The organism is Microbacterium sp. Y832 (assembly GCF_057669765.1).
Genome location: NZ_JBYHFM010000004.1, coordinates 226,468 through 284,138 on the forward strand (window position 1 = coordinate 226,468; position 57,671 = coordinate 284,138).

Sequence of the window (57,671 nt, forward strand, 5' to 3'; positions counted from 1 at the left end):
CATGCGAACGGGTGGGCGGCCAACGGCATGTTCAGCGGCAGCAGATCGAGACGGATGCCGACGGCTCCGGCAGACGGCACGGTGGCGTCGATGCGGCCGTGGTCGCCGAAGATGAGGTCGTTGCCGTCGTCGCCGCTCACGGTGTCGGCCGCCGTGCCGCCGAAGATGGCGTCATTGCCGGCGCCGCCCGAGATCGTGTCGAGCCCGCCCAGGTTCGGATCCGTCGTGGTGACGAGCCGGAAGAGCCCGTCGGGGGTCATGAATTCGATGCGGCCGTGGTCGCCGAAGATCGTGTCGTTGCCGGCGCCTCCGAAGATGAGGTCGTCGCCGTTGCCCCCGGCGATCCGGTCATCGCCGACGCCACCGGTGATCACGTCGTCGGCACCCGCCGCCGGCTCGACCGTCGCGATCGACGTCACCAGGCGCGCCGTCTGGATGCGCACGAGCACCGGCCCACCGAGCAGGTCGGTGCGATCCGGGGCGACCGCCTGGGTCACGACACCGTGGTCGCCGAAGATCACGTCGTCGTGGTCGCCCGCGGCGCCGACCGCGCTTCCGGCGCCCTCTCCCTGCAGGTCGTCGCTGCCGGGCACCAGGCTGTCGGCCATCGGGTGCGCGCTCGTGTTGGTCGTCGGGATGCCCAGGCGGCGCGTGATGACGTCGACGTTCACGCCCGAGTCGCCGTAGATCTGGTCGCTGCCGCGCTGACCGTGGATCACGTCATCGCCTGAACCGCCGACGAGGTAGTCGTGCGCTTGGCTGCCGATGATGGTGTCATCGCCCGCGCCTCCGTACACGATGACACCCACGGTCGGCAGACTGCCGGCAGGGGCATCGGCGAACAGAGCGCTCGCATCGATGATGTCGTTGCCGGCGTGCGCGAACGGGGTGGCCAGCGGGAACCAGAAGCGCTCGTCCTCGTCGGGCACGGTGGGGAACTGGTCGAACGGCTGGGCGCCGAAGTCGCCGGCGTCCTGGGTGTGTGGTCGACCCGAGTACCAGACACCGTCTTGAGACGTGTCGCCGTAGATGACCAGCGGAGTCGTCGGGCCGCCCCCGCCCGTGACGATGATCACATCGCCGCCGACCGCACCGCCCACCAGCTGGTTGCCGCCGCCGTGGACGACGGTCAGTGACCCGTGTGCGGCCGGCGGGTTCGGGTTCGTCGTCGGATCACCATCGTCTTCGGGTGCCTGCTGCAGCGTGCCAGTGATCGTGAGGCGGTCGTTGCCCGCGCCGAACAGGAGGTTCAGCACCTCGATCGTCGAGAGAGAAGCGTTCGTCGTGATGGCGGTCACGGTGCCGTCAACCGCCGTCGTGACGTCGACGCGGCCCCACGAGATCCCGCCGGGCACGTCGGCCGGCTCACCGAAGGCGGTGCCGCCGGCAACCGTGAATCCCACGGGCAGTCCGGTGCCGGTGAGGCCGGTCGAACTGAGCGTGCGAATGTGATCCTGCGCGCTGGAGTCGTCGAAGATGTTCAGCACGTCGATGTTGCGACCCTCGGGCACCGAAGCGGCGGTGCCGATGCCCAGGAGGGGCCCGTCCGTCTCGCCCGGCAGCTTCACGCCGGTGTGCAACGACCGGTCGGCGCGGGTCGTGCCGCCCTCGACGTGCACGGGTCCTGCGAGCTGAGTGAGCAGATGCGGCTGCGTCGCGAACGTCTTGACGCCCTGACGCACGAGCGGCACGTCGAAGAACGCGTCGGCGACGAGCGAGACGGTGACCGGTGTCGCCCAGTTCGACGACGTGAAGGTGACGGCTGCCGCGACCCGTCGTAGCGTGACGACTCCGGCGCCGGCGGGCAGAGCGTGCTCCGCCGTGAGCTCGATCACGTTGTCGAAGGTCGCGTTCGTGCCGCGGATGACCGCGATCTTGTAGTACGTCGTGCCGCCGTCGATCGAGATGCGCATGCCCTCGATGAAGCCATCGGCGAGGAAGCTGCCGCCGTCGGTGCGGGTGATGCGACGCGTCGCCGGGTCGACGGTGACGGCTCCGGTGAACAGGCCCCGACCCGCGCTGCCGATCGCGCGCCACGTCACGCGTCCGCCGATGGCGGCGTCGGTGAGGCCGTCCGTCAGGATCGCGACATGCACGTCGGCGGTGGGCCTCTTGGTCAAGCGCACCGTGTAGTCCTCGCCTGTGCCGCCGCGCACGACCGTCGTGCTGCCGCCGCTTTCGATCACGAGCACGCCCGCGGAGTCGTCGTCGCGCACATCGACGTAGAGCACACGGTCGTCGAAGCCGTACCCGGCGGGACCGGAGACCAGACGCGCCACGATGCGTGCGAACGCGGCATCCTGCCGGATGGTGTCGTCGATCACGATGATGCGGATGCGCACGGGGCTCGTGTCGCCCGCGGTGAACGTGATGGTCCGGGTCGCCGCGTTGAACCGGCTGTCGTCGCTCTCGAGGCGAAGACGCCCGTCGGGAAGGTCGAGCCGCACCATGACGGTGCCCGTCGCCGGTGAGGTGAGTCCGACCAGGATCTCGTCCGTCACGCCGTTGACGCCTTCGAGGACGACCGTCGACCGGTCTTCGTCGTCGGTGCCGGGAGTGACCTCGACGATGACGACACCGGGCACGTCGTTGTCGCGGACGAGCGCCTCGACGTTGCGGACGGCCGCACCGTCGAACCCGTTCGCGCGGTCTGCGGCATCCGCTGCCAGCGTCGTGTGGCTGATCGCGACCGTGCGGTCACCCTCACCGCGCGTGTCGTCGACGGCGTAGACGTACACCGTCTGCGGGACGTTCCAGTTGCCGGCGTCGAAGACCAGCACGAGCGCGCGCTGCGCAGGGTCGGCGGTGGTACCCATCTCGACGATGTGTCGGCGGTACTCGCGGAACGCCTCGTCGCACTGCGCCTGCGAGCCGGCGCACAGCCAGACCGAATCACCGGCGTTCACGCCGAGACGCTCGGCAAGACCCGGCATCGCGGCGGTCACCGTGACGTACACGGTGCCTACCGGCCGGCGCGAGAGCTTCACGGTGTACGAGTCGAAGGATGCCGATCCGCCGCCTTCCGCGACGGAGGTGCCGCCGCCGGACTCGGTGATCACGACGATGCCCTCGTTGACCCCCGCGACGTTGAGGTCGATTCCGGGAGCAATGACGCCCTGGTAGTCGATGTCACCCGAGGTCACGAGATGGTCGATCGAGCCGCTCGCTCCCTCGATGTCACGCACCACGATGTCCGTCGAGATGTCGCCGGCGATGTTGATCGTGTCGCTTCCGAGGCCGCCGATGATCCGGTACGAGACGCCGCCGGCGGTGGACTGCACGAAGATCTGGTCGGCACCCTCAAGACCGTCGATCTCGACCGCCTCGACGGTCGCATACCGCACCGTGACGCCGGCGCCGTAGATCGTGGTCGCCGTGACCACGATGTCATCGGGGAGCTCCGTGCCCAGGATCACGAGCTTGTCGTATCCGGCGCCACCATCCACCGACACGGGCGCGTTCATCGTGTACTGCACTTCGTCGTCGCCGCCACCGGCGCGGATATCGAGCGGGCGCCCGGTCGAGGACCCGATGGCGGGGATCGCGGTGCCCGAGGCGCCCGTCCGGATCGTGCCGTCGGCGTTCGTCTGGGCCAGCGCGAAGCCGCGCACCACGAAGAAGTCGTTGCCGCCCTCACCTTCGAGTCGCAGCTCGGCCTGGTTCGAGTAGACGGTGAACTGATCGTTGCCGGCACCGCCGAGTGCGACCAGCGGGGCGCTGATGCCGGGGCTGAGGTAGCCGCGGGTCGTGGCGATGATGCGCGGGAACACGTCGGCGGGATCGAGCCCCGCCGCCGCATCGCGCGGGGTGCCGAAGAGCTCTCCGAACTGGAACTCGTCGTCACCGGCGCCCGCGTCGAGGGTGACGGTCGTGCTCGTGTCGTCGACGGCGAAGACGTCGTCGCCGAGGCCCGTCTCGACGATGAGGCGTCCGTTGATGGACGTGTCGTAGTTGACGCGTTCCACGCCCCTGCCTGCGGCGGGCGAGCCGCGCAGTCCTTCGAGCGTGCCGTGGACGAAGGCGACGAAGGCAGGGCGGTCGGCGGTTTCGTTCGGGATCCACGCGACGCGGCGCAGCAGCACGATGTCGCGTCCATCAGTGCCGACGATCGTGGCCACGTCGGCACCGTCATCCGCAGCGCCGGTGTCGAGCAGGTTGACGATGTAGGTGCGGGTGGGATCGGTGGTCGTCTCGACGCGATAGGTGTCGGTGCCCTGCTGGCCGTCGAGAGTCAGGGTATGGGCGTCGGGGTCGTCGGGCGTGCGCAGACCGAGCACGCGGAACACGTCTTCGCCGTCGCCGCAGCCGATCTGCAGCACGGCCGGACCGCACGCGGGGCGGTCGGTGGCCGAGAGGTTCTGGCTGCCGTAGACGCGCACCGCGGTGCCGAGCAGCGTCGCGACGAAGTCGAAATGGTCGACGTCGATATGGCCGAACACGAGGGCGCGGTCGGTGCGGTCGGCGCCGCCGTCGAGGTCGAACACGCCGCCGAGGCGTCCGGCGAAGGTCATCGTCGTGCCGAAGCCCGCAGCCGCGGTGGCCGCGCTCTGGTGCGTGTCCGCGTTGGCGGCGACCGGCGTCCCGAGCGGGTCGGAGTCCGTCGCGGTCGGGGCGGCGGGGCCGCGGTTCGTGTCGCCGTGGATGTAGATGGTGCGGCCGGCGACGATGTCGGAGTCGACCGGCGCCACCAGGTCGTCGCCGATCCAGAGAGAGATGTCGAGCTTGGCCCAGATGCCGCTGCGCGTCGTCGTCGCGGAGTCGACAGCACCCGGGGTGGTCGTGCGCGGCTGGCCCTGACTGACCAGGCTCGTTCCCGACACGACGAGGAGGAGGTCCTGCGTCCCTGTCGACGGGGGTCCGCGCACGCCGTTCTCGTCGGGGATCGTGAGTCGCACGTGGCCGTCGCGCGACTTCGCGGCGAGGAGCCGCAGGTCGCCGTCTGTCTCGGTGAGGAAGATGCCGGCATCGGCCTGCGCGTAAAGACGACCGGTCGCCGAGCTCGTGACGGACGTGTTCACGTCGAGGTCGTGCAGGAACGACCCGATGCCGCCGCCGGTCGCACGGAGGTCGATGCGGTCGGCGACGACGTCGGCCGCAGCATCCGATTCGCCGTCGACGATGGAGCCGGCACCCGCGACGAGCGAGACGTCCGTGACCTCCGTCGCATCTTTCTGAGCCGATGTGACCAGGCCGACGCGCAGGTCGCCCTGCACCTCGAAGATGTGAATGCCCGACGCGGCCGTCGCGTTCAGGATGCCGCTGACCGGCGTGCGGGACACCCCGACCGTGTCGAGCAGGTTGATCTCGAGGAAGTCGCCCTCGATGCCGATCGAGCCGGTCTTCGCAATGAGGGTGATGTTCACGCCCTCGACGTCGCGGGGGTCGGCGGGGTGCGTCGCGGCGTCACCCGGGTCGCCGTCGAGAATGCTCACGGCCGCGACCAGGACCACGTCGTCGGTGCGCGACCGGATGAGACCGATACGCAGGTCACCGGACACCTCTTCGAGCGCGATCGACCCGTCGATGTCGACGTCGACCCAGCCGGCACCGTCGTCGGCGAGGTCGATGAAGCCTTCGAGGTCGATGACCGCCGGGCTTTCGGCATCGGGCGCCTCGGGTCCGTTCACAAGGGCCTCGGTGTCACGGATGCGGATGTGGTCGCCCGCGACCACGCCCGCCGTACCGGCGGCCAGCGCAGCATCCGCGAAGATCACATACCAGCCCGCGTCGACGTCGGCGCGGAACATGGTCTCGCCCGTCGCGCCGATTCCGACGTCGACGCGGTCGCGTGTCGCGTTGCGCTGCTCGAGCCGAAAGAGGCTGTCGATCTCGACGGCCGTGCCGCCCACGGCGATCGCGGCGTCGATGTGGCGGGACGCGCCGGTGCGAGCCGGGTCAGGTGTGCCCGGCGACGGCGATCCGCGGAAGTGGAAGCGGTGCAGCTGAGCGGTGTTCCAGGGGCTCGCCTCGTTCGGCACATGAACCCGCACGTCCGCGTCGCGGGTCGAGGCCCCCTGGCGCAGTCCCGTGCGCAGCTGGAGGTCGGCATCGCGACCGGCGCGCACGAGATCGAGCGTCAGGGTGATCGCCGCGGCGTTCGTCTGCGTGCGGTCCAGGCCGCGCAGGCTCAGGAAGACGTCTATGCCCGCCTGCGCCGCAATTCGCGGGTCGCGGACCCCCGAGGCGGTAGGCGCGTCCACACGCGGCTTGGCGGTGAATCGCACGAGGTCGATGGGCAGCCGTCGCTGCGCCGACCCGATGGAGCCTGCGATCGCCTCGATATCCAGCAGGTTCGTGACGATCAGCGTCGCGGAGGTCGAGGCGATGATGTCGCCCAGCAGATTCACGATGCGCGTGAGCCCGACCGGGTTGTTGATGAGTGCCGACAGCAGCACGTCACCATCGCCGCGCTTCTCGATGTCGACGAAACTCGGCGCCGCCGCATGGCGCACATCGAACTCGAGCGACGTGTAGGCGCGCAGGGCGCCGCCCGCCGACCGCAGCCGCACGAGCGGCGTCGCCGCGAAGTCGTTGACGACGTCGATGCGCCCGATCGTCACCTGCAAGCCGGAACGGTCGACGATGATGACCGACTCGAGCGTGTCGCGGAACTCGAACGTCGGCCACGGCTGATTCGGGTTGCCGTCGGTGGAGGTGTAGTCCTGGTTCGTGATCGAGCACGCGATGCTGTCGTCGTCATCGTCCGCGCACGTCGCTTCGAACAGCACGTTGGCGTATCCGGTGTTCCTGATGTCGTCGATGACGTAGCGACCGTCGCCATCGGGATCGACCTGTGTGACGCCGGCCACCGGCACGACTCCGCCGTTGATCGTCACGGCATTCGCCTCGACGACGTAGCCGTCCGCGTCGACGACCAGCAGCGGTGCGCCGTTGAGCCCGCCCAGCACGATGACATCGGCATCCCAGAAGATGTGGCGCGCTTCGGGGAACGCCGATCCGCCGTCGTCCCGGTAGCGGTTGCTGTCGGGACTCGGGGTGACGTACTGAACACCCGAGTCGGCCTGAGCGTAGAGCGCGACATTGCCGGGGTCGGATGCCGCGACCAGTCCCGACGTCGGATCGCCGCGCCGCGCCCCGGCGAGGACGATGGCTCCGCGGTCGGCGTTCACGGTCGCGGTGACGCGGCCCGATCCGTTGTTCTCAGCCCGCTGAGGCGGGATGAGTGCGACGGCGAGGCGCATGGCGTTGCGCGTGATGACGATGCCCGACGTGTGCGCCTTGAGGTCGACGCCGCGCTCTCCGCGGATGATCGTGCCGGCGCCTCCCACCTCGACGGCCACGGTGAGGTAGACGTCCACCTGGGCATTCGCGAAGGCCGTCGCGACGCCGAGCAGGATCGGGTTCACGCCGAGCGCCTTGGCTGTCGCCTTGCCCTGAATGCGCGACACGGACGCGTCGAGGTTCACCGTTGCGCCGGTGATGCGCACGCCGGTTCCGATGACGACGCGAGAGGTGGCGGCATCCGTCGACGTGCCGATGCGCACTCCGCGGTCATCGTTGGTGTTGTCGGAGTCGGCGCCCGCGCCGATCCCCCACGATTCGGTGTCGGAGAGCGTCGTGCCGTTCGTCGCGAAGTCCGTCTTGATGGTCACGTGACGGCCCGCCAGGATGACGGCGCCGTTGCCGATCGTCGCGAGCGTGTCGTTGTCGATGCGCGCCGTCGTCTCGGCGATCTTCGCCGAGACCGCCCCTCCGCCCTTGGACTGCGCGGTCGCGCCGATGCGGTGGTCGGAAGTGGCGGCCACCGTCACGTCCTGCCCCGCGAGCAGGTTGCTCGAGGCACCGACCGTCGCGCTCGTCGTCGCGGTGTCGAAGACCACATCGGCATGCGCCTCGCCGACCGAGACACCGCCGCCGGCGCCGGTGTTCGCATACGCCGTCGAGCGGGTGCGACCCGTTGCGGTGACCTCGATGGACTGGCCCGCCTGCACGACCCCGGCGGCCAGCTTCGCGTCGACCGTCACGGTGCCGGTGACCTTCGCCGAGGGGACGCCGATGTCGATCACCGCACCCGAGCCGCTGTTGACGGTCGCGCCCGATGCGCCGTCACCGGCGGGCGGGGCGATCTCGGCGAGGTCCTCACCGTTGGGCCCGGCCAACCGGTGACCGGTGCCGGTGAAGGTTCCGCGCACGTTGGCGTAGAGCGCCTGCAGTCCGGAGCCGGCCTTGAGGTCGACCTCGACGATGCCGAAGAGGTGTGGGCCGGGTCGATCGGCGCCTGCGAGCGCGATCATCGATCCGCCGACCGGAGTGAGCGCGAGTCCGACCGAGCCGGCCGGGATCGATCCGCCGGTGCGCGTGTAATAGGTCTGGCCGTCGCGAAGCCCGCCGATGGAGCGCTGCAGCGAGTGCAGAGTCCCACCGCCGGGGGCGATCGCGAGGGCCTGGATGGGGATCGCGGTCGCGGGGCCGGCGCCGTCGGGGTCAGGGCATCCGACGGCGTGGCAACGCGAGTCCGCCAGTTGGACGACGCCGTTCGCACCCTTGATGACGTAGTACACGGTGCCGCTGGACAGCCCCGGGATCGGGGCGCCGTCCAGGGCGAGGTAGAGCACGGCGTCGCCACTGTTGAGCAGCGCGACGGTGCTCACACCGAGGAACACGTTGTTCGCACCGGCGGCGTGGACAATCGTGACCGAATTGTCGGCGTTCGTCATCGACTGCGGAGCCCACACGAGGTTGCCGGCGGCGTCGGTGACCTCGACGGGCGTCACGTCGACAGCGCCCGAGATGAAAGTCGCCGCGACGGGGGCGCGGTAGACGACGGCTGTGCCGCTGGGCTGGGCGGCGAGGGTGGCGTTGACGATCGTGTTGCCCGAGACCGTGCCGGGCAGGGTTGCCTCGGATGCGGCCAGGGCTGCGGCGAGGCTCGTCGTGAGCTTGATGCGCTGGTCGTCGAGCACGCGAACGTAGTAACTCGTCGTTCCCGCAGACCCGCACCCGGCCGTCGCGGTGCTCTGCACGATCGAGATGCCGCTTCGTGCGTCGTAGATGACGCAGTTTCCGCTGACGAAGCCGTGCGGCGCCGCGAAGGTGATGATCTCGGTCGTCGGGTCGACCGTGCCGGCGTCGCTCGCATCGAAGACCGATCCCAGGCGGATCCGTCCCGTCGCAGCGGTCTCGATCACGGTGTACGGACGTCCGATGTTGAGTCCGGTGATGCCCGGGCCCTGATAACTGACGCGGTCCCCCTCGGCGATGCCGGGGTAGCTGAAGGTTACGGTGTCGTTGTCGACGCTGATCCCGGTCAGGGCATCGGTGATGGGCCTGCTGGCGGAGTCGAGCAGCTCGGCGATCACCCGCACAGAGCCCGCGGCGTAGATGCGCGTGGGCGAGGATGCTGCCGCGGACGTGCCGATGAACGCGTCGACGTCGGGCGAGATCGTCGTCCTGGCAGAGGGAAGACCGACCTGCACGCCACCGCCTCCGTAGGCGTTCGCGGTCGTGTCGGCTTCGGCGCGTGCCCTCGCCGTCACGGTGACGCCGCCCGCGATGCGTGCGGGGGCGGCGGCGTTCGTGCGGTCGCCGATCGTGACGCCGTCGCCGATGGATGCCGCAGCGTGCGGTGCCGCCGTCGCGTATGCCTGCGCACCGCCGATCGACAGCCCGCCGCCGGAACCGACGACGACGCGCGATCCGGCCGTAGCCGAGGTGATGTCGGCAGTGACGTCGACACCGCCGGCCCGCGGGATGACGGTGTTGCCGATGATCCGTGCGATCGTCGATCCTGTCAGCGTCGTGTCGGCGATCATCCATGCGATGGCGCCGAGGCCACCGGCGCCGCCGCTCACTTCGGCGAACGCGCTTTGCGAAGACGTGGCCAGGAGGGTGATGGTGCCCGTCGTGTCGAGGGTCGACACCGCACCCGAGGGGGAACCGACGAGCGCTTCCGAATCGACGTCGACGTCGACGTCGGCACGGGCACCCGCACCGGAGACGCCCCCGATCGCGACGACGACGATGTCGGCACGCGCGTCGGCGGTGTTGTCCGCCTCGACGGCGACGGTGTTCGCCCGCACCGTGACCGCGTCTCGGATCACGGCGCGTGCGATTCCCGCGATGGCGATCTGGACCCCGATGCCGCCTCCGGCCACGAGCCCACCTGCTCCGGCGGCACCGGACACCTCCGCCGCAGAGGTGAAGTCAGCCGCGACACGCACCGTGCCCGACGCGAAGATCAGGGTGCCGCGGCGAACCTCCGCCGAAGCGATCGCCGAACCACCCGTGCCGATCGTGACCGAGAGCACGCCGGCGGCGACCCCGACGTAGCCCACGCCGAGCGCGACGATCGTCACGTCCGATGAGCCGAACGACGCCACCGTCACGGTGGCTGCCGCCGCGATGGTCACGGCGCCCACCGTCCGCTGGGCGGGTGGGCGGTCGGCGCCGATGCGCGAGTGGGTGCCGGTGTAGGCGGAGGCGACGCCGTCGCTGTCGATGACGACCACGGCCGCGCCGACGCCCACGAAGCCGGCCGCCGCGCCGATCGCGGCGACCTGGATGTCGACCATCCGCTCAGCGCTGATGATGACGGTGCCCGCGGCCTCGATGACGGCAGCCGTTGTAGTACCGGCGGCATCTTCGAGGTAGGCCGACACCGTGCCCCGGTCAAGGACAACGACGACAGCGGCCGCCGCACCGACCAGGCCGCCGAACCCGGCCGTGACAGCCAGGACGTCGAGGTTGCCGCGCTGGTGTGCGCGGATCGCGACCGTACCCGTCGGGCCGGCGGTGACGTGGGCCCGCTGGCCGACGAAGGCGGTGACGTCGTCGTCGAAAACGATGATGGCGATTCCGGCGCCGATGCCGACGCCGCCCACCCCGACGCCGCCGCCCACGATCGTGAGATCCATCCGGCTGCGGGCGTCCACGAGCACGTTCCGACCGGCGGTGACGCCTGCTCCCCGACCGATGAATGCCGTGGTCCCGGCGGGAACGGGCTGCGTCCCGACGGTCGAGGACGAGCCGGGCTGGCCGGTCGATGCGCCCACGGAGCCTGCGGGCGAGTTGTCGGTGAGCGACGTGTTCGCGTCCGCGGCGGCGCCCTTCATGGCCCCGGAGTTCTGGGTGCTTCCGCTCGAGCCGGCGAGGCCGGCGAGGGGCGACGAGGCGTCGCCGCCCCCGATCATGGCGTCGATCTTCGAGATGGTGGACGTGTCGTTGCCGTCCTCGTCCTTGCCCGTGAGGGCGTTCTGCTGGCCCGACTCTCCGGCGGTGTATTGGGCGACAAGGTTGCCGCCGAGCGTCCAGACCGAGACGGCTGCGCCGAGCCCGACAACGCCGCCGCCGGCGCTGATGGCGTAGCTGCGGATCACCCGGTCGGCGAGCGCGCTGGCCGTGATGTCGCGACGGGCACGCACGTCGGCGCCGGCGATGAACGCCGTCGTGTCGTTGTGCACGACTCCGACGTCGACGCCCCCCGCGAGTCCCACGATGCCGACGCCGACGGCGCCCGCGATCGCGAGGATCATGACGTCGTTCACGGCGACGACTCGCACGTCCTGGTGGGTGGATGCACCGGCCTGTGCGGTCGTGTTGATGAGGGCTCCGCCGTCGATGTACGCCCGGGTGTCGGAGTCGAGAACCTCGACGGTGACGGCGCCCGCGATGCCCGCGCCGAGCCCGCCGGCCCCCGCGATCGACGCCGAGAGCACGTTCTCGCTGCTGACGGCGACGACGATGACGCCGCGGACATCATCCGGCGTGATTCCGAACGTGCCGTCGGCGCTGAGCGTGCCGTCGTAGACACGGATGCTCGAACCGTTGCCGGCAGCATCGACGGTCGCAGACGAGATCCACGCCTCGGTGCTCTTGGTGATGACCGAGACCGCGACGCCGGCCCCGATGCCGGCCGCACCGATGCCGATTCCCGCAGCCAGGCTCAGAACGTCGATGTCGGTGCTGTCCGAGGCGAAGACCACGACGTTCGCGCCGGCGGTCACCCTGGCTCCCGCCGCGATCGAGGCGTGCGTCTCGTTGTCGATCACGATGACCGCGACGGCACCGCCGACGCCGACCAGAAGGCTTCCGGCGATCGCGATGGCCAGGGCGAGGATGTCTTCACTCGCCACGGCCCGCACCTCGACGCCGCCCCGCGCCTCGACGACAGCGCCCTGACCGATGCGTGCCGTCAGGGTGTTGAGCACGACGGCCACCCCGACACCGGGCGTGACCGAAGCAACCCCGGAAAGCGCCGCACCGCCGGCGACGGCGAGCAGCTGGTAGTCGTTCGCGGCGACCACGAAGACGCTCTGGCCGATGCCCTCGGTGCCGGCGGTGGCATTTACGCGTGCCCCGTCGCCGATCGTCGCGCTGACAGCCGCCTCGATGACGTGCACCGTGGCCGAGACCTGTACGGCGGCTGTCGCCGACCCCGCGGCGCCGATGCCGTAGAGCCCGATGTCGTCGCGGTTCAGCGCGATGACCGCGACACCGGTGAAATCGGTCCGCTTCGACGGCGTGACGACACGCCGCGACGTGAGCTGCTCGTCCACGAGCGGGTTCTGCGAATCGGCGTTGTCCGGGTCGTAGCCGATGTCGTCGTTCTCGACGGACGGCGCGCGCACCTGGGAGGGATCGGGGTCGCCGATGTACGGGTCGAAGACGTGGTGCAATCCGTCTTCGATCGTGACGGCGGGGCGCAGCCCGCGTGCGTCGACGACGGCACGGGCGCCGATCGAGGCCTCCGTCGTCTTGATGATGATCGGGACCACGACTGCGCCGCCGATGCCGGCTGCCGTGCCGCCGATCGCGATGTTGCCGGCGATGAAGTCGGCCTCGGTGTCGGACGAGGCCGACACGACGACACTGCCTTCGGCGAGCACGGTCGTCGGATCGGCGGTCGTGACGGTGCCGCGGATCTGGGCCTTGGTCGTGAGGTTCATGACGTAGATGCCGACCGCCCCGGCGATGCCGACGTCGACACCGCCCGCGATGCCGCCCGCGACCGAGACGATGTTCTCTTCGGAGTACGCGAGCACCTGAACGTCGCCGCGCGCCTCGACTTTGGCAGCGGCGCCGATCCAGGCCTGCGTGTCCTTCGTCAGCACACCGACGTCGATGCCCGCCCCGATGCCGGTGGAGCCGCCGAGGGCGATCGATCCCGCGACGCCGACGTGGGTCGTGCGATCGGCGGCGAGCACGAGCACGCTCTGTGCCGTCGACTCGGTGCCGGCCGTGCGGTTGATCTTCGCCCCGTCGCCGATCCAGGCGTGTGTCGTGCGGAGGATGACGGTCACCGCGCCGGACCCCGCGACGCCTACCTGTATGCCGCCGCCGAGGCCCACCGCGACCGTGTGGACGTCTTCGAACGCGTACGCCACCACCGCGACACCCGCGAAGGTGCGCATCTCGGGTGTGCCACTCGCGGTCTTGCGCCCCGTGGGCACGCTCAGCCCGGCGTTGCCGCGTGCGTCGACCACCGCGCCGGCGCCGATGTAGGCCGTCACCGAGCTCATATCGATCTGCAGCGGCACCGCGAGGCCCGCCGCGTTCTGCCCGACGGCGATCCCGCCGGCGACCGAAACGGCCGTGACGTCATCCGAGGCAGAGACGAGGATGCTGCCGTCCGCCTCGACCGCGCGAGTGCCGGTGATGCGGGCGACGATGTCGTGGGCGACGACGTTGATCGAGATCGAGCCGCCCAACGCGAAGTTGTCGGCCACCGCGGCACCGACCGTGACGCTCACGATCGTCGCGGTGAAGGGCTTCTCGTCGTCGGTGGTGGGGTCTCCCGGGATCGCGAACGTCACCGCCCCGTCAGGTGCACCGATCGAAACCTCGGCGGGGACACCGGTCGTCGCGGGCTGGTAGCCCGCCTTCACAGTGATGTTCCGACCGGCGACGACCCGCGAGTTGTCGATCGCAGCGAGGAGCTGGTCGGTGTCGCCGCCCTGGACCGCGGTGTCGCTGTTGACCAGGTCGGGGTTGGCGGGGTCGAAGCTGCCGCCGATGAAGTTGTACGCAAAAGCGGCGCCCACCGCGACGCTCCCGAGCGCGACGCCGACCCCGCCGGCGACGACCACGAGCGTGACGGACTCGGTGGCCTCGACCACGACGTCGCGACCGGCACGGATGCCGGGGCTGTTGGCGATGACTGCGCGGACCGTGTTCGCGATCGAGTTGACGGTGACCGCGCCCCCGACCGCGAACGACTGTCCGGCGGCGAGCGCGCCCCCGACCGCGATCGCCACGAGAGTCGACTGCGAGCGGGCGGTGACGGAGATGTCGGATGCCGCGCCGCCGGCGAGCACGGACGGTCCGTCGATCGCGGCGATGATCACGTTCGAGATGAGGTTGTAGCTGATCGCGGCACCGATCGCCGGGCTGCTGCCGGTCGAGACCGCGATCCCGCCGGTGATTCCGACGATGAGCGACGTGTCGCGCGCCGATACCGTCACCGGACCGGTGACGGTGATCACCGAGGCACCGATGGGCGACGACGTGATCGTGTCGTAGATGCCCGCCTCGATGCGGTTGTCGATGACGTTGATCAGCAGCGAGCCGGCACCGGCGATCTTGCCCTGCGGCGAGACGCTTGCCGCGACGCCCAGGGCCACGCCGCCGATCTCGGCGTCCGAAGAGGCGTCGACGGTGAGCGAGCCATTGCTCGTGAGGTCGACGTCATCGAGCAGTGCGACGACGTGACCCTCGATCTCGTTGTAGCCGATCGCTGCGCCGATGGCCGCTCCCGTGCCGACCGCGACGGCACCCGCGATCGAAACGATGCCCGAGTCGTCGGTCGCCCGCACCGTGGTGTCGAGGGTGTGTGCCGTGCCCGTCGCCTGCAGGATCGAGGTGCGCACGATCTCCGCGATCGTGCGGAAGGCGATGAGGTTGACGGCGAGCTGGAACCCGACCGCGGCTTGCGACTGCGGTCCGGCCGCGATGCCGACCCCGGCGCCGATGGCGAAGATGCGCTGGCCGGTCGCGTCGCTGAGGCTCTTGGCCGTAACCGACAGCACACTGCCGCCGATCGTGATCGTGGACCCCGAGATGCGGGCGCTCGTCAGCATCGGGCGCTCCGGTGTGCCGAGCAGGTTGATGCCGACGCCGATGCCGATGCCGGCCTTGCCACCGAAGCCGATCCCGCCGCCGACCGAGATGATGCGGGTGCTGTCCGATGCGGCGACCACGACGTCGCCGCCGACGACGGCCGTGACGTTCTGCACCGCCGCGACGGTGTCGTTGAGGATCACGTTCGCCGAGAACGACCCGGCAGCCCCGATGCTGTCCTGGTCCGTGGAGACCGCCATGCCCGCCGAGATCGAGATGACGTCGCCGGAGCGTGTCGCCTGAACCCTGACGGTGCCGGTGGTCGTGAGGTAGGTGGCGACGATGAATGCGCGAGTCGTCGTGTCGATGACGTTGATGCTGAAGGCACCGGCGAGCGCTGTGCCACCCGGCTTCTCGCTCACCACGAACGCCGCCGCACCGGTGACCGACAACTGGAAGAAGTCGTCGATCGCGGTGACGGTGACGCTTCCCGCCGTGATCCGGCCGGCGTCGGCGATCGAGGCCTGCGTCTTGTCGGTGACGATGTTGATCGACACCGCGCCGGCGACACCGATTCCCGTCGTCGGCGTGTGCACGCTCGCGCCGAGGATCTGGAGCGCCTTCGCCGGCGGCGCCGCGCCGTTCGGTCCGGGGGGAGGCGACTGCGACGGGTCGGCCGGGGTCGAGACGGCGCCGGCGACCGAGAAGGCCCACAGGTCGCCGTCCAGTTTGGCGAGGATGTCGACGGCGCCGGTGACGTCGATGCTCGTGACGTCACGCGCCACCGCACCCGTGCCGGGCGATGCGTCCGCGGCACCGATGACGGCCTTCGTCGTGCGGTCGAGCACGTTGATCGCGACCGAGATGCCGACGCCGACGCCGTTGCCGACCGACACACCGCCGACCCAGGTCGCCTGTGTCATCAAGGCGCCCGCGTAGATGCGCACATCGCGCCCCGTGACGCTCGCTTTCCCGCTCAATCGTGCGAGGGTGTCGCTGGTCTGGCCGATGTAGGCGACGCTCCCGGCGATCGCGAAGGTCCCGCCGCCGGCGCCGGACTGCACGAGGTCGATGTGGAAGATGGCCTCTTCGGCCTTGATGTTGAAGCCGCCGTCGGCACCGCTGAAGATCGCGACTCCGTCAGCGATCGTCGCGTGCGTCGTGTTGTCTTGGAGGAACAGGTAGAACGAACCGCCCGCCCCACCCTTGCCGCCCGAGCTGCCGAGCGGGCTCAGGGCGATGCGGTCCGCGAAGCTCTGGTCCTTCTTGTCGAGGTCGATGCCGGGGAGCGAGAAGACGCCCACCATGTTGATGAACTGCTGGTAGTTCGTCGCCTCCACCGAGACGACCTGCTCGCCCTCTTTGCCGTCTCGGTCGGGGGCCGAGCCCTCGTCGTTGCGGTTGTTCGGGTGGTCGGTCTGCGTCCACGCCTCATCCTGGTTGATCCGCACGCCGGATTCGACCGTCGCCTGCGAGACGTTGGTGAGCACGAGCACCGTGACCGAGCCGGCGATGCCGATCTCGCCGGCGCTGGCCGACGAGGTCGTCCAGGTGTTGAAGAGCTTGTCCTTCAGGCCGATCTGCTCGTTCACGTAGCCGAGGATCGCGTCGTATCCGTCGTTGCGGATGCGGTCGATGATCTCGCCCCACGACAGCGGCAGGTATTCGTCGAAGCGCTGCGCGAACGGATAGGAGATGTCCGAGATGACCCGTGTCGCCCGAAGCGCGTCCAGCCGGGCCCCGTTGCGGATCGTCGTGGTGGCCGTGTTCTCGATGATTCCGACGGCGACCGCGACGGCGACCATCGTGTCGGCGCTCGAGCCGCTGCTGTTCTCATCGGTCTGCGGCTCGACGTTCGCCTCACCGTTGAGCGTCAACGACTGGGTGATGGTCGCCTTGATCTCAAGGTCCTCGTTCGACCGGATGTGTGCCGCGCCGCCGATGATCGTGGCGACGCGATGGGTAGCGAACACGAACGACAGCGACCCGGCGACAGCAAGATCGCTCGAGCCCGTGCCCGAGGTCGCGTGGTTGCTCGTGTAGGACTCCGTCAGCTTCGTGAAGAGCATGTCCGGCAGGTTGGTGTCGAGCTTCTCCTTGACGTCGGCCCACCACGTCTGGTTGCGGTTCTCGGATCCGAGCCCGGCGGTGGCGGATGCCGCGTCCGAGGCATCCAGCTCTGAGATGATGCCCACCCCGGTCGAGAAACCGGAGTCCAGGACGTGTGTGGCCGAGAGCGAGAACTGTGCGCCGTTCGCGGCGCCGCCGATGTCGATCTTGATTCCGGCTCGGGCTTCGCTCTCCGTCTCGGCGAGTGCGATGATCTGCCGATCGGTGAAACGCGTGTCTCCCTGCAGGTTCGTCTGATTCGTACTCGCGATAACGTAGTAGGTCGACCCGTTCGTCAGACCGCGGATCGCCGTGGTCCCTTTCTGGCGATAGACCACGGCCTGGCCGAGCTCGAACGTGTTGTTGACCGTGCCCCCCGGCCACGGCAGTGAGATCTCGTCGGTGGACCCGTCGACGTCGGCGCCGGTGAAGTCGCGTGTATTGGTCGCCGTCCCCAGTCCTCCGGCGGTCAGATCCATCAGGTCGATGACGTTGCCGGGCTCGTACTGCGCGCCCATGCCGGCGATGATCGCCTGGCGCTCGGTGCCGGCGAGCTTGATCCAGCCGTCCTCCTGCCAGATGACGTAGTACTCACGGCCGTCGACGAGACCGCCGATGCTCGTGCCGCGCCGATTCGTGTAGACGATGGTGTCTTCCGTGACCAGCGCGTAGTCGCCGATGTAGATGCGGTCGTTCGCGTAGTCGACGTAGCCGACGTTGCGGTCTCCCCGCACGTCGAACTCCGTCGTGGTCGGGTCGATCTCGATCTTCACGACGGAGCCCGGCTCCATCTGCGCGGTGACCTCGCCGAGGATCGTCGTGGTGATGACGGCATCCGAGATTTCGATGGCGAACGCGAGACCGGCGGCGCCGTCGGCGTACAGGCCGGATTCGGCGGATGCTGCGGAGTCGACGGATCCGCTGGATTTGATGTTGACCGTCCGCGCCGCCTCGATCGTGCTGCGCAGCCCCACCGTGATGGTCGATGTGGCGACCGCGTTGGAGATGGCGAGCGACAGAGCGATCTGGGCGCTGCCCGGGTTCGGCGTGCTGCTGAGCTCACGGGAGGTCGATGTCTCCATCGACGCCGTCGCCGTCGCCCCGCTCGTGATGACGACCGCCGCGGTGCTGGTGATCTCGACGTCCTCGCCGATCGTGACCGTCGCCGTTGCGACGGCATGCGAGTAGCCGAGACTGATCATGCTTCCGCTCGCGCTGCCCCCGGCATCCGCCGTCGCCGTCGCGTACACGCCGACTGTGTCGTCGCCGATGAGCTTCGCGAAGTCGCCGATCGTGATGGTCGCCGTCGACTGCTTGACCAGGACCTTGACCGGCAGCGCGAACAGGCCGCCGAGCAGATCGGTGATCGGGTCGATGATGAAGTTCTCGATCTCTTTGACCGCACCGATGATCTCGGCGAGGCTGCGGTCCTCTGCCTGGGCGATCAGGTAGATCCCGGTGGCCCGGAGCTCGGCGCGCTCGGCGATCGTGATCGAGACCTCCCGGTCGGTGCCGAAGCCGGGCAGGAAGTTCTCCCACAGCACGCCGCCGATCTGGCGCACCCGGAACGTGATCCACCCGCCACCCGCGTCGATAACGACTCCCGCGTGAACGGTGACGTGGGCGGCGTAGACCTCGATGATGCCGCCGTTGGTCCAGACGTCGCCGGTGAACTCGACCGTGTCGGGGCTGGTGTCATCGAGCGAGATCGGGAGAGCCTCGCTGAAACGCTGGAAGCCGTAGATGTAGAGCCCGGCCCCCTCGACCCAGCCCGAAGGAAGCCCCTGCACCTCGATATGGTCAGCCCCGAGTCCGGCCTCCACGATGAGGCGACTGACGGGGTTGGCGATGAGGATCTCATCCACGGTGAGCCCCGTGGAGGGGTCGTACCACCGCGTGCGGTCGTAGCGCACCGAGACGTGGCCGGCATCGGCGGCCGAGATGATGATCGTGTCGCCGAGGATGCTGCCGGTGACCACGGGGGCGGCGACACTGCCGCCGATCGGGGTGCGGTGGTCGATGCCGCGGAAGGCGATGGGTTTCGCTGAGGCGGTGCCCGAGGCATCGGTCCCGGCGGGATTGTGGACCGTGTATACACCGGTCGCATCGTTCAGGAAGAGGAGGGAATCACTGCCGCCAAGGCCGCCGTCGACCCAGCCGGAGACGCTGCCGTCTGTGGTCACGACGAAGGCGTCCGCGTTTCCTGGGGCCCCGACGAGGCGCTCGAACGACTCGAAGGCGACGCCCGCCACCGAGCCGGAGTCGGCTCCGTCGATCGTCCACAGGACGGACTGCGCCGGAGGCCCACGCACCGTGTCGCCACCCGATCCGCCGACGATCTTCGTGATGTTCATGAAGGCCGCGACCCCGGTCGCCGTGTGCAGGGCGGGAAGGTAGACCAGTGTCACCGGCACGCCCGCTCCGAACGGCGAGACGTGGCTCCCGTCGAGGATCGACACGGAGATGGACCGGTAAGCCGGGTCGCCGGTCGGGAGGAGGCCGAGCACCTGGAAGAGCAGCCACCGGCTCGGGTCGCCCGTCGCGTAGATGCGGATCTGCCCGTAGGCTCCCGCCGAGCCGGCGATGCTGTCGACCGCCTGAACGACGGCTGCAGACGCGGCATCCACTCCGCTGACGCGGATCACGGTCGCGGCGTTCTGGGTCGCGCTGTTGAGTGCGACCTTGCCTGCGCCCGGATTGCCGGCCGCGATGCTGGTCGAGAAGAGGTCGGCGATCGAGAACGGTGCGCCGGTGAGCGTGACGGTCACGGGTGATCCGCGATCGATGTAGGTGAGGGTGTCGACGGCCGGCTCGTCCGCCTCGTCGTCGATGGGGCCACCGTCGATGATCCCTGTAACGCTGCCACCCGCCGCGATCGAGAACGTGTCGGCGGCCAGGCCGCCCGCGAGGTTCTCGATGCCCGTGAATGCCTGCGTGCTGGTCAGGATGGTGTCGTCATCGGGATCGATGCCGTAAAGCGTGCCGGTGTTCACTCCCGTGATGACCCAGCGGTTCGCCAGATCGCCCGCGACAAGAGCGTCACCGGCCGCTCCGCCGTTGATCGTGCCGCTGAGGGTGAAGACCTGAGCGGGGCCGGAAGCGGTGTCTACGGTGGTCACCGCGAAGGTGTCGCGCGCCGACCCGCCGACGAGGTTCTCGATGCCCGAGAAATCGCCGAACGACGTCGAGCCCGCATCGGTTCCGGTCACGGCCCAGTCGGTCTCGACGTCCGGCCCGATCAGAGTGTCGTTGCCTGCGCCGCCGTCGATGATGAGTGTCACCGTGTCCGGCAGCTCCGCGATGGTGATGACGTCATCGCCGGCGCCGCCGCGGAGGGTCAGGGTCAGCGCGGCGGTCGCGTCGATGCGGTGAGTCTCGCCGGATCCGTCGGTGAATGCGACCCACACTTCGTCGCCGACGAGCGATACCCGGATCGTGTGGCCGGCGTCGCCGGCCGTGACCACGCATACCGAACACGTGACATCGACGGGCTCGAGGCCGTCGTATGTCGTCGTGAAGCCGTCACGCGTCACAACTCCCGACTGCGGTCCGGTGACGAGTGACGCAACCGCGCCGGAGGTCCCGGGCGCGACGCGCAGTACGTCGTATCCGCCATCGCCGCCGTCGACGGCCGTGACCGAGCCTTCGGGGCCCAGCACGAAGACGTCCTCGTTGCCGACCGCTCCCTGGAGCATCTCGACGCCGTGGAAGACGACCGTGAGTCCGCCCGCCACGAGAGTGCCCGCACCCCGCCCTGTCACGTTCCACGTCGCATCGACCGCGGGTCCCGCGAGGCGGTCGGTGCCGCCGCCGCCGTCGAAGGACACCGGGATGCCGGCGAGCGCGGCGCGCACCTCCGCACCGATGACGAGCGTGTCGTCGCCAGCCGTGCCGACGATGATCACCTCGGTGATGCTGGACAGTTCGCGCCGCTCATCACCGATCAGCAGGAAGCCGTCGTGCAGAGTGATCGCACAGGTGCCGGCGCTGTCGAGCGTGACCGTCCAGGGTCCCGGCGACGGTGGAGCAGGTGCGACCGCGGCGGGTGCGACAGGGGGAACCGCACGCTGCGGCACGCCGGAGGTCGCCTCCGGCGTGGACGCGACCGGGTCGGGGGGCGTCGCGACCGAGTCCGGGCCGGGCATCTCGGATGGCGTCAGCGGAGGGGAAGGCGTGTCAGAGGGCTCTGCGGCGACGCTGGGCGTGGCGTCGGCGGGAGCTGTATCGATACTCACCGGTGCGATGGGCGCCACCGGGCCGGTCGGCGTGTCGACCGCACCGGCACGGAGGGGGAACTCCGCCGTGCCCTCGGCGAGGGACCTCAGGACGGCCTGATCCGGTCCGTCATCGATGCCGACCGTGAGGTACCGCTGGCCCGGCAGCAGGTGTGCGTGCATGAGCGCTTCGTCGTCGTGCAGGTCGGCGCGGCCGAGCAGGTGACCGATCTCGTGCGCGAGCACGGTCAGCAGGTCCATCCGTCCTGCTGCGGGGCTGCCGGGGGGAGCCTGCAGCAGTGGCCCCGTGCCCGCGCTGAATTCGTCGGATGCCTCCGGTGACGGATCGATGTACCAGCCGTGACCGGCCGCGGTCGGATCGATCACGATCGTCTGGCCCTGCGTCACGGCGAGGCGATCGCCTTCCGTGTCGGCGATGAGCACGGTGACGCCGTCCAGTTCGGGCGACCCCCACAGCGCCGCCGCAACGGCGAACATCCGAGCGAGGTCCTCTGCCGCCAGGGCGACCGGAGCGGCGCGCTCCGCAGACTTCTGGTCCTGAGCCTGTGCGGCGAGTTCCCGCGCCGTCGGAGGCGTATGCGCCACGGGCGACGACGAGCTCAGCGCAGGCGCCGCAGCGCCGGCGCTCACGGGCAGGGCGAGCGGCGTCAGCGTCATCGCGACGACGACGAGCGCTGCGACCGACCTGCGACGCGCGCGGTCGAGACGCCCAACAAGCCGTGGAGCTCGCACGGAGCCGCCTTCTCAGAGTGGGTGGGCGCCATGGGAAGCATCATCTTCCGAGGGCGGGTGCGAGGTTCGTCGCACGCGTCGGAGTATGGACGGGCCCTCCCGGGGTGTCAAGAGTCGGCGCAACCGCATCACCCGGGGTGTCGCCGCAGTGCCCCTCTTGTTCTGCACCGACCCCCCGGCGGGCGCAGAAATCACCCTCCCGGTTCCTCGTTCGACGCCGCGCGACGCCGTCTGCCATGAGCATGGTTTCGAGCCTCCCGAGCACGATGCAGCGGATCCCGCGTCCACTTCTCCGGAGGAACCGTCACTTACGCCGCCCCGACCCCCGGAAACGCCGTTTCTCTCCGGAGTTGTCGACGCTCACCCGACGAGGCCGAGGAATCCGGTGAAAACGAGCTCGCGCACACGGGGCAGCAGGTCGGCGCGCAGCGCAACCGGGTCGACCTCGAGCAACTGTCCGATCGCGTCGATCAGCACGCCGAGCGGCAGGTCGCCGTCGCACGCTCCGACGAGCGCCGCGAGGCCCGGGTCGACCGAGAGCGACCGACCGAACCCTGCGCCCTGCCGCAGCTCGATGACGGTCGGATCCTCGGCGCCGGGCAGCTGGTGCCGCGCCTCGGTGACGTCGGCCGCGACGAGGGCGACGCGGGCTGCGAGAGCGTCATCGTCGAGCTGCGCCAGCGCGTCGTGCGCGGCGAGCGCGTCGGCGAGGTGCCGGCCGAGCCCGCCCTCCGGCAGGGCCTGGGTCACCCGCTCGTACCGTGACAGCGTCGCCGCGCCCGCCGCCGGGCGCCGCAGCAGAACGTAGCCGAACCCGATCGACGCGACCCCGCGCGCGGAGAAGTCCTCGAGCCAGGCGTCGACGAGCCGCGCGTACTCCGGCGTTCCGGGCAGCGTGCCGCCGTCGCGCACCCACAGCTCGGCGTACGACAGGGGGTCGAGCTGCTCACGCTCGACGACCCAGGCGTCCAGCTCGACGGGTGCCGCCGCGACCCACTCCCGCACGCGATCGAGGCCCTCGACGCCGTCGCGGGTCTCCCAGTCGCCGAGCAGCTGCGCAACGCCGCCGGGCGCGAGGTGCGCGCCCGCGCCCGAGACGACCGCCGCGACGAGTTCGTCGCCCATGAAGCCCGCATCACGGTACTCGTACGCGGGCACACCTGCGACGCGGGGAGTGATGACGAAAGGCGGGTTCGACACGATCCGGTCGAACTGCTCACCCGCAACGGGCGCGAACAGACTGCCGTGCCTCGTCTCGATGCCGTCGACACCGCACAGCTCCGCATTGAGGCGCGTGAATCGCAGCGCGCGCTCCGAGATGTCGGTCGCGACGACATGCTCGACGGCGCGACGCGCCCGCAACGACTGGATGCCGCAGCCACTGCCGAGATCGAGCCCGCGCGCGGCGGGTGTCGGCAGCTGCAGCGACGCGAGCGTGAGCGACGCGCCCCCCACACCGAGCACATGGTCTTCAGGCAGTGGCCCGCGCAGCGCGCTCTCGTCGAGATCACTGGCGATCCACCACTCTCCGCCGCCGAGCTCATCGGCGAACGACTGCGGTCGCACGAGCGCCACGGGCTCGACGTCCGGCCCCGGCGCCACCGCGAGTCCGAGGGCGACGACACCGCGCACCCCCGTGCGCGGCAGGCTCCGGTCGACGGATGCCGCCGGTTGAGGCGCCGCGAGCACCAAGAGCCGCCCCAGTACGGCGAGCGCGTCATCACGGTCGCCCAGAGCCCGAAGCGCAAGCGAACGCAGGCCCCGAGCGAGCGCCGTGTCGGCGGTGTCACCCCACGCGGCGCGCAGGGCGGCTGACGTGAACCCCGCGTCTCGCAGGTCGTCGGCAAGTGCACGGCACAGCACAGGATCGGGCTCGGGAAGCAGAGTGCGAGAAGTCACATCCACCATTCAACCGCGTGCGCTGTCGGCACCCTTCGAGGGGCGGCCCGTAGAATCTCATCGATCGTGCGGTCCGGAATCGCACAGGAGCCCACCGAGAGTGATGATCGAGACCCCCCTGAAGAAGAGCCGGCCGCGGCGCGCGCTGTCGATCCTCACGGCCCTGACGATCGCCTTCGGGCTCGGGATGCCGCTTCCCGCTGCCGCCGACACCCCCAGCCCGGTGCCGTCGCCCGCAGCGACGGACCCGGCGGTCACCGGCACGACCTCGTTCACCCTCGCTCCGCTGCGCAACGGCATCCTGAATCCGGGCGAGACCCTCACAGTGTCGGTGACGCTGCAGAACGACACGACAGCGGACATCCCCTCGACACCTGTCACGCTCGCGCTCGGCACAGCGCCACTCGGCGGCCGGGCCGAGTTGGCGGCGTGGCTCGCCGGCTCGTCCGAAATTGCGACGCTCGATGTCGGAACCGGCATGATCGAGCCCGTCGCTGCGGGCGAGCACCAGACATCGGCGATCCTCGTGCCCCCCGAGACCCCCGAGCTGAGCGCGCTGCGGCCCGGCGTATATCCGCTCGAGGCGTCGTATGACTCGCCTGACGGCGCGATCGTGTCGACCAGTGCCATCGTCGTGCCCACCGCAGACCAGCCGCTCAACGCGTCGTTCATCGTGCCGATCACGGTCGCCGCTCGCGAAGACGCCCTGTTGACAGCGACCGAGCTTGAGCAGCTGACGGCGCCCGACGGCGAGCTGACGAGCCAGCTCGAGGGCGTCACGGGCACAGGAGCGATCCTCGCCGTCGACCCCGCGATCCCCGCCGCGATCCGGGTACTCGGCATCGCGGCGCCCGAGAGTGCGACCGCGTGGCTCGAGCAGCTCGAAGCCCTCGGCAACACGCGCTTCGCACTGCAGTTCGGCGACGCCGACCCGGCCGTGCAGGTCGAGGCCGGGCTCTCACGCCCGCTGGAGCCCACGTCTTTCACCGCCTCGATGCGCGCGGCCGACTTCCCGCCCGTCGCCGAACCCACACCGGCGCCGCCCGTCGCCCAGACGCCCTCCGCGACCGGACCGGTCGACCCGGGGGCGCCGGTCTACCCGACGGTTGAGGATCTGCTGCAGATCGGCACCGTCCGCGGCACGGTGTACTGGCCCGACGCCGCGAGCCTCACGCGCGACGCCGTCGCCGGCCTGGGTGCCCTCGACGACGGCGAGGCGCTCACCCTCGTGCCCTCGACCGCGACGGTGGCCGGCGCGGGCGGAGGCACGGTCGGCGCGCGCGGAACGGCGGGCGAGGCCGGCCTGCTCGTCGCCGATGCCGAGATGTCGCGCCTGCTGTCGGATGCCGCGGCGATCGACGAATCCGCGCTGCGCGGCGCGCCCCTCGCTGCCGCGACGGGCCACCTCGCCTTCGCCGCCGCCGAAGGCACGCCGCTGCTCGTCACCCTCGACCGCACGACCGCCCGCTCGTACATCGGGATCCGCACGGTTCTGAGCGCCGTCGCCGACTATCCCGGCGTCGTCATGCAGTCGCTCACGAGCGTCGCCGGCACAGCGACGATGCGGGTCGACCTGCTCGACGCCGAACCTCCTGCCGAGCGCGTCGCGGCGGCAGCCGCTCTCTTCGCGGATGAGGACGAGCTCGCGCGATTCGCGACGATCCTCGACGACCCGGGCCTTTTGACCGGAGTCGAACGGGCCGAGATCCTGCAGCTGCTCAGCGTCGGCTGGGCCGCACGAGCCGACGAGTTCGCGGCTGCACTCGCCGAGCACCGTGCCGCGACGCGCGAGACGCTCGGCGCGGTCAGACTGCTGCCCAACAAGACGATCAACCTCTTCGCCGCCGGAGCGGACCTGCCCTTCACGGTGCGCAACGACCTGCCGTATGCGGTCAACCTCGTGCTCTACGCCAGTCCCAACGATCTGCGGCTGAACGTGCGTCGCGCGAACGAGCTCGTCGCGACACCGCAGAGCAACACACGGGTCGACGTTCCCGTCGAGGCGCGCGTCGGAAACGGCGAGGTCACCCTCGAACTGCAACTGCGCAGCCCGTCGTTCGTCGCGATCGGCGCGTCGGAGCAGGTCGATGTCAACGTGCGCGCCGAATGGGAGACCGTGGGCCTCGTCGCGCTGGCCGTCATCGCCGGCGGCCTGCTCGTGCTCGGCGTGCTGCGCACGGTGCTGCGCTCTCGGGCGCGCCGCAGCGGCAACGACCCCTCGAGTGAGGATGCATCATGAGCGTCGGCCGGGCGAGCGCACTCATCGGAGCAGGAACCCTCGTCTCGCGGGTGACCGGGCTCGTCCGCACGATCGTGCTCGTGACGGTGCTCGGCGCGGTCTTCAGCCGCGCGGGCGACGCGTTCGCGATTGCGAACCAGCTGCCCAACACGATCTACGAGATCATCTCGTACGGCCTGCTGACGGCCGTCATCGTGCCGCAGATCGTGCGTGCCAGTTCCCACGCCGACGGGGGGCGCAGCTTCATCTCGAAGCTGTTCACACTCGGCACCGTCGTGCTGCTCGTGACGAGCGCCGTCGCGACCTTGTGCGCACCGCTGCTGGTCGAGCTGTTCGCACCGGGCTTCGAGCCCGAGCAGAAAGCGCTCGCGACGGTCCTCGCCTACTGGTGCCTGCCGCAGATCTTCTTCTACGGCCTGTACGCGCTCGTGGGCGAGGCGCTCAACGCCCGCAAGGTCTACGGGCCCTTCACGTGGGCGCCCATCGTCAACAACGTCGTGTCGATCATCGGCTTCGGCCTCATCGGGCTGTACTTCGGCACGAATCTCACCGAGGTCTCGGACTGGACCCCCGCGATGGTGACGGCGCTGGGCGCGACCGCGACGGGCGGCATCGTGATCCAGGCGCTCGTGCTGCTCTTCTTCTGGCGCCGCACCGGACTGCACCTGCGGCCGGATTTCCGCTGGAGGGGGGTCGGTCTCGGCCAGATCGGGCGCCTCGCCGGATGGACCTTTGCGATGGTCGTCGTGCGCACGCTCGCCGGCCTCGTTCAGACACGCGTCATCACCGAGGCATCGGGCGACGGCCCGTCGGCGTTCGCCATGGCCAACGCGTGGCTCGTCTTCATGCTCCCCTACTCGATCATCGTCATGTCGATCGGAACCCCTTACTTCACGCGTCTCTCCGAGCACGCGCACGCGGGACGCGATGAAGACATGCGGTCCGACCTGTCCGCCAGCATCCGCGTCACGGGCATGCTCATCACGATCGCGGCCGCCGCCCTCATGGCCGCCGCGGTCCCCGCGACCCGCGTCTTCGCCGACAGCGCCGAGGCAGCCGTCGCGGCGGCCCCCGTGCTCATGGCGTACCTCGTCGGCCTCATCCCCCTGTCGGTGCTGTTCGTCGTGCAGCGGGCGTTCTACGCCTACAACGACACCCGCACGCCCTTCCTGTTCACCGTCATCCAGTGCGGACTCTTCGTGCTGCTCGTGCTCGCCGCGCAGGCCGCGCTCCCGCTCGAGCATCTCGCGGCCGGCGTCGCGCTCGGCCAGTCGATATCGACGCTCGTGCAGGTGATCATCGCCACGGTGTTGCTGCGGCGGCGCCTCGGCGCACTCGGCGCCCGTGCCTGGTTCGTCTCGTACGGTCGCTTCCTCATCGCCGCCGCTCCCGCTGCCGCAGCCGGGTGGCTGACCTACCTGCTGCTGGGCGGCTCCGACGGCTGGGCCGTCTCCGACAAGCTGCTCGGCGCCATCGGGACCGGCGTCATCGGGCTCGTGTCCTTCGTCGTCTATCTGGGCGCCCTCGCCCTGCTGCGCGCCCCCGAACTCGGGCCGGTCCTGGATCTTGCCCGCCGCTTCATTCCCGGCCGTCGCTGATCGCCGCGGGTCCCCCCGGCGGTGGAATGCCGCGTAGCTAGCATGGGTTGATGTCAGCGGGTGCGCAGCATCCGTCATCGAGAAGGAGTATTCGTGCGTCACGTCATCGTCATCGGTTCCGGGCCGGCCGGATACACCGCCGCTATCTACGCGGCTCGTGCCAACCTCGAACCGCTCGTCGTCGCCAGCTCCGTCGAAGCCGGCGGTGAGCTCATGAACACGACCGATGTCGAGAACTTCCCCGGGTTCCCCGAAGGCATCATGGGCCCCGACCTGATGGCGAAGATGCAGGAGCAGGCTGAGCGGTTCGGCGCCGAGGTGCTCTACGACGACGTCGTGTCGCTCGATCTCGACGGGCCCGTCAAGCGCGTCGTCCTGGGCTCGGGTGCCGTGCACGAGGCCGAGTCGATCGTGTTCGCGACGGGTTCCGCGCCGCGCAAGATCGGGATCGAGGGCGAAGCGCGTCTCGCCGGTCGCGGCGTGTCGTACTGCGCCACCTGCGACGGGTTCTTCTTCCGCGAGCGTACGATCGCGGTCGTCGGCGGCGGCGACTCGGCGATGGAAGAGGCCACGTTCCTCACGAAGTTCGCCTCGAAGGTCTACGTGATCCACCGCCGCGACGAACTGCGCGCGTCCAAGATCATGCAGGACCGCGCCTTCGCCAACGACAAGATCGAGTTCGTGTGGAACAGCGAGATCGTCGACATCCTCGGTGAAGACGCTGTCACCGGCGTCATGCTGAGCGACACCCGCACGGGCGAGACCCGCGAGCTCGCGCTTGACGGTGTCTTCGTCGCGATCGGCAACGACCCCCGCACCCACCTCGTGCACGACAAGCTCGACCTGACGCCCGAGGGCACCGTGTGGGTCGACGGTCGCTCGTCGCGCACCTCGGAGCCGGGTGTGTTCGCCGCCGGTGACGTCATCGACCCCACGTACCGTCAGGCGGTCACCGCCGCGGGCAGCGGCACCGTCGCGGCTCTCGACGTCGAGCACTACCTCGCCGCGCTCGGCGAAGCGGGCGCCCCGGCTGCCGATGCCTCGCCCATCGACGGGCTCGCCGACGTCGGCGTCGCCTGAACACGGAACAAACCCCGCGTCCTGGACGTTTCCCCTCCAGAGACGTCACACCCAAAAGGAGATAGACATGACCGCCAAAGCGACGACGTCGGCCACATGGGAGCAGGACGTGCTCCAGGCCGAAGGACCCGTGCTCGTGGACTTCTGGGCCGCCTGGTGCGGACCGTGTCGCATGGTCGCTCCCGTTCTCGATGAGATCCAGGCTGAGAACCCCGACAAGATCACGATTCTCAAGCTCAACGTCGACGAGAATCCTGACCTCGCGATGAAGTACCAGATCACGTCGATTCCGGCGATGAAGGTCTTCAACAACGGCCAGGTCGAAGCGACCATCGTCGGCGCCAAGCCGAAGTTCGCACTCGAGCAGGACCTCGCCAAGTACATCGGCTGACACTGATCTTCGACTCCCCCGGTGATGGTTTTTCCACCTCACCGGGGGTTTCACTTTTTCTACGAGGCGTCTGCCCGCACCGTGGCATCCCACGGACGATGCGTATTAGCCTCGCCGAGCAGTCGCCAGACGGCCGTCGTCAATTCGGGGTAGTCCTCGGCGATCTGCCGCAGTACCCGGTAGTGGCGCGCCGCGGTCGGGCGTACCCCGCCGTCGGCCTCGATGTTCTCGGCGCGCAGCGTGAAGACGACGAGCTCATCGACCGTCGGCAGATCCTCCATGAACTCCCATGGATCCTGGCCGGAGCGCAGACGCTCGTCGATGATGACGGACAGTTCATCGGTCGCCTCGGCGCGCAGCAGCTCCAAGCTCGCGCGCCGGCGCGGCCTCTGGTCGTCGTTAGTCACTCATCCAGGGTACGTCGCTCGGAGCACGCGGGCGCCCGCGCCGGAACGCCGGCTCCTCCTGGCCCGGGTTTCCGATCAGCTCGCGCCGTACGGTGACTCGCCGAGTTCCTCGAGGATCCGATTGAGGTCCTGGATGCTGGCGAAGTCAATACTGATCTGGCCTTTGCGCGCACCCAGCGCGATCTTGACGCGTGTGTTGAGGCGGTCGCCGAGGCGCTCAGCAAGGTCGTCGAGGTGTGCGCGCCGCGACCCCGCCTGGGGCTTCGGGCGACGGGATCCGGCCACATCCGTCATCTTCGCGGCCGCCTCGGCGGCGCGCACCGAGAGATCCTCGTTCACGATCTTGTCCGAGAGCCGCTGCATTGCGTCGGCGTCGTCGAGCGACAAGATGGCCCGGGCATGACCTGCCGTCAGCACCCCTGCAGCGACTCGCTGCTGCACCGGCATCGGCAGCTTCAAGAGGCGGATCGTGTTGCTGATCTGGGGCCTGGATCGCCCGATGCGGCTCGCGAGCTCTTCCTGCGTGATCCCGAAATCAGCGAGCAGCTGCTCGTAGGCAGACGCCTCTTCGAGGGGGTTCAGCTCGGAGCGGTGCAGGTTCTCGAGCAGGGCGTCACGCAGTAGATGCTCGTCGGAGGTCTCACGGACGACGGCGGGGATCGTCTCGAGCCCGGCTTCGCGGGCCGCGCGTGTGCGACGCTCGCCCATGATGAGCTCGTACGTGCCCTCGCCCGTGTCACGCACGACGACGGGTTGCAGCACGCCGAACTCGCGCACGCTGTGGACGAGCTCGGCGAGATCGTCGGGGTCGAAGTGGGTGCGCGGCTGCCGCGGATTCGGCACGATCGAGTGCGGATCGATGTGGGCGAGGTGCGCTCCGGGCACCGCGACGAGCTCGGGCGCGGCGGCTGCGGTGGATGATGCCGTCGCCGCGCCTCCATCGGACGACACATCGTCGGGTGCGGCCGGTTCGGACGGGGCTGAGCGGGGGAAGAACACGTCGGCGGGGCGGGCCTCTGTGGGCTCGCTCGTGGGGATAAGGGCGCCGATTCCGCGGCCGAGACCCGTGCGCTTGGCCATCAGGATTCCTCTTCTGTTCGTGGGGACAGGGGCGCGCCGTCGCGCCGGATGATCTCTACGGCAGCTTCACGGTAAGCGACAGCGCCGGCCGACTGTCCGTCATAGGCGATGACGGTCTGCCCGAAGCTCGGGGCCTCCGAGACGCGCACGGAACGCGGGATGACGGTGTCGAGAACCTCGTTGGGAAAGTGCTCCCGTACTTCTTCGGCGACCTGTTGGGCGAGGCGCGTGCGCCCGTCATACATCGTGAGCATGATCGTCGACAGGCGGAGGGCCGGATTGAGGTGCTTCTGGATCATCTGAACGGTGCCGAGAAGCTGACTGAGGCCCTCGAGGGCGTAGTACTCGCACTGAATCGGGATAAGGAGCTCGCTGGCAGCAGCGAACGCGTTGATCGTGAGCAGTCCGAGTGACGGTGGGCAGTCGATCAGCACGAAGTCGAGGCGGTGCGTGTCGTCTGCAAGGTAGCCGTCGAGCGCCGTCCGCAGGCGATGTTCGCGCGCGACCTGCGACACGAGCTCGATTTCGGCCCCCGCCAGGTGAATCGTGCTCGGCGCGCAGAACAGCCGGGGAGACTCCGGGCTGGTCTGAATGACCTCAGCGAGCGGGAACTCGTCGATCAGCACGTCGTAGATACTCGGAACGTCTGCAGTGTGCGGAACCCCGAGTGCTGTTGATGCGTTCCCTTGCGGGTCAAGGTCGATCACGAGCACGCGAGCACCGGCTGCCGCAAGGGCGGCAGCGACATTGACGGTCGTGGTGGTCTTTCCCACGCCGCCCTTCTGGTTCGAGATCGTCAGGACTCGGGTGCGACCACTGAGCTGCACATCCGCGCTTTCCAGCACGCGTCGGCGGGCGTTGAGGTCTGCGATTTCCCGAGCGATCGGCGAATCGTCGAGGCTGAAAGAGGGTGCCGCGGCCGCCGGTTCGTCGGGATGTTCCACGTGAAACGGTCTCCTGAAATGCTCGTCGGACAACAACCCCACTCTACCCGCCCGCGGTGGTCACCGACGCGGTGAGCCGGAGGCAGTCCGAGGCGGAATCCCCTGCCCCGTCGGCCGACCGACCCACCGACGAGCGGTACACGCCGGCCGTGTTTCACGTGAAACCCACGTTGCGCGACGGAAGGGCGCCGGTCCCTCTCTGGCTCAAAGGTCGCGGCACGGCGGGCGCACCTGTTTCACGTGACGCATCGTCTGTGCCCTGGGGTTGCCGAAGCCGCACCGGGGGGCCGGAACAAGCTCGTTTCACGTGAAACGCCTCGCGAGCGAGCGGCGAGGGCGCCGGGCGCGCCGTTCTCGCGGGTGTTCCACCGTCGCAGCATCGAGGGGACGGCCCGCGTTTCACGTGAAACATCGTCTTGCGTGCCGGATATATGCGCTGCGGCATCGGGGTCCCCCGGGCAGTCCCGTTCCACGTGAAACACCTGGCTGCACCACCGCGGATGGGATAGGCACAGCAATCACCATTGCGCGCCGACGTCGCAGCCCAGCGGAACGCACTCCTGTTCGGCATGAGTGATCGTGCTGCGCGGTCCCGTTTCACGTGAAACAGCGGGGAAGCCGCACTGGTCTGCTTCTACCCCGCGCTCATGACGGCCGCCGTGTGTTCGACCAGCCGATGTCTCCCGTGGAACAGTGGACTGTGGCGCTCTCCCTTCGACATCACCCGATGTCGGTGGGGTCACCCAACCGGGGACCGTCGCCTTATGGCGGCCCGCACCGCGCATCACCGCAGATGCGCGCGAAGTGCAGTCCTCAGCCGCGAGGCTCCGGCCGGCGGGTGCCCCAGACGGCGTGTTCCACAGTGGGAGGAGACGTCCGACGCCGTTCACGCGTCGCGTGAATCGGGCGTTACCGAGGGGTCGCCTCCGTGCTCGCGCCTCACCGTCCAGACGCCGACGGAGCCGCGTGCCCGGGGTCGTTTCACGTGAAACATCCCCGCCCCACACGGATCCATGCGCGCCCCCGTAGCCACCGGTCAGCGATGTCAGGGTCCCGGGCCCCATCCTCTGCATGGCCGGTATGGGCTGGCCGCCCTGTCGCCGCCAGCGACACACCCGGGGCCGCGCGCGTTTCACGTGAAACGGCGCTAGCGCACCGTTCCGCGAATGACGCGGGAGGGCTCCGCGAGGAGGTCGGCGCCGAGGATCTCGACCCGGGCGCCGCTGACCTTGAACTTGCGCAGCTGCTTCTCAGCGGCTTCGATCTCGCCGGGTGCGGACGCCCCTTTGAGGAAAATCAGCTCGCCGCCGTCTTTGACGAGCGGAGCGGTAATCGGCACCAGGGTACGCAGGGCGCTGACGGCCCGAGCGGTAACGGCATCGAGTACGGGACCGCGGTCCCAATCCTCTGCCCGCGCGCGCAGCACCTCGACGTTGTCGAGCCCCAGGTCAGCGACCTGCTCGTTCAACCACGCGATGCGACGCTCCATCGGCTCGATCAGCACGAATGACACGTCGGGCCGCGCAATCGCGAGCACGAGACCCGGTAGTCCGGCTCCTGAGCCGACATCGCCGACGAGCCCAGCGAACAACGGAGCGATGACAGCACTGTTCAGAATGTGCCTCGACCAGAGCCTCGAAGGCTCGAGGGGACCGATGAGCCCGCGTTCTTCGCCGTGCAGCCCCAGTGAGTCAGCGAAACGCCGGGCGAGGTCGATGCGATCACCGAAGATCTCGGCAGCCGCCGCCGGTTCTTTCTCGATATCGATCATGAATGTTTCACGTGAAACGATCAGGCGCGGCGAATGACCGTGTGCCGGTCAGCACCTTCGCCGTACGACTCCGACACGAAGCCGCGGTCGGCCACGACATCGTGCACGAGTTTGCGCTCGTAACTCGACATGGCCGGGAGGGATGCCTGCGAGGCACCTTCGTCGAGGCGCGCGATCGCGCGGTCCACCAGGGACTCGAGCTCACGCTGGCGTGCGTCGCGTGAGCCTCCGATGTCGAGGATCAGACGCGAGAAGCGCCCGGTCTGGTTCTGCACCACGATTCGCGTGAGTTCCTGCAACGCGTGAACGGTGTCGGGATCCGACAGCAGCTCGACCGATCCGCCCTCGGGCGGTTCGACGGAGACATACGCGCGGTCGGAGCGCACATCAAGATCGAGATCACCGTCGATGTCGGCGATGTCGAGAAGGCCCTCGATGAAGTCGGCGGCGATGTCGCCTTCCTGCTCGAGCTGCTCGACGGTCGCCGGCTCACGGTCAGGGCGCTCGTCAGCCGTGACGTCGGGGGAGATGCTCATGAAGTCCTCGTTATCGCTCGAAATGGGCGGTGTCAGCTTTTGTCGCCGGAATCCGGCTTCTTCTGCTGACCGGTGCCGCCCTGCTTCTTCTTGGCGCGCTGCTTGCTGACAGGCTGCTGGCGCTTCGGGGCCGCGGCGCGGGCGCGCTCGGCCTCTTCGAGCAGGCGCTGCTGCTCGGCCAGGTACTTCTCCATCGGTACGACCTTGCCATCCGAACCGATGGCCTTGCCCTTGCGCGCCAGTCGTTCCTCGCGTGCCTTGGCCGCGTCGGAGCCCGGGGTCGGCATTTCGCGGATCACGAGGAACTGCTGACCCATCGTCCACAGGTTCGACACGAACCAGTAGATGACGACACCGAGCGGGAAGAACACACCCGAGAAGACGAAGGCGAACGGCAGCACCCAGAGCATGATCTTCTGCATCTGGTAGGCCTGGCCGGTCTTGGCCTCGGGCGAGAGGTTCTTCGAGATGATCTGCAGCTGCGTGAAGAACTGCGAGCCGATCATGAGGACGACGAGGATCACGAGGATCACGATCGCCACGGTGTTGCTGCTCTCGACGGCGTTGATCAGCGTCTCGTGAAGAGATGCCACTCCGAAGAGCTTCGCGTCGTAGAACTCCTGCGTGAGCTCGGTGTTGAGCAACCCGACGCCACTGAAGTTCGGGTTGTCGCGGATCTTCTGCACATCGTTCAGCACGCTGAACAGAGCGAAGAAGACGGGCATCTGCACGAGCAGCGGCAGACAGCTGGAGACGGGCGTCGTGCCGTGCTTCTTGTAGAGCGCCATCGTCTCGCGGCTCATCGCCTCGCGAGAGAGCTGATCACGCTTCCCGCGGTACTTCTCCTGAACTTTTCGCAGTTCAGGAGCGATTTCCATCATCTTTCGCTGGCTCTTGATCTGCTTCACGAAGAGCGGAATCATCGCCGAACGAACGACGATCACCAGACCCACGATCGACAGGACCCACGTGATGCCCTCGGCCGCCGGCATACCGGCCGCGGTCAGCAGCCAGTGCCAGCCGACGAGGATGAGCTCGACGAGCCACTTCAGCGGCCACAGGATGGTTCCGATGAGATCGAAGCCACCCCCGCTGGCATCCGGAGCGGGGGTCGAGGCAAGTAGAAGATCCATGCGGTGGATCAGTCCTTTCCGGTGGAGGCAGGCACGACGAACCCGTGTGGGGTCAGTGCGTGACGGAAGCTCGAGTGAGCGGGGACGTCATCGACGCCCCCGACAGCCCACGGGTGACAGCGGGCGAGGCGGGCGGCGCTCAGCGCTGCGCCCTTGATCGCTCCGTGCTGCTGGACAGCGCCGACGGCGTACGCAGAGCACGAGGGGTAGTACTTGCAGACGTCGCCGTACATATGCGAGACCGTCGCGCGGTAACCATGAAGCAGACTGAGCACCAGGTTTCGCGGGACGAGCGGTACGGTCCGCAGCAGATCGGATGCCACCAGACGGGCATCGCCGATCGCATAGGCAGGCAGGACGCTCATGCCGCCGCCCGACGCGCGAGGCAGCGGACGACATCGTCGCGAAGCTGGCCGAAATCGGCCGTCGCCGCGCTCGGTAGAGCGCGGATGACGATCTCGGCGCCCGGACGAACACTGGGCAGGGCGCCGGCACAGACGGCCTTGAGCCGCCGGCGAACGGTGTTGCGCACGACGGCGGATCCGACCTGGCGGCTGACGATGAAGCCGAAGCGAGTCGCAGCGGCGTCGGTCGACCCGCCCACGTACGTCACGGTGTGCTCACCGACGCACCGTCGGCCTCGACGGACGACGGCCTTGTACTCCGCTCCGCGAGTGAGTCGGTTCGGCCTCGCCAGCACCGGGCGAGGTCAGGCCGAGAGCTCGGTGCGGCCCTTGCCGCGACGAGCCGCGAGGATGGCACGGCCGGCGCGGGTGCGCATGCGAGCACGGAAGCCGTGCTTCTTGGCACGACGACGGTTGTTGGGCTGGAACGTGCGCTTGCTCATGAGATAACTCCGGATGGGGCTGGTCCGCGGACTCCACGTGGATGCGTCGAGGGCCGAAGACGACGATGAGGGGACTCCGCCAAGAGGCATGAGTCAACCGACTAAGGCTACGTCGAGCGACGCCAGAATTCAAACCGGACCTCGTGGGGGGCATTATCCCCATATCACCCAGGTGACCCTGGCAAAGACACGCCGCTCCTCTCTACAGTGGAGTTTGCTCCTGAGTCGCGCCGTGACTAGCGTTGCTCCGGCAGTTTTCCACAGGCTGTTCGCGATGAATCCGCGACATCCGGTGGACTCATCAACACCCCGGGGGGGATATGTCAGCGCACGAGAATCCAGATGTTCCTGTCTGGTCCGCTGTGCTCGATGTCCTTCGCACCGACGACCGCATCACACCTCAGCTCGAGGGGTTCCTCAACCTCGCCGTTCCGCAGGGCGTCATGGCGGGCACCCTCTACCTCGACGTTCCCAACGACCTGACAGCGGCGCAGTTCACCAAGCGCATGCGCGGACCCGTTCTCGAGGCGATCGCCGAGGCTTCGCCCGACGGGGAGGTCACACAGTTCCGCGTCGTGGTCAATCCCGATCTGGTCGACGCCCATCTCACCGTTCCCATCCCGACTCACACAGAGCCGGTGATCCCGGCGTCCCCCGGGCCGCGCTCTCCGATCGAAGACGTGTCGGATACCGCACCCGGCGTCACCCGCAGCGATACGCGCCTCAACCCGAAGTACACCTTCGACAGCTTCGTCATCGGTCAGTCGAACCGCTTCGCACACGCTGCGGCCGTCGCGGTGGCAGAAGCACCGGCCAAGGCCTACAACCCGCTCTTCATCTATGGAGACTCGGGACTGGGCAAGACGCACCTGCTGCACGCCATCGGCGATTACGCGATCAGCCTCTACGCCGGCATCAAGGTTCGGTATGTCTCGAGCGAAGAGTTCACGAACGACTTCATCAACTCGATCGCGAACAACCGGGGGTCGGCCTTCCAAGCGCGCTACCGCGAGGTCGACATCCTGCTGATCGACGACATCCAGTTCCTGCAGGGACGAGCCGAAACACAGGAAGCCTTCTTCCACACGTTCAATACCCTGCACGATCACAACAAGCAGGTCGTCATCACGAGCGACGTGCCCCCGAAGCACCTCACGGGCTTCGAGGACCGCATGCGAAGCCGCTTCGAGTGGGGCCTCATCACCGACGTGCAGGCTCCCGATCTCGAGACGCGCATCGCGATCCTGCGTAAGAAGGCACAGTCCGAGCGGCTGCACATCCCCGACGAAGTCCTCGAGTACATCGCGACCGTCGTCTCCTCGAACATCCGCGAGCTCGAAGGCGCACTCATCCGGGTGTCGGCTTTCGCGAGCCTCAATCGCTCCACGCTCGACATGCCACTGGCGCAGACCGTGCTGCGCGACATCATCGACCAAGACGATGCCAACGTCATCTCGCCGACGGACATCATCACGGCGACCGCGCAGTACTTCAAGCTCACGGTAGATGATCTGTACGGCTCCAGCCGCTCCCAGTCCATCGCCACGGCCCGTCAGATCGCGATGTACCTGTGCCGCGAGCGCACGAGCCTGTCTCTGCCCAAGATCGGGCAGCTGTTCGGCAATCGCGATCACACGACCGTCATGTACGCCTACAAGAAGATCAGCGAACTCATGAAAGAGCGCCGCTCCATCTTCAATCAGGTCTCCGAAATCACGTCCCAGCTCGGTCGCGGCGGACGCTGACCCTTCGGTTTGACACAGGGCCCGAAAGGGCTCATCATGCACGTTCTACACATGTGGATAACCTGTGGATAACTTCGCCGGAGTGTCAGAAACCCGGCCTCGAAGACCACGGTGCTTGTGGATGACTCGACATTTCGACTCGTATCGGTGATCGGCACTCACCCACTAATCCGCAGCCGCTCCACAACTCACACCGATGTAGTTTCCATGTGCCGAGCGGTATCCCCAGAGTTATCCACAGTTTCCACAGCGGTTAACACCATGACAGAGAACTACATCTATATCCCGCTCCGATCACCTCAAGGGGAAAACCTCGGCCTGCGACAGACTCGCTCGGGCGTGGGGACGCAAGGGCACTAGCATGAGTACTCCCAACAAGACCGAGGGAGCATTCGTGAAGTTCCACGTCAATCGCGATGTGTTCAGCGAGGCCGTGTCGTTCGTCGTCAAGCTCCTGCCGCAGCGCAACCCGCAGCCGATCCTTGCCGGCGTGCTGATCGAGGCCTCGGACGCAGGACTCTCGCTGTCGGCCTTCGACTACGAAGCATCCGCTCGCACGACGATCGATGCGACGATCGACGAGCCGGGCACGATCCTCGTCCACGGTCGCCTGCTCTCTGACATCGCCAGCCGCCTGCCCAACGCGCCGATCCAGATCGAGGTCGACGACGATGGGATTCTTCTGACGTGCGGTTCCGCGCGATTCACGCTCTCGTCGATGCCCGTGCAGGAATATCCCGCGATCCCCGAAGTCACGGGCGATTCCGGTCTCGTGCCGGGAGATGATTTCGCAACGGCGATCGCGCAGGTCGCGTTCGCGGCATCGCGTGACGATGTCACCCCTGTGCTCACGGGAGTGCAGCTCGAGGTGTCCGGAACCACGCTGAGCCTCGTCGCGACCGACCGTTACCGTGTGGCGCTGCGCGAGATTCCGTGGGATGGCGGCGCTGCAGCCGACGACGAGCCCGTCACAGCGCTCGTCCCCGCCCGCACGCTCACCGAGGTCGGCAAGACCTTCGCTCACTCGGGCGAGATCAAGGTCTCGTTCTCGGGATCGGGAGACCGCGAGATCATCGCGTTCACCTCGGGCAACAAGACGGTGACCTCGCTGCTGATCAAGGGCAATTTCCCGCCTGTGCGCCGGCTGTTCCCGGAGGCCACCGAGCACCACGCCGTCGTCAACACGGCGGATCTCGCCGAAGCGGTGCGCCGTGTGTCACTCGTGCTCGACCGTTCCGCACCGCTGCGGTTCACCTTCACGACGGATTCGGTGTCGATGGATGCATCGGGCACCGAGCAAGCACGCGCAACCGAGTCCGTCGACGCGATCCTGGTCGGCGAAGAGGTCACGCTCGGGCTCAACCCGCAGTACCTCCTCGAGTCGCTCGGTGCCGTGCGCAGCGAGTTCGCCCGGGTGACGTTCACGTCGAGCGACAACGCCAACAAGCTCAGCCCGATCCTCATCACCCCGCAGACCTCGGTCGACAAGTCGGGTGAGGACTCGTTCAAGTACCTGTTGCAGCCGAACCTGCTCCTGCGCTGACCCCACGCACCCGAAGGGTTGGCGGGATGGTGTCAGGGGCCGTCGTTAGGCTTGCCGGGTGATCGTGGAACACCTGAGCCTTGTCGATTTCCGCAACTATGCGGCCGCCGACGTTGCTCTCGTCCCCGGTCCGAACGTCTTCGTCGGCCGCAACGGCCAGGGAAAGACGAACCTCGCCGAAGCGATCGCCTTCCTGGCCACACTGGGTTCTCACCGCGTGTCCAGTGATGCGCCCATGGTGCGTGACGGGGCGGATGCCGCAATCGTGCGAGCGCGACTGGGTCACGGTGAGCGCAGCGTGCTGCTTGAAGCCCAGGTGAATCGGCAGGGCGCCAACAAGGCGCGCGTCAACGGCGCATCCGTCAAGCCGGCCGAGTTGCCGAGGTACGCGCAGATCGTGCTTTTCGCGCCTGAAGACCTGCAGATCGTGCGCGGTGATCCGTCGTCTCGTCGTCGCTTCGCCGATCAGCTCCTCGTTCAGCGCTCACCCCGCATGGCGGGCGTCATCTCGGACTACGAGCGCGTCCTCAAGCAGCGCACCGCGCTGTTGAAATCCGCTCGGGCCCGCGGCATCCGTGGCGACGCCCTATCCACACTCGAGGTGTGGGATGACAAGCTCGTCACGCTCGGCGTCGAAGTGATCCGCGCCCGGATCCGGCTCGCCGAAGATCTGCGCGGCCCGCTCGTGGCGGCCTACACCTCGATCGCCGGTGCCGATCACCACCCAGAAGTCGCCTGGGCGCTGTCGATCGGCGGTGGTGATCCCGAAGAGGGCGTCGACGCAGCGGCAGCCGATGATCCCGCGGACGCTCTCGAAGACCAGTTCCGCGCCGCCCTCGCAGTGAGGAGGGCGAGCGAACTCGATCGCGGGCTGACACTCGTCGGGCCGCATCGCGACGATCTGCTGCTGCGCGTGCGAGGTCTGCCGGTCAAGGGATACGCCTCGCACGGCGAGTCGTGGTCGATCGCGCTGGCTCTGCGCTTGGCGTCGGCTGAACTGCTGCGGGCTGATTCACGACTGGGCGACCCCGTACTGATCCTCGACGACGTCTTCGCCGAGCTCGACGCGGATCGGCGTTCACGACTGGCCGCGCTCGCGGGCGACTACGAGCAGGTCATCGTGACCGCTGCCGTCGATGCCGACGTGCCCTCGGCGCTGCGTGCTCGCGTCGTGCGCGTCGAAGCCGGCACAATCTTGGAGACGACCGATGTCTGAGCCGGCCGACATCCCCGACATCCCCGAAACCGTCGCGACCTATCTGCGACTGCGTGGCCTCGAGCCTTCGGCGCGGTCGTTCCGCCGCAAGAAGCGCCGCAAGACTGACGACGATCACGAGCCGTTCACCCCTGGTCGTGACCCGCGCGGGCTCGGTGATGTGCTCTCGGCGATGACGCGCGAAGCCGGCTGGGATTCGCAGCTCGCACGCGAAGATGTCGTCCGCGCGTGGGACGAAGTTGCCGGCGCCGACACCGCCCGGCACACCCGACCCGTGGCCTTCCAAGAGGGCACCCTCACCGTTCAAGCCGATTCCACGGCGTGGGCCAAACAGCTTCAGCTCATGCGTTCGCACATTCTCTCCGAGATCGTTCGCACGTTCCCCGAAGCCGGGGTCACCGCCATCCGCTTCTTGGGGCCGGACGTTCCCTCGTGGAAATGGGGTCCGAGAGCCATTCCAGGCCGCGGTCCGCGCGATACCTACGGCTGAGCCACGTCCACGGGTGGCCGATCCGATTCCATCGCGCGAGACGGGCGCAGAACGGGCGGCGACGCCCCGAAGACGATAGACTGACAGGTGCCCTCGCCATCTATCTGGAGTGCTTGAAACCAATGACGTCTGAGAATCCCGAACGCGCAACGGACACGACCGGATCGGAAGCGCGCGGCGGGGTCGCCGGAGCGTACGGCGCAGACGATATCCAGGTTCTCGAAGGCCTCGAGGCGGTGCGCAAGCGCCCCGGAATGTACATCGGGTCGACAGGCCCGCGTGGCCTCCATCACCTCGTCTACGAGATCGTCGACAACTCGGTCGATGAGGCGCTCGCCGGCTACTGCGACACCATCACCGTCACGATCCTGCCTGACGGTGCTGTCCGTGTCGTCGACAACGGCCGTGGCATCCCCGTGGATATGCACCGCACAGAGGGAAAGTCCACGGTCGAGGTCGTTCTCACGGTGCTGCACGCCGGCGGAAAGTTCGGCGGCGGTGGCTATGCCGTCTCGGGTGGTCTGCACGGCGTCGGTTCGTCGGTCGTGAACGCGCTCTCCACGCGACTCGAGGTCGAAGTCCGGCGCCAGGGATACGTGTGGCGTCAGGCGTTTCAGGACGGCGGTGTGCCGCAAGCGCCCCTCGAGCGCGGCGAAGAGAGCGACGAGACCGGCACGACGATCACTTTCTGGCCCGACGGCACGATTTTCGAGACCACCGACTTCGAGTACGACACGCTGCGCACGCGCTTCCAGCAGATGGCCTTCCTCAACAAGGGACTGCGGATCGACCTGCGCGACGAGCGCCCGGCGTCGGCATACGAGGAAGAGATCGAGCCCGGCGAGGTCGTGCTGCAGCAGCCGAATGACAGCTACCTCTATGAGCGTGGACTGGTCGACTACGTCGAATATCTCAACCACGTGCGCAAGGCCGAGCATGTCAACGACGACGTCATCGCGTTCGAATCCGAGGACGGCAACCGCAAGATCGCCCTCGAAGTGGCCATGCAGTGGACGACGAGCTACACCGAGAACGTCTTCACATATGCCAACACGATCAACACGCACGAGGGTGGCACTCACGAAGAGGGCTTCCGCGCAGCCCTCACGACGCTCGTCAACAAGTACGCCCGCGCGCAGAACCTGCTCAAGGAGAAGGACGAGAACCTCTCCGGCGATGACGTGCGCGAGGGTCTGACCGCGGTCATCTCGATCAAGCTCTCCGAGCCGCAGTTCGAGGGCCAGACCAAAACGAAGCTCGGCAACACCGAAGCGAAGGCTTTCGTTCAGAAGGTCGTCGGCGACCAGCTCGGCGACTGGTTCGGGCGCAACCCCGTGCAGGCGAAGAACATCGTGCGCAAGGCGATCGATGCCGCTTCTGCGCGGATGGCTGCCCGCAAGGCTCGCGAGACCGCGCGGCGCAAGAGTGTCTTCGAGTCGGCGGCGATGCCCGACAAGCTCAAGGACTGCTCGAGCAAAGACCCGTCGATCAGCGAGATCTTCCTCGTCGAGGGTGATTCGGCCGGTGGTTCGGCCGTTCAGGGTCGCGACCCGCACACGCAGGCGATCCTGGCGTTGCGCGGAAAAATCCTCAACGTCGAGCGTGCACGTCTGGACCGTGCCCTCGGCAACCGCGAAGTCCAAGCCATGATCCAGGCTTTCGGCACCGGCATCGGCGAGGACTTCGACATCGAGAAGGCGCGCTATCACAAGATCGTCCTGATGGCCGATGCCGACGTCGACGGCCAGCACATCACGACGCTTCTGCTGACGATGCTCTTCCGCTACATGCGCGGGCTCATCGAAGCCGGCTTCGTCTACCTCGCTCAGCCCCCGCTGTACCGCATCAAGTGGTCGAATCAGCCTCACGAGTACGTCTTCAGCGACCGAGAGCGCGACGCGCTTCTCGCCGACGGAATCGCTCGGGGCAAGCGCATCCCCAAGGACAACGCGATCCAGCGGTACAAGGGTCTGGGCGAGATGAATGCCAAGGAGCTGTGGGAGACCACGATGGACCCGTCGACCCGCACGCTCAAACAGGTGACGATCGACGACGCGGTCGCGGCCGACGAGATCTTCACGATCCTCATGGGCGAAGACGTCGAATCCCGCCGCGGATTCATTCAGCGCAACGCCAAGGACGTCCGCTTCCTCGATATCTGACCCTGCACCAGGCTCAGCGACCCGTTTACAGAGAAGAACGAGAATGACTGACGACACTTCGACAGGCGCAGCTTCCGAACGCCCCGTGCCGGCGCACGACCACGGCAAGATCGACCAGGTCGATCTGCAGTCCGAGATGCAGCGCAGCTATCTCGACTATGCCATGAGCGTCATCGTGGGTCGCGCGCTGCCTGACGTCCGCGACGGGCTCAAGCCCGTGCACCGCCGGGTCATCTACGGCATGTACGACGGCGGATTCCGCCCCGACCGCTCGTTCTCGAAGTGCGCGCGCGTCGTTGGCGAGGTCATGGGTCAGTACCACCCCCACGGTGACTCCCCGATCTATGACGCCCTCGTCCGCCTCGTGCAGCCCTGGTCGCTGCGCTATCCGCTCGCGCTGGGTCAGGGCAACTTCGGCTCGCCGGGCAACCAGGGTGCCGCGGCGCCGCGGTACACCGAGACGAAGATGGCTCCGCTCGCGCTCGAGATGGTGCGCGACATCGAAGAAGACACCGTCGACTTCCAGGACAACTACGACGGCCAGACGCAGGAGCCCACGGTGCTGCCCGCGCGGTTCCCGAACCTCCTGGTGAACGGCTCGGTCGGCATCGCCGTCGGAATGGCGACGAACATCCCGCCGCACAACCTGCGCGAAGTCTCTGCGGGTGCGCTGTGGGCTCTGGAGAACCCGGATGCCACGCGCGAAGAGCTGCTCGAGGCGCTCATGGAGCGCATCCCCGGTCCGGACTTCCCCACCGCAGCCCAGATCCTCGGCACGCGCGGCATCAAAGAGGCGTACCGCACGGGTCGCGGCTCGATCACGATGCGGGCCGTCGTCTCGATCGAAGAGCTCCAGGGACGCACGTGCCTCGTCATCACCGAGCTGCCCTACCAGGTGAACCCGGACAACGTCGCGATCAAGATCAGCGACCTCGCGCGCGAGGGCAAGATCACCGGGATCGCCGACATCCGCGATGAGACATCCGACCGGACAGGCCAGCGACTCGTCATCGTGCTCAAGCGCGATGCGGTCGCGAAGGTCGTGCTCAACAACCTGTACAAGCACACGCAGCTGCAGGACAACTTCGGCGCCAACATGCTCGCGATCGTCGACGGCGTGCCGCGCACGCTGCCGCTGGACGGGTTCATCTCGCACTGGATCGATCACCAGATCGAAGTCATCGTGCGCCGCACCACGTTCCGCCTCGCCAAGGCCGAGCGCCGCATGCACATCCTGCTCGGATACCTCAAGGCGCTCGACGCCCTCGATGAGGTCATCGCCCTCATCCGTCGCTCGCCCACGGTCGACGAGGCGCGCGAGGGTCTGAAGTCGCTGCTCGACATCGACGACGACCAGGCTCAGGCCATCCTCGAGATGCAGCTGCGGCGGCTTGCGGCGCTCGAACGGCAGAAGATCGTCGACGAGGCGAACGAACTCGAGCTGCAGATCGCTGACTTCAAGGACATCCTCGCGACTCCTGCGCGTCAGCGCACGATTGTGCACGAGGAACTCACCGACATCGTCGCCAAGTTCGGCGACGACCGGCGCACCGAGATCCTGCACGGGTACGACGGCGACATGTCGATCGAAGACCTCATCCCCGAAGAGGAGATGGTCGTCACCGTCACGCGCGACGGATACATCAAGCGCACGCGCAGCGACAACTACCGCTCGCAGCACCGCGGCGGCAAGGGCGTCAAGGGAGCCCAGTTGCGGGCCGACGACGTCGTCGAGCACTTCTTCGTGACGACGACGCACCATTGGCTGCTGTTCTTCACGACCAAGGGCCGGGTCTACCGCGCCAAGACGTACGAGATCGCCGAGGCGGGCCGTGACGCGAAGGGGCAGCACGTTGCGAACCTGCTCGCGCTGCAGCCGGGCGAAGAGATCGCGCAGATCCTCGACATCCGTGATTACCAGGTGGCCACCTACCTCGTCCTTGCGACGCGAGGGGGCCTCGTCAAGAAGACGCGCCTGGAGGAGTACGACACGAACCGTCAGGGCGGGATCATCGCGATCAAGCTCCGCTCCGACGGTTCGGATGACACCGAGGACGACGAAGACGACGACACGGCGCCGACCAACGGTTCCGATGAGCTCGTGAGTGCCCTGCTTGTCGACGAGGGCGACGACATCCTCCTGATCAGCCGGCACGGCATGTCGCTGCGGTTCTCGGCGACCGATGATGCGCTGCGTCCGATGGGACGCTCGACGTCGGGCGTCAAGGGGATGTCGTTCCGCGAGGGCGATTCCCTGCTGTCGGCGTCGGTCGTCGCCGAGGACGGATTCGTCTTCGTCGTGACCGAGGGCGGCTATGCCAAGCGCACCGCCGTCGATCAGTATCGGGTGCAGGGACGCGGCGGCCTGGGCATCAAGGTCGCCAAGCTCAACGACGATCGCGGCGATCTCGCGGGCGGTCTCATCGTCTCGGAGGACGACGAGGTCTTGGTGGTCCTTGCCAGCGGCAAGGTGGTACGCTCTGCCGTGGCCGAGGTCCCCGCCAAGGGGCGCGACACCATGGGCGTCGTATTCGCCCGCTCCGCCGCCGACGATCGCATCCTCGCGATCGCCCGCAATGGTGAACGGGGCCTGTCCGAAGACGCCGAGGCCGCTGAGCCGGTGAACGAATCCGATGAAGCCGGTGCCTCGCCCGAGATCCCCGAAGAGAGTACTGACGCATGAGCACGGTAGCCGACAAGCTTGCGAAGAAGTCCAGCCGCAAGACCAGCTCCAAGCAGGTGCGCCTGCGGCTGGTGTACATCGACTTCTGGTCGGCGGTCAAGCTGTCGTTCCTGGCGGCCATCGCGATCGCCGTCGTGACGGTCGTCTCGTTCGTGCTGGTCTACCTCGTCGTGCAGACCACGGGCCTCATCGACCGGGCTGACGAGTTCTTCGCGGGCTTCTCGGACGGCAGCTTCCTGCTCTCCAACTTCGTGAGCCTCCCGCAGGTTCTCGCGTTCGCGGCGATCGTCGCGATCCTCAATCTTGTGGTGGTCACGGTACTCGGTGCCGTGTTCGCCGGCATCTACAATCTCGCCGTCAAGGTGACAGGCGGACTCCTCGTCGGCTTCACGTCGAACTGAGGTCCGTCGATTCGTGAAAACGGCGCGATTCGGGTAACCTCTTGGAGGTTGGCCGCGCGTCATGGGTCACGATCGGGGCTATAGCTCAGGCGGTTAGAGCGCTTCACTGATAATGAAGAGGTCCCAGGTTCAAGTCCTGGTAGCCCCACAAAAACGAAAGCCCCCGGGGCCTTAGCTCAGTTGGTAGAGCGCCTGCTTTGCAAGCAGGATGTCAGGAGTTCGAATCTCCTAGGCTCCACAGGATGACAAGCGCCGCCCCTGCCCGGGGCGGCGCTTCTCGTTTAAGGTGAAGCATGGACATGCGGGTGGCCGCGTACGCGGTCGTCGTGGATCTCGATGACCGGGTGCTTCTCGCTTACTGGGTCGAGGGACGCCGCGCCTCGTGGACGCTTCCCGGCGGGGGCCTCGAGCCCGGCGAAGATCCCGAAGACGCCGCCCGCCGTGAGGTCTACGAAGAGACGGGCTACCGTGTCGCGCTCGACGGGCTGCTGGGCATCCATTCGCGGGTCATTCCGGCACGCCGGCGGCTGACCGAGTCCTCGTCGCCGCTGCACACGTTGCGCATCGTCTATCGCGCGCACATCACCGGTGGGGAGCTGCGCAACGAGATCGGCGGATCGACGGAACGAGCCGAGTGGTTTCCGCTCGCGGAGGTGCCGTCGCTGCCGCACGTCAAGCTCGTCGACATCGGCCTTGAGATGGCCGGCATCCGCTGATGGATGCCGCTAGCGGGCCTCGCTCGAGATGTCGGCGACCGTGGCGTCGTAAGCGGTGATGAGGGCGTCCGCCTCGACGAAGAGGCTGTAGCCGTGAGCGCCGGCGCCCATCGCTACGCGACGACCGAGGATGCGTTCGTCGGCGTAGACAGGCCATTCGCCGCGCGCGCCGATCGGGACGATCGTGCCGCGCTCGTAGCCGGTGGCCGCGTAGGCGACATCAGGATCAGGGAGGGTGAGCTTGTTCGCTCCGACGACGGCGCGCAGTTTGAGCCATGAGATCGATCGATCGCCGGGCACGAGGGCGTACAGATACTGCGGGCCGGTGCCGGAGCTCGTCGACGAGCGCTTCACCACGAGCGTCTTGACGATGTCAGACGGCTCAACGCCGAGAAGAGCCGCCGCTTCGGGCAGGCTCTTCGCGGCGGGCCGCTCGCGCAGGTCGATGTCCAGTCCGCGAGCGGATGCCGCTTCTCGGACCCGCGCGAGCGGATCGTTCACGCGTCGGGTGCCCGCAGCGGGTCGTCAGCGACCCACAGTTCGTCATCAGCGCGCAGTGTCTGCCACGCGGCGTACAGCACACCGGCAGCAGCGGCCACACCGAGGATGATGGCGATGACGCCACCGGCGCCCATGCCCTTCTTCTTCGGCTCCAGGGCGCTCACGCCGGCAGACAGACGTCGCGAGACGTTCTTGGCGTACTTGTCGGCCTTCTTGGAGTACTTGCCTGCGTCAGGCAGAGCGAACCCGCGACCGGCCGCGAGGCGTGCGCGGGTCTCGTTCGCGGCGTCCCACGCGGACATCGCCGATCCCACGACCGCACCGGCTGCGGGGACGACATTGTGTGCGAGCACGTTCTTGGACAGCTTGACGCCCCGGTCGACGTAGGGCGCGGCGTACTTGTCGTAGCGGGCCTGCACCTGGGGGGCGACCTGCTCGCGCCCGAAGTGTCCGAGCTGGCGTCCTGCTTCGCGGGCGACATCGGACGCTTGCCCGACGATCACCTGCTGCGACTCCCACAGGGCGTTGGCCTGCGACTGAAGCTTTCGTAGTTCCTTCTTGCGCTTGCGGCTGAGGCTCACGGGGATCCTCCCTCTCGACGGGGTCGGTGGTCTGTCCATCTTGCCAGACGCGACCCTGCCAGAGAGGTGGGGCTTGTCAACTTGTCTGCGAGAATGTACGACATGCCCCAGCACTCCGCCGTTGCCACGATCCACACCAACCACGGCGACATCGTCGTCAACCTGTTCGGCGACCACGCGCCGCGCACGGTCAAGAACTTCATCGGTCTCGCCGACGGAACCGGCTCGTGGACCGATCCGGCGACGGGCAAGCCCGGCGAAGGGCCGCTGTACAACGGCGTCATCTTCCACCGCATCATCCCGAACTTCATGATCCAGGGCGGCGACCCGCTCGGACAGGGCGTCGGTGGCCCCGGCTACAACTTCGACGACGAGATCAACGGCGAGCTGACTTTCAACCAGCCCTACATGCTCGCGATGGCCAACGCAGGCCTGCGCCGCAACGCCATCACGGGAAAGCCCGAGGGCACCAACGGCTCGCAGTTCTTCATCACGACCGATCCGACGCCGTGGCTGCAGGGCAAGCACACGATCTTCGGTGAAGTCGCCGATGCCGACTCCCGCGCTGTCGTCGACGCGATCGCCGCCGTGCCGACGGGTGCGGGCGACCGTCCCGTCGAGCCCGTGGTCATCGAGTCGATCGACATCCAGGCCGTCTGACTCCGCGCGTGCTCACCCCGTGACCTCGGCGGACTTCGCGAGGAATCGCGACAACTTCTGCTACCGGCATCCTGACCGTCAGAGCTTCGTGCTCTGCCAGCGGTGCCTGCGGACGATCTGTCCCGAGTGCCAGACCCCCGCAGCCGTGGGCGTTGTCTGCCCGGAGTGCATGAAGGCGCAGCAGTCCGCCCAGACGACGGCGCAGCGAAAGGCCGAACGTCGCTGGTCGCGCTCGCGACCGATCGTGGTGAGTGACACACGACCGCTCGCGACGTACGTGATCATCGGGATCACGGCCCTCGCCTACGTCGTCTCGCTCATCCCGGGATTCGGTCGCACCGTCGAGAACTTCCTGCTCTTCTGGGCGCCGACGCTGTACCCACCCCTCACGGGAACCTTCGAACCGTGGCGCCTCCTGACCGTCGCCCTCGTGCACTCCGGCTTCTGGCACGTCGGCCTCAACATGCTCGCGCTGTGGCTCATCGGCCGCAGTCTCGAGCCGCTGCTCGGTCGGGGCCGGTTCGTCGCGCTCTATCTGCTGAGCACGATGGGCGGCTCGGTCGCTGTCACACTGCTGTCGTTCAGCACGCCCGTGGTCGGAGCGTCGGGGGCGATCTTCGGCCTGTTCGGTGCGCTGATCGTGATCGGGCGGCACATTGGGATCAATATCGGTGGGATCGCGGTGATCCTCGGGGTGAACCTCGCGATCGGGTTCGTCCCGGGCTTCAACGTCTCATGGCAGGCGCACGTGGGCGGTCTGGTCGTGGGCCTGCTCGTGGGGTTCGTCTTCACGCGTACGCGCGCCCGGAGTCAGCAGAAGATGCAACTCCTGCTCCTCGGCGCTGTCGGCGCGGGCCTCGTGCTGCTGCTGGTCGTGCCGGTCTTCACGGTGCTGCCGCCCTACATCGGCCTGTGATCCGAAGAACTACACCGGTGTGATTCATCCCCACCTGTGGATGAACCTGTGGATAACTCTGTCTCCGCGCACGCGAAAACCGGCGTGCGCGGGTGCGGACGCCGGTTTTCGGAGCAACGAGGAGGGCGGCTAGCGCCAGCGCGTCGTCATGAGGAAGCCGATGAAGGCGATGCCGAAGCCGATCACGAGGTTCCATCCCGCGATGCCCGGAATCGGGTACTGCATGCCGCTCAAGTAGAAGACGAGCACCCAGACAAGCCCTGCGAGCATCAGACCGATCATGATCGGCTTGAACCACACGGGGTTGGGGGCCAAATCGCCCTCTGCGCGTTCGATCAACGCGTCGTCATCTCTGCCGGAACGTGCCATGTCCGCCAGTCTAGCGGCCAGCTGAGATTCAGCATGTGCTCACTACACTTCGAATGTGCAACAAGCCACAATGACGACATCGATGATCCGCCGTGCGCGGCGCCGTCGCGGCGTCTCGGTCACCGGCGTCATCGGCGAGCTGCTCATCACCGCCGGCGTCATCACGCTGCTCTACGTCGTCTGGCAGCTCTGGGTCGGTGACATGATCTACGGCGCGCAGCGGAACGCGACCGGCAATGAGACGATCACGCAGTGGGCGCGGCAGTACGAGCCGCCGGCGCCGCCTCCCGAGGGTGAGCCGCTCGCCGAGACAGCCGAGCCCATCATCCTGCCCGAACCCGCCGACACCGAGGTGTTCGGCGTCATGCGGGTTCCCCGCTTCGGCGCGGACTACGCCGTAGAAATGGCCGGCGGCGTCACCCGGGCGGGAACCCTCGACCCCATCGGCATCGGCCACTATCCCGGCTCGCCGATGCCCGGCGAGGTCGGCAATTTCGCCCTCGCCGGCCACCGCACGACATGGGGGAAGCCCTTCAACCAGGTCGCCGAGCTGCGCATCAACGATCCCATCGTCGTCGAGACCCCGGACGGCTGGTACACCTACCGCTTCCGCACACTCCAGTACGTGCGCCCCGACGAGGTCGACGTGCTGCTGCCCGTGCCGCAGGAGCTCGATGTCGAAGCGACGACGAGTTACATCACTCTGACAAGCTGCAGTCCCATGTTCTCGTTGGCCGAACGCATCGTCGCGTACGGAGTCTTCGATTCGTTCACGCCCCGCGCTGCGGGCGCCCCTTCTGCCCTGAACGAAGGAGCCTGATGTACGCCGCACTGTGGCGGGCCCTCCCCGGACCCTGGTGGGTGCGCCTGCTCATCGTTCTCGTCGCCGTCGCCGCGATCCTCTACGGCCTCGCGTTCTATGTGTTCCCGTGGGTCAGCCAGTTCGTCAACCCGCAAGAGGTCATCGTCCAGTGAGCTCGCGCGCGGTGCTCGTCGTTGACAATCACGACAGCTTCGTCCACACGCTCATCGGCTACCTGCACGAGCTCGGCGCCGCCACCGAGCTGATCGAGGCCGACCAGGTACGAAACGCCGACGACACGGTGTCCGCCTTCGCGGGCGTGCTCGTCTCACCTGGACCCGGCGCACCGGCGGGTGCCGGCGCGTCGATCGCCGTCGTGCGGGCTGCGGCGCGTCGCGGCATCCCCCTTCTGGGCGTCTGCCTCGGGCACCAGGCGATCGCCGCGGCGTTCGGCGCCCATGTCGCCGAGGCGCCCGAGCTGATGCACGGTATGACCTCGCTCGTGCATCATGACGGTTCCGCGCTCTACGCCGGGCTTGCCGACCCCTTCGTCGCGACGCGCTATCACTCCCTCGCGATCGTGCCCGAGACCCTGCCCGCTGAGCTCATCGTCACCAGTCGAACCGATGCGGGCGTCATCATGGGTATCGCGCACCGCTCGGCGCCTGTTCAGGGGGTGCAGTTCCACCCCGAGAGCGTGCTGACCGAGGGCGGCCATGGTCTGCTCGGCAATTGGCTCGCGCAGGTCGGTTACGCGGATGCCGCTGCTCGCGGCGCGGCGCTCCACCCGCGGCGCTGAGGTCAGACGCTGAGGTCAGACGCTGAGAGCCTGTCGCTCACGATCCGGAGCAGAACACCAGGGTCACGGCCGATCGCACCGGAACGTCGCCGGGCGCGAGGGACTGCGACCGCACGATCGGCGGTTGGTCGGCGCGGCACGTGCTGTCCTCTTGCGTGGCGACCTCGAGCCCGAGATCGGCGAGCTGGCGGCTCGCGGCGTCGACCGTGTAGCCCGTCACGTCGATGAGGGTCACCCGGCCCGAGGCGACGACGAGATTGACCGGCGATCCCTTGGGCACTTCGGCCTCGGGCGCGCGGTCGGCCGACATGACGGTGCCTGCCGCGAGGGCGGGGTCGTTGCGCTGCGTCACGGTGCCGAGCGTGAGGCCTGCCGCTTCGAGCGCGGCGACGGCGGCATCCTGCCCGAGGCCTTCCAGCACGGGCACGGTCGACATCTCCTGGCCGGACGACACGTAGACGCGGATCTCCTGCTCGGGCGACACCGACTCACCGGGCAGCGGGTCGGTGCGGATGACGATGCCATCGGCCACGTCCGGATTCGGCTCGTCGACACGGAACGCGATGAGGTCTTGTTCGCCGAGATCACGTGCGGCTCGCTCGTAGGTCACCCCGGTGACATCCGGCACGATGCGCGCGATCGAGGGGACCTCTCCCCCGTCGGGCCTGATCGTGAGCACCCAGAAGAGCACGGCGGCCAACAGCACCGCGACGAGCGCGACGCCCGACCAGATCCACGCGACGGGGGGACCCGCCTGCGTGCGCTTCATCGTTGTGTCGGTGCTCAGCTGCCGCAGCGAGCGGGCCGTCTCGGCGGCCTGGCGCGGATTGGGTCCGTACAGTTCGCTCGTGAGCGCCTTCATCTGGCGCTTCGTGGGAGCATCGCCGTCGATCGTCGCATCGAGTGCCTGGCGGAAGCTCGCGGCATCCTGATAGCGCTGGAAGGGATCTTTCGCGAGGGCGCGCAGGGCGACGGCGTCGAGGGCGCGCGGCACCGACTCGTTGAACTCCGACGGCGGCACGGGCGCTTCGCTGACGTGCTGGTACGCGACGGCGACGGGTGATTCGCCGCGGAACGGCGGGCGCCCCGCGAGCAGTTCGTACAGCACGACACCGGCCGAATACAGATCGGCGCGGGCGTCGACGGGTTCGCCCTTGGCCTGCTCGGGCGAGAAGTATGCGGCTGTGCCGAGGATTGCGGTCGTCTCGGCGACCGTGGCCGAGCCGTCGGACACGGCGCGGGCGATGCCGAAGTCCATGACCTTGACCTGCCCGGCATCGGTCACCATGACGTTGCCCGGCTTGATGTCACGGTGCACGACGCCCGCCCGGTGCGAGTATTCGAGCGCCTCGAGGATGCCGTCGACGTAGCGCACGGCGTCGACGTCGGTCACGGGCCCACGGGCGATGATGTCCTTCAGCAGGGCGCCCTTGACGAGCTCCATGACGATGAACGGCACGGGGCGTACAGAGCCGTCGGGCTGGGTCTCGGAGTCTTCACCCGCGTCGAAGACCCGCACGATGGCCGGATGCGCCATGCGCGAGGCCGCCTGCGCCTCGAGGCGGAAACGGGTGCGGAAGGCGTTGTCGTTCGCGAGATCCCGCGCGAGCACCTTGATGGCGACTTCGCGCCCGAGCGTCAGGTCGTATCCGCGGTAGACGCTGGCCATACCACCGCGCCCGATGAGCTCGTCGATACGGTAGCGCCCCGACAGCACACGCGGCTCAGCAGACACTTGACTCCCTGAATCGGACCTTCAGCCAGACTAGTCGAGAGGCTACGCTCACTCCTGCTCGTCGTCAGTCGGCTCCGGGATGGGAGCCGGCGGCGCCTGGATCGCGGCGCTCACTTCCTGCGAGGGCCCCGTCGTGCGCTCGCCGGCGGAGCCGCCCGTGCACGTGACGGTGTAGGTCACGAGCAGGGTCGAGCCGGCGGCGCCGGTCACCTGCAGGTCTGCGGAACGCTCGTTGGCACCGAACCAGGCGGTGGACTGGCCCGAAGCGGGGAAGACGCCCTGAGTCGCCGTGAACTGGTAGCCGCTCACACTGCCGGTGCCCGAGGGGCAGCTATAGCCGTCCCAGCCGATCTGCACGGTGCTGCCTGCTTCGACCGTTCCCGAGATGCGTGCTGCGCCCGGCGTGCCCATGGGCACCTGCCCTGCGTACCGGGTCAGGGTGATGACGCGGTCGAACGGTACGTTTCCGACGGGATCGACGCGATAGACCAGACCGACGCTCGCCTCGTTGGGGGCGGCATCGCCGTCGACGCAGCTGACACCGAACCCGAGGCCGTCGAGGATCGCGGTGGCCGCTTCGCACGTCAGACCTTCGAGGTCGGCGGCGACGACATTCGCCGACGTCGGCTCCGGGGTCGGCGTCTTCGTCGCCGTCGTGCGCGTCGGAGTGGCCGACGTGGTCGTCGGTTCGGTCGCGGGCTCCTGATTGGCCACGAGCGCCCAGATCGTGCCACCGAGCACGAGAACGAGCAGGGTGATGAGTGCGACGAGAGGCCAGGTCCACGCGCTGCGCTTGCGCTTGCCGGTCTCTTCGCCTTCGCCTTCGTCCTCGCCGTCATCGATGGGCGAGCCGAGCAGTCGCGTCTCGGCTGACGTGTCGGTGCCGAGCAACTGCGTCATGTCGTCGCCCATCGCTGTTCCCGCGGCGATGGCAGGCACAGCGGCAGCGGCAGCGGCGACGTCGCCGCGGCGCAGAGCCGTAGCGGCGCGTGCGACGGCGGCCGCCGAGGCGGGGCGGTCTTCGGGCTTCTTGGCGATCATCGCCATGACGAGGTTCTGCACCGGCACGGCCACGCTCGGCGGCAGCGGCGGGGGCTGCTCGTTGATCTGTGCCATGGCAATGGCGACCTGAGACTCGCCCGTGAAGGGGCGCTTGCCGGCGAGGCACTCGTAGGCCACGATGCCGAGCGAATAAGTGTCGGTCGCGGGTGACGCGGAGTGGCCGGACGCCTGTTCGGGCGACAGGTACTGCACGGTTCCCATGACCTGGCCGGTCGCCGTCAGCGGCACCTGGTCGGCGATGCGCGCGATGCCGAAGTCGGTGATCTTGACGCGGCCGTCGGGTGTGATGAGCAGGTTTCCCGGCTTGATGTCGCGGTGTACGAGACCCGCGGCATGCGCGGCCTGCAGTGCGGCCGACGTCTGCGCGACGATGTCGAGCGTCTTGTCGGTCGAGAGCGAGCCGTCGCGTTCGATGATCGTCGACAGCGCTTCACCGGGCACGAGTTCCATGACCAGGAACGCGCTGCCGTTCTCTTCGCCGTAGTCGAAGACGCTAGCGATGCCCTCGTGGTTCACCAGGGCCGCGTGGCGGGCCTCTGCGCGGAACCGCTCGAGGAAGCCCGGATCCCCCATGTACTCGTCTTTGAGGATCTTGATGGCGACGGTCCGTCCGATGACGTGATCCGTTGCCTCCCAGACCTCGCCCATACCGCCGATCGCGATTCGCGAATCGAGCTCGTAACGGCCACCGAAAGTCACACCTTGTGTCGGTCTCATCTGCCCAGCACCGCCTCCATGACCTTCTTCGCAATGGGAGCCGCGATCGCGTTCCCGCTGCCCGACTGCCCTTGACCGCCGCCGTCTTCGACGACGACCGCAACGGCCACCTGCGGATTATCCGCTGGCGCGAAGCCCGTGAACCACAGGGAGTAGGGCCTTGCCCCGTTTTCTGCCGTTCCGGTCTTCCCAGCCACCTCGACCCCGTCTATTCTTGCACCGCTCGCGACACCCGCACTGACATTGGCCACCATGAGCGCCACCATGTCCGCGGCGATGTCCTCCTCGAGGGCGCGGCCGAACTCGGTGTCCTCGAACTCCTGCTGCACCGACAGGTCTGGCCCGATGATGCGATCGACCATCCGTGGATTCATGACGACTCCTTCGTTCGCGATGCCGGCAGACACCATCGCCATCTGCAGCGGCGTCGCCGTGAGGCGGCCCTGTCCGAAACCGGTGAGCGCGGTCTGCGCGGGATCGAGCACGCGAGGGTCATCCTCGGTGGGCGGGTAAGCCGAGGGGGTCGAGACGAGCGGCATCGAGAACGACGTGTTGAAACCGTACTTCTCGGCTTCCTCACGCATGGCCTCGGCGCCCAGCTGGACCGCGAGCTCGGCGAAGGGCACGTTGCAGCTCAGCCGCAGCGCGTCGGCGATCGTGACCGTCTCACCCGCGCCGCAGGTGCCACCCGACGCGTTGCGCACGGTGTCGTTGGACTGCGGCAGCTGATAGATCGCCGGGTTGGGCAGGGTCGATTCGGGCGTGTAGTCGCCCGACGCCAAGGCGGCCGAAGCGGTCACGAGCTTGAAAGTGGATCCGGGTGCGTTCAGGTCACCCGCGATCGCCCGGTTCGACAGCGGTTTGCCCGGGTTCGCGACGAGCTCGGCATACACACCGTTGACCTCCTCGGCGTTGTGCGAGGCGAGCAGATTGGTGTCGTAGCTGGGGCTCGTGACCAGAGCGAGGATGCGGCCGGTCGACGGCTCGATCGCGACGATGCCGCCCTGCAGACCGCCGAGTGCTTCGTAGGCGGCTGCCTGGACGGTGGCATCCATCGTCAGGGCGACATCCGAGCCGCGCGGCGGCTGTCCCGAGATGATCCGATCCAGCCGCGACAGGAACTGCGAGCCGGCCGTGCCGCTGAGTTCCTGGTTCATGGCAGCTTCCATGCCCGTCGATGAGCCCAGCACGGGGTTGATGTAGCCGGTGACGGGGGCCCACATGTCGGCATCCGTATAGACGCGCTGCCAGCTGTACACGTCACCCGAGGGGACGGACCGGGCGATCGCCGAGCCGCTCGCGATGATGGCGCCCCGCTGCACTTCGTACGAGTCGTAGAGCGCGCGTCGGTTCGCGGCGTTCTCGGCGAGCTCGTCGGCCTGCACGATCTGGATCCAGCTCGTCGAAGCGAACAGCCCCACGAACATGAGCAGCATCACGATGCTGAGTCGGCGCAGCTCTTTCGTCATCCGATCACCACCCTCGGTCGGGAACGCACGGAGTCCGAGATGCGCAGCAGCAGGGCGACGATGATCCAGTTGGCCACGAGCGAGGAGCCACCGGCGGCGAGGAACGGTGTCGTGAGACCCGTGAGCGGGATCAGCCGCGTCACGCCGCCGACCATGATGAACACCTGCAGGGCGATCGTGAACGACAGGCCCGTCGCCAGCAGCTTGCCGAAGTCGTCTTGGCCGGTGAGGCCGATCCGGATGCCGCGGCTCGTGAACACCATGTACAGGCACAGGATCGCGAAGACGCCGACGAGGCCGAGCTCTTCACCGAGCGCGGGAAGGATGTAGTCGCTCTCGGCGACGGGGGTGAGGTAGGGGCGGCCCTGGCCGAGTCCCGTGCCGACGAGTCCGCCCTGCGCGAGCCCGAAGATGCCCGTGACCAGTTGGAAGCTCGAGTTGTCCATCAGCTCGGGGTTGAAGGCATCCAGCCAGATCGTGAACCGTGTGCCGACGTACGGCAGCAGCCGGGATGCCACGAACGCGCCCGCCGCCGCCAGCACCACGCCGATGATGACCCAGCTGGTCTTGCCCGTTGCGACGTAGAGCATGGCGACGAACATGCCGAAGATGAGCAGGCCCGTGCCGAGGTCGCGCTGCATGACGATGATGCCGAGCGAGATCAGCCACAGAACGAGGAGCGGGCCCAGTTCTCGGGCGCGCGGCCACGTCACGCCCAGGAACCGCTTGCCGACCGAGCTCAGACTCTCGCGCGTACGCACGAGATAGCCCGCGAAGAAGATCGCGAGGCAGATCTTCGCGAGCTCGCCGGGCTGGAAGGTGAACAGCCCGACGTCCACCCAGACATCGGCGTTGCCTCCGCCGCTCAACCCCGGAATGATCGGCAGGATGAGGAGCAGAATCGCGACGAACCCGAAGATGTAGGTGTACCGGAACAGCACGCGGTAGTTGCGCAACAGGATGACGACGGCGATCGCGAGCACGAGAGCGATCCCGGCCCAAGCGAGCTGGCGCGTCGAGAATGCGCCCCAGCCCGTGCGGTCCCAGTGAAGGTCGAGCCGATAGATCATGGCGAGCCCGAGGCCCGT

35 protein-coding genes and 2 tRNA genes (2 of these 37 only partly in view) are annotated in these 57,671 nt (G+C 68.1%); 19 read left to right on the plus strand and 18 right to left on the minus strand.

What is annotated here, in order from left to right; translation table 11 throughout:
* On the minus strand, nucleotides 1–22,091 hold the 5' portion of the coding sequence (locus AC25YV_RS09755; RefSeq protein ID WP_488123647.1) for a Calx-beta domain-containing protein. The gene continues 5,446 nt to the left of window position 1, outside the view; only the first 22,091 of its 27,537 coding nucleotides appear in the window; it begins with the start codon at nucleotides 22,089–22,091; the stop codon falls past the left edge of the window.
* 360 nt (nucleotides 22,092–22,451) lie between these two features.
* Nucleotides 22,452–23,999, minus strand: a complete 1,548-nt coding sequence (locus AC25YV_RS09760) for a DUF7059 domain-containing protein (protein WP_488123648.1) — start codon at nucleotides 23,997–23,999, stop codon at nucleotides 22,452–22,454.
* A gap of 94 nt (nucleotides 24,000–24,093) precedes the next feature.
* Here AC25YV_RS09760 and AC25YV_RS09765 point away from each other — a divergent pair, with 94 nt between their 5' ends.
* The 4 genes from AC25YV_RS09765 to trxA all read left to right on the plus strand — a co-directional run bounded on the left by AC25YV_RS09765 (nucleotide 24,094) and on the right by trxA (nucleotide 29,298).
* On the plus strand, nucleotides 24,094–26,229 hold the full coding sequence (locus tag AC25YV_RS09765) for a DUF6049 family protein (protein ID WP_488123649.1): 2,136 nt from the start codon (nucleotides 24,094–24,096) through the stop codon (nucleotides 26,227–26,229).
* Nucleotides 26,226–27,827 (plus strand): murein biosynthesis integral membrane protein MurJ, encoded by a 1,602-nt coding sequence (gene murJ, locus AC25YV_RS09770; RefSeq protein ID WP_488123650.1) that lies wholly within the window; start codon nucleotides 26,226–26,228, stop codon nucleotides 27,825–27,827. Before AC25YV_RS09765 ends, murJ begins: the two co-directional genes overlap by 4 nt.
* A 93-nt stretch (nucleotides 27,828–27,920) precedes the next feature.
* Entirely contained in the window at nucleotides 27,921–28,907 is a 987-nt protein-coding gene (gene trxB, locus AC25YV_RS09775; protein WP_488123651.1) for a thioredoxin-disulfide reductase, read from the plus strand.
* Nucleotides 28,908–28,974: 67 nt separating this feature from the next.
* Nucleotides 28,975–29,298: a thioredoxin gene (gene trxA, locus AC25YV_RS09780; protein ID WP_488123652.1), complete on the plus strand. Its 324-nt coding sequence runs from the start codon at nucleotides 28,975–28,977 to the stop codon at nucleotides 29,296–29,298.
* A gap of 59 nt (nucleotides 29,299–29,357) precedes the next feature.
* On the opposite strand, the gene AC25YV_RS09785 is transcribed toward trxA, so the two are convergent.
* The 9 genes from AC25YV_RS09785 to rpmH all read right to left on the minus strand — a co-directional run bounded on the left by AC25YV_RS09785 (nucleotide 29,358) and on the right by rpmH (nucleotide 36,016).
* Entirely contained in the window at nucleotides 29,358–29,705 is a 348-nt protein-coding gene (locus AC25YV_RS09785; protein WP_488123653.1) for a tryptophan synthase subunit alpha, read from the minus strand.
* 75 nt (nucleotides 29,706–29,780) lie between these two features.
* Nucleotides 29,781–30,785, minus strand: a complete 1,005-nt coding sequence (locus AC25YV_RS09790; protein ID WP_488123654.1) for a ParB/RepB/Spo0J family partition protein — start codon at nucleotides 30,783–30,785, stop codon at nucleotides 29,781–29,783.
* Nucleotides 30,785–31,729, minus strand: coding sequence for a ParA family protein (locus AC25YV_RS09795; protein ID WP_488123655.1), 945 nt, complete (start codon nucleotides 31,727–31,729; stop codon nucleotides 30,785–30,787). Before AC25YV_RS09795 ends, AC25YV_RS09790 begins: the two co-directional genes overlap by 1 nt.
* 1,147 nt (nucleotides 31,730–32,876) lie before the next feature.
* The gene (gene rsmG, locus AC25YV_RS09800; RefSeq protein ID WP_488123656.1) at nucleotides 32,877–33,500 is read right to left on the minus strand and encodes a 16S rRNA (guanine(527)-N(7))-methyltransferase RsmG; all 624 of its coding nucleotides are present in this window, start codon (nucleotides 33,498–33,500) and stop codon (nucleotides 32,877–32,879) included.
* Nucleotides 33,501–33,520: 20 nt separating this feature from the next.
* A complete protein-coding gene (locus AC25YV_RS09805; protein WP_488123657.1) occupies nucleotides 33,521–34,036 on the minus strand; it encodes a Jag family protein in 516 nt (171 codons plus the stop codon).
* Between the two features lie 32 nt (nucleotides 34,037–34,068).
* On the minus strand, nucleotides 34,069–35,169 hold the full coding sequence (gene yidC / locus AC25YV_RS09810; protein ID WP_488123658.1) for a membrane protein insertase YidC: 1,101 nt from the start codon (nucleotides 35,167–35,169) through the stop codon (nucleotides 34,069–34,071).
* 8 nt (nucleotides 35,170–35,177) lie between these two features.
* Nucleotides 35,178–35,534, minus strand: a complete 357-nt coding sequence (gene yidD, locus AC25YV_RS09815) for a membrane protein insertion efficiency factor YidD (protein ID WP_488123659.1) — start codon at nucleotides 35,532–35,534, stop codon at nucleotides 35,178–35,180.
* Entirely contained in the window at nucleotides 35,531–35,869 is a 339-nt protein-coding gene (gene rnpA, locus AC25YV_RS09820; protein ID WP_488123660.1) for a ribonuclease P protein component, read from the minus strand. Before rnpA ends, yidD begins: the two co-directional genes overlap by 4 nt.
* A 9-nt stretch (nucleotides 35,870–35,878) precedes the next feature.
* Complete coding sequence (rpmH, locus tag AC25YV_RS09825) at nucleotides 35,879–36,016, minus strand: 50S ribosomal protein L34 (protein ID WP_043595303.1); 138 nt, start codon at nucleotides 36,014–36,016, stop codon at nucleotides 35,879–35,881.
* A 320-nt stretch (nucleotides 36,017–36,336) separates the two neighbouring features.
* Here rpmH and dnaA point away from each other — a divergent pair, with 320 nt between their 5' ends.
* From dnaA to AC25YV_RS09875, 10 genes are all read left to right on the plus strand, one after another.
* Nucleotides 36,337–37,761 carry a chromosomal replication initiator protein DnaA gene (gene dnaA, locus AC25YV_RS09830; RefSeq protein ID WP_488123661.1) on the plus strand — a complete coding sequence of 475 codons (1,425 nt, stop codon included), beginning with the start codon at nucleotides 36,337–36,339 and terminating at the stop codon, nucleotides 37,759–37,761.
* Between the two features lie 394 nt (nucleotides 37,762–38,155).
* A complete protein-coding gene (gene dnaN / locus AC25YV_RS09835; RefSeq protein ID WP_488123814.1) occupies nucleotides 38,156–39,304 on the plus strand; it encodes a DNA polymerase III subunit beta in 1,149 nt (382 codons plus the stop codon).
* Nucleotides 39,305–39,362: 58 nt separating this feature from the next.
* Entirely contained in the window at nucleotides 39,363–40,520 is a 1,158-nt protein-coding gene (gene recF / locus AC25YV_RS09840; RefSeq protein ID WP_488123662.1) for a DNA replication/repair protein RecF, read from the plus strand.
* Nucleotides 40,513–41,010, plus strand: a complete 498-nt coding sequence (locus AC25YV_RS09845) for a DciA family protein (protein ID WP_488123663.1) — start codon at nucleotides 40,513–40,515, stop codon at nucleotides 41,008–41,010. The genes recF and AC25YV_RS09845 overlap by 8 nt, the downstream gene beginning before the upstream one ends.
* Nucleotides 41,011–41,132: 122 nt before the next feature.
* Complete coding sequence (gene gyrB, locus AC25YV_RS09850; RefSeq protein ID WP_488123664.1) at nucleotides 41,133–43,172, plus strand: DNA topoisomerase (ATP-hydrolyzing) subunit B; 2,040 nt, start codon at nucleotides 41,133–41,135, stop codon at nucleotides 43,170–43,172.
* 43 nt (nucleotides 43,173–43,215) lie between these two features.
* Nucleotides 43,216–45,855, plus strand: coding sequence for a DNA gyrase subunit A (gyrA, locus tag AC25YV_RS09855; protein ID WP_488123665.1), 2,640 nt, complete (start codon nucleotides 43,216–43,218; stop codon nucleotides 45,853–45,855).
* Nucleotides 45,852–46,256 (plus strand): DUF3566 domain-containing protein, encoded by a 405-nt coding sequence (locus AC25YV_RS09860; protein WP_488123666.1) that lies wholly within the window; start codon nucleotides 45,852–45,854, stop codon nucleotides 46,254–46,256. Before gyrA ends, AC25YV_RS09860 begins: the two co-directional genes overlap by 4 nt.
* 74 nt (nucleotides 46,257–46,330) lie before the next feature.
* Nucleotides 46,331–46,404 (plus strand) — tRNA-Ile (locus AC25YV_RS09865).
* 17 nt (nucleotides 46,405–46,421) lie between these two features.
* Nucleotides 46,422–46,494 (plus strand) — tRNA-Ala (locus tag AC25YV_RS09870).
* 55 nt (nucleotides 46,495–46,549) lie between these two features.
* Nucleotides 46,550–46,972 carry an NUDIX hydrolase gene (locus AC25YV_RS09875; RefSeq protein ID WP_488123667.1) on the plus strand — a complete coding sequence of 141 codons (423 nt, stop codon included), beginning with the start codon at nucleotides 46,550–46,552 and terminating at the stop codon, nucleotides 46,970–46,972.
* Between the two features lie 9 nt (nucleotides 46,973–46,981).
* Here the strand turns inward: AC25YV_RS09875 and AC25YV_RS09880 are convergent, their stop codons facing one another.
* Nucleotides 46,982–47,473, minus strand: a complete 492-nt coding sequence (locus AC25YV_RS09880) for an aminoacyl-tRNA deacylase (RefSeq protein ID WP_488123668.1) — start codon at nucleotides 47,471–47,473, stop codon at nucleotides 46,982–46,984.
* Nucleotides 47,470–48,054, minus strand: a complete 585-nt coding sequence (locus AC25YV_RS09885; RefSeq protein ID WP_488123669.1) for a DNA helicase — start codon at nucleotides 48,052–48,054, stop codon at nucleotides 47,470–47,472. Before AC25YV_RS09885 ends, AC25YV_RS09880 begins: the two co-directional genes overlap by 4 nt.
* Nucleotides 48,055–48,156: 102 nt before the next feature.
* Here AC25YV_RS09885 and AC25YV_RS09890 point away from each other — a divergent pair, with 102 nt between their 5' ends.
* Both AC25YV_RS09890 and AC25YV_RS09895 read left to right on the plus strand, forming a co-directional pair.
* Nucleotides 48,157–48,714 (plus strand): peptidylprolyl isomerase, encoded by a 558-nt coding sequence (locus tag AC25YV_RS09890; protein WP_488123670.1) that lies wholly within the window; start codon nucleotides 48,157–48,159, stop codon nucleotides 48,712–48,714.
* A 247-nt stretch (nucleotides 48,715–48,961) separates the two neighbouring features.
* Entirely contained in the window at nucleotides 48,962–49,630 is a 669-nt protein-coding gene (locus AC25YV_RS09895) for a rhomboid family intramembrane serine protease (RefSeq protein ID WP_488123671.1), read from the plus strand.
* 129 nt (nucleotides 49,631–49,759) lie between these two features.
* On the opposite strand, the gene AC25YV_RS09900 is transcribed toward AC25YV_RS09895, so the two are convergent.
* A complete protein-coding gene (locus AC25YV_RS09900) occupies nucleotides 49,760–49,999 on the minus strand; it encodes a cell division protein CrgA (RefSeq protein WP_488123672.1) in 240 nt (79 codons plus the stop codon).
* 55 nt (nucleotides 50,000–50,054) lie between these two features.
* On the opposite strand from AC25YV_RS09900, the gene AC25YV_RS09905 reads away from it, so the two are divergent.
* The 3 genes from AC25YV_RS09905 to AC25YV_RS09915 are packed head-to-tail and all read left to right on the plus strand — an operon-like array spanning nucleotide 50,055 to nucleotide 51,600.
* Nucleotides 50,055–50,819 carry a class E sortase gene (locus tag AC25YV_RS09905; protein WP_488123673.1) on the plus strand — a complete coding sequence of 255 codons (765 nt, stop codon included), beginning with the start codon at nucleotides 50,055–50,057 and terminating at the stop codon, nucleotides 50,817–50,819.
* A complete protein-coding gene (locus tag AC25YV_RS09910; RefSeq protein ID WP_488123674.1) occupies nucleotides 50,819–50,974 on the plus strand; it encodes a hypothetical protein in 156 nt (51 codons plus the stop codon). Before AC25YV_RS09905 ends, AC25YV_RS09910 begins: the two co-directional genes overlap by 1 nt.
* Nucleotides 50,971–51,600, plus strand: coding sequence for a glutamine amidotransferase-related protein (locus AC25YV_RS09915; protein ID WP_488123675.1), 630 nt, complete (start codon nucleotides 50,971–50,973; stop codon nucleotides 51,598–51,600). The genes AC25YV_RS09910 and AC25YV_RS09915 overlap by 4 nt, the downstream gene beginning before the upstream one ends.
* A gap of 37 nt (nucleotides 51,601–51,637) precedes the next feature.
* Here AC25YV_RS09915 and pknB read toward each other — a convergent pair whose 3' ends face one another.
* The 4 genes in view from pknB to AC25YV_RS09935 are tightly spaced (at most 48 nt apart) and all read right to left on the minus strand, a layout consistent with a single transcriptional unit that may run on beyond the window.
* On the minus strand, nucleotides 51,638–53,335 hold the full coding sequence (gene pknB, locus AC25YV_RS09920) for a Stk1 family PASTA domain-containing Ser/Thr kinase (protein WP_488123676.1): 1,698 nt from the start codon (nucleotides 53,333–53,335) through the stop codon (nucleotides 51,638–51,640).
* Between the two features lie 48 nt (nucleotides 53,336–53,383).
* A complete protein-coding gene (locus tag AC25YV_RS09925; protein ID WP_488123677.1) occupies nucleotides 53,384–55,114 on the minus strand; it encodes a protein kinase domain-containing protein in 1,731 nt (576 codons plus the stop codon).
* Nucleotides 55,111–56,583, minus strand: coding sequence for a peptidoglycan D,D-transpeptidase FtsI family protein (locus tag AC25YV_RS09930; protein ID WP_488123678.1), 1,473 nt, complete (start codon nucleotides 56,581–56,583; stop codon nucleotides 55,111–55,113). The genes AC25YV_RS09925 and AC25YV_RS09930 overlap by 4 nt, the downstream gene beginning before the upstream one ends.
* Nucleotides 56,580–57,671 carry the 3' portion of an FtsW/RodA/SpoVE family cell cycle protein gene (locus tag AC25YV_RS09935; protein WP_488123679.1) on the minus strand. The gene runs 291 nt beyond the window's last position, so only the last 1,092 of its 1,383 coding nucleotides appear in the window; the start codon falls outside the window, past its right edge; the stop codon is at nucleotides 56,580–56,582. The genes AC25YV_RS09930 and AC25YV_RS09935 overlap by 4 nt, the downstream gene beginning before the upstream one ends.

Excerpts from the sequence above, each read along its gene's own strand:
- AC25YV_RS09760 (WP_488123648.1), bottom strand. The coding sequence starts at position 23,999 with ATGGTGGATGTGACTTCTCGCACTCTGCTTCCCGAGCCCGATCCTGTG.
- AC25YV_RS09765 (WP_488123649.1), top strand. The coding sequence starts at position 24,094 with ATGATCGAGACCCCCCTGAAGAAGAGCCGGCCGCGGCGCGCGCTGTCG.
- murJ (WP_488123650.1), top strand. The coding sequence starts at position 26,226 with ATGAGCGTCGGCCGGGCGAGCGCACTCATCGGAGCAGGAACCCTCGTC.
- trxA (WP_488123652.1), top strand. The coding sequence starts at position 28,975 with ATGACCGCCAAAGCGACGACGTCGGCCACATGGGAGCAGGACGTGCTC.
- AC25YV_RS09790 (WP_488123654.1), bottom strand. The coding sequence starts at position 30,785 with ATGGCCAAGCGCACGGGTCTCGGCCGCGGAATCGGCGCCCTTATCCCC.
- rsmG (WP_488123656.1), bottom strand. The coding sequence starts at position 33,500 with ATGATCGATATCGAGAAAGAACCGGCGGCGGCTGCCGAGATCTTCGGT.
- AC25YV_RS09805 (WP_488123657.1), bottom strand. The coding sequence starts at position 34,036 with ATGAGCATCTCCCCCGACGTCACGGCTGACGAGCGCCCTGACCGTGAG.
- yidC (WP_488123658.1), bottom strand. The coding sequence starts at position 35,169 with ATGGATCTTCTACTTGCCTCGACCCCCGCTCCGGATGCCAGCGGGGGT.
- yidD (WP_488123659.1), bottom strand. The coding sequence starts at position 35,534 with ATGAGCGTCCTGCCTGCCTATGCGATCGGCGATGCCCGTCTGGTGGCA.
- rpmH (WP_043595303.1), bottom strand. The coding sequence starts at position 36,016 with ATGAGCAAGCGCACGTTCCAGCCCAACAACCGTCGTCGTGCCAAGAAG.
- dnaA (WP_488123661.1), top strand. The coding sequence starts at position 36,337 with ATGTCAGCGCACGAGAATCCAGATGTTCCTGTCTGGTCCGCTGTGCTC.
- AC25YV_RS09845 (WP_488123663.1), top strand. The coding sequence starts at position 40,513 with ATGTCTGAGCCGGCCGACATCCCCGACATCCCCGAAACCGTCGCGACC.
- gyrB (WP_488123664.1), top strand. The coding sequence starts at position 41,133 with ATGACGTCTGAGAATCCCGAACGCGCAACGGACACGACCGGATCGGAA.
- gyrA (WP_488123665.1), top strand. The coding sequence starts at position 43,216 with ATGACTGACGACACTTCGACAGGCGCAGCTTCCGAACGCCCCGTGCCG.
- AC25YV_RS09860 (WP_488123666.1), top strand. The coding sequence starts at position 45,852 with ATGAGCACGGTAGCCGACAAGCTTGCGAAGAAGTCCAGCCGCAAGACC.
- AC25YV_RS09875 (WP_488123667.1), top strand. The coding sequence starts at position 46,550 with ATGGACATGCGGGTGGCCGCGTACGCGGTCGTCGTGGATCTCGATGAC.
- AC25YV_RS09890 (WP_488123670.1), top strand. The coding sequence starts at position 48,157 with ATGCCCCAGCACTCCGCCGTTGCCACGATCCACACCAACCACGGCGAC.
- AC25YV_RS09900 (WP_488123672.1), bottom strand. The coding sequence starts at position 49,999 with ATGGCACGTTCCGGCAGAGATGACGACGCGTTGATCGAACGCGCAGAG.
- AC25YV_RS09910 (WP_488123674.1), top strand. The coding sequence starts at position 50,819 with ATGTACGCCGCACTGTGGCGGGCCCTCCCCGGACCCTGGTGGGTGCGC.
- AC25YV_RS09925 (WP_488123677.1), bottom strand. The coding sequence starts at position 55,114 with ATGAGACCGACACAAGGTGTGACTTTCGGTGGCCGTTACGAGCTCGAT.
- AC25YV_RS09930 (WP_488123678.1), bottom strand. The coding sequence starts at position 56,583 with ATGACGAAAGAGCTGCGCCGACTCAGCATCGTGATGCTGCTCATGTTC.